4 protein-coding genes (1 of these 4 only partly in view) are annotated in these 57,671 nt (G+C 39.0%); all 4 read right to left on the bottom strand.

Annotated features, from left to right (window positions below; all coding sequences use genetic code 11):
• Positions 1–15,064, bottom strand: partial view of a DUF5776 domain-containing protein gene (locus ABWU86_RS05860; protein WP_353321973.1) — the 5' portion only. The gene continues 2,456 nt to the left of window position 1, outside the view; only the first 15,064 of its 17,520 coding nucleotides appear in the window; it begins with the start codon at positions 15,062–15,064; the stop codon falls past the left edge of the window.
• 293 nt (positions 15,065–15,357) lie between these two features.
• Entirely contained in the window at positions 15,358–40,221 is a 24,864-nt protein-coding gene (locus ABWU86_RS05855; RefSeq protein ID WP_353321971.1) for a hypothetical protein, read from the bottom strand.
• A 209-nt stretch (positions 40,222–40,430) separates the two neighbouring features.
• Complete coding sequence (locus tag ABWU86_RS05850; protein WP_353321969.1) at positions 40,431–53,615, bottom strand: DUF5776 domain-containing protein; 13,185 nt, start codon at positions 53,613–53,615, stop codon at positions 40,431–40,433.
• A gap of 212 nt (positions 53,616–53,827) precedes the next feature.
• Positions 53,828–57,671 (bottom strand): DUF5776 domain-containing protein (locus ABWU86_RS05845; protein WP_353321967.1); only part of this gene is annotated, 3,844 nt, incomplete at its 5' end.

The raw sequence follows: 57,671 nt of genomic DNA, 5'->3' as shown, positions 1-57,671 counted from the left end.
GACCAGTTGTCTTATCCACAACAATGGTTCCCTTAGCTGGAACATCTTTCTTAGTCTTGTCATCGAATAAAGGAACATTAGTCAATGTAACCGTATTATCTTGAGCAGTAACGTAGAAACCACCCTTGCCATCAGGAGTAACAGGTGTACCCTTATCAGCTTGGTAAGATTTAATACCATTAACAACGTGAATACCATCATCATTATTAACTGTTAGATTACCATTTGAATCCATCTTAGCAGTTACATCGTGGTATCCCACAACATCACCTGCGCCATTCTTAATTGGTACATTTGGTAATGTCACGATACCAGTAGATGGATCGTATGCATATGATGGAGCATGGTAATTACCGTTGTTATCCTTTTCAACATTAGTAGTTGGTAGGATGACACGAGTATGATCAGCAGTTTCCACTGGTTTAGTAACTTGAAGAGTTCCATCTTCTTGTCCACGAACCGGAACATTATCAACTATCTTACCAGTGTCATTACCACTATTATCATCAACATGAACGCCATTTAGAACGCCATCGATTGGAGTTAATACTGGTACTGATGGAACAGTTTGTCCATCTGGAATAGTTGAACCTGTAAATCCTGGAACATTTGAATTGATAGTTTGACTACCATCTGCATTTATGTGGATAGTTGATCCACCGGCTTGAGTATTACCGTTAGTACCTGCTTGAGCATCCCTAACCACGTCTTGTGCTAATGGTGTAGCAGCAACATGGTATTGAGGATTACCGTTGGCATCGACTGTAATCGTAATTTCTTCACCGGCTGGAGCCTTCAATACTGTCTTAGGATCATCAGTGTTAACCACTGAAGTCTTAGCAACAGTAATTTGACCAGTAGTTGGATCAACATGAGCAGTAATTGGTGCCACAACACTTTGACTTGGATTGTCCTTATTGTCGTAATTAGCATTGCTAATGTTAATTGTTCCGTCTGGGTTAATTGGAATTGGATTTCCATCAACGTTGAACTTACCAGTTGCTTGGTCCTTAGTAATTGGAGAACCAGCAGGAATAATGTAGTAGTTGTTATCACTACCATTACCCTTAACAATTTGGTCATGAGCAGTTACTAAGTTGTTGTTTGCATCTAACTTAGCATCTAAGTCCCCATTAGCTTTTACAGCACCACTGTTATTAACGTTGGCATCATTAATCTTGATAATACCATTGTTAATTGGTAGTGCATCAGCATGGTAGTTTTGATCGCCTTGTTTTGCAATCGTTGTGTTTTGTGGAATTAGATACTTACCATCAGGTGACACAGTATTCTTAGTTACAACCACGTTACCATTGTCATCACCCTTAACTGGTAGATCAGCAGTTGAACCGCTGTCTTTACCATTTTCATCAAGGTGAACACCTTTGGCGATATCATCAACTGGGGTCAATGTTTCATTTGAAGTATCAGCATTATTAGCTAATCCTTTTTGACCTTGGTATCCAGGAATGTCTGAAACAACATCCTTAGTACCATCGCTGTTGTAGTGAACGTGAGCAGCATCATTAACTGGTTGTGAATTTTGACCTGGTTTAGCTGGAATCTTTTGATCTTGTTGAATTACCTTAGCATCAACATGGTATTGAGGATTGCCGTTAGCATCACTTGAAACAGTGATTGGAGTATCCTTGTCCACTTGATATGCCTTGCTTGGATCATTTGGATCAACGACTACCTTAGTATCCGCTACAGTAAGTACTGGGTTGTTAGAAGTACCGTCACCGTTATTATTAACGTTTGCAGTAATTGATCCTAGGATCGAGCTATTAACATCACCAGTCTTTGGATCCTTATTATCTAAGTGCGCATTATCAATTGTAACTGTCCCATCTTGATTAGTTGAAAGCTTGTTTCCAGAAACTGTGTAACCTGCAGCATTTGGGCTAGTTGGATTTTGGTTCTTATTTACAGTAGTTCCCTTTGGAACAACATAGTAATTACCATCAGAACCTTTAGAAATAGAATCCTTGGTAGTAGTAATGTTGTGGTTATCATCAGTGTGAACTGTTAATGTTTGACCAGCAGATTGAGTGCTTCCATTAGCATCGGTAACATCCGCCTTCATTGGACCATCGGTTGGATATACAGAAACAACATATTGATCGTTGCCTTGGCTATCCTTAACCTTTTGAATAGTAGTTCCATTAACAAAGTTGTATCCATCTGGGTACTTGTTAACAGCATCCCCAGCTTCATCAGTTCCATTGTATATTGGTAGACCATCTCTTTGAGTGTAAGTGACAGTGCTATCAGAAGGCTTAGTTACTTCCTGGCCAGTGTAGATGTTGATGAATTTAACGTTGCTTGAACTAGCAATTGGTGCGTTATCAACAACATGAATTGGTGCATTTGGATTCTTGTAATCGATGGTTTGAGTACCATAGTTGTTTACCTTGTAACCATCGTTAGCGATACTACCAGTCTTAGGTAATGTTGCATTCAAGATAATGCCTGTAGTCTTATCAACGATTACTTGAGAAGCCTTATCAGGAGTTTGCCCGTTGTTATCATTAACCATTGTGACATTCTTCATCACTGCAGTATCATCATTGGCAACTAATGAGTAAGTACCATTTGGATTTCTAGTAATAGTAGTGCCATCATCAGCTTGATATGCTTTTGAATTTGGTTGATCCACAATGTGAACACCCTTACTATCATCTGAAGCTAATGACAATGTTCCAGTGTTTAAATCAATAGTAGCCTTAACATCCTTAGAAGCTAATCTGTTGCCATCTTCACTATTAATAGCAGTATTTGGAAGTGTTACCGTTCTACTATTTGCATCGTATGGATATGATGGGACAGTCCAATTACCATTAGCATCCTTAGTAACCTTAGTGCCAGGTAGGATAATACGACCATCAGTAGTGATAGTTGGCTTAGTAACTTGGATACTACCATCAGGTTGACCCTTAATTGGTAGGTTATTGATAACCTTACCAGTATCCTTACCGTTTAGGTCAGCAACATGAACATTATCCAATGTTGAGTCCACTGGTGTTAACTGTGGTGTGGACTTGCTGGTATCGTAATCATTTGGTAGATTATTTTGACCTGCGAAACCTGGAATATCAGAAACAATATCCTTAGTTCCATCACTATTGTAGTGAACGTGTGCCGCATCGTCCTTAATTGGGCCCTGGTTACCAACTTGCGCTGGAATTGATTTATCTTGATCTAGGGTTTGAGCAGCGGCATGGTATTCAGTATTACCATTATCATCCTTAGTCATGGTGATTTCAGTTCCGGCAGTTACTTGGTAAGCCTTCTTTGGATTATTTGGATCAGTCACTACTGTGGTCTTAGCAGCTGTAATCTTGCCAGTATTGGTATCAATATTAGATTGAACCGGTCCAGTAATTGAAACATTGTCATTATTATCAAAATGAACATTATCAATTAAACCATTTCCAGGAATCTTAGTACCTGCAGTTTGGAAGTTATTTTGTCCATCTGGAGTAGTGATTGCAACGACCGGAGTACCCTTAGGAATAGCGTAGTAATTACCATCGCTACCTTGAGAAATAACATCCTTAGTTGTTTCAATTGAACCATCTGAATTAGTGTGAACTGGAAGAGTTTGATTGTTGTTACGAGCAGTACCACTTTCATCGTTAACAGTTGCATTGTTGATTTGACCATCAACTGGGACAACTGGAACAATGTACATCTTCTTATCAGTATCATTTTGGTCGTTGTTTGGATAACCTTCAACAATAATTTGGCGTCCTTGTGCATACATGTAACCATTTGGAAGTGATTCGACTGCACTAGATGCATTTGAAGTTCCGGCACCAACTGGCATATGGTCACTATCGTTAACCTTAATAGTGTATTTTTCACCATTAGTTGACACTGTTTGGTTTGTGTAAATATTAACGAAGGAAACATTAGTATTATTGTGGTATGGCGCATTATCGATAACAACGATTGTGGCGTTATCGTTTACACTTCCATCACCATTACTCCAGTTAACAATTTGACCTGCTTGATTGAAGACTTTGTATCCAGCGTTTTGGTTACCACCAGTAGTTGGAACAGTTGCACTAATAATCTTTCCCGTGCTCTTGTCTACATATGCAGTACCAGTTCCAATTGAACTGTTAGTCAAAGTATCTTGTAAGTTTGCATTATTAATTACGGCTGTGTTATCAACAGCTGTAACTGAGTAACCGTTTGGTCCTTTGTCAACAACAGTTCCAGTATCAGCCAAGTAGGCATGGTTACCATTAATAGCGTCAACCGGAGTTTGAACAGTGATAACCCCAGTATTTGGATCAACCTTCCCAGTAATTGTTTGGTTACCGATTACATTTCCGTTTGGATCCTTAATTGGAACATTTGGTAATGTAATGGTTTGATTATCAGGGTCATATGGGTATGAGTTAGCATGTAGCTTACCATTTTCATCAGTAGTTACTGGTGTGTTGATAAGTACAATACTATTTCCATCATCACTGTACTTAGTTTCAGCAGTAGTTAAACCACCGTTGTTGTCACCCTTAACCTTAACGCCACTAGCAGTTGAACTAGTTGGGGTTCCACTTGGATTATCTAGATTCAAGTCAGCCTTGGTAGTTGTTGGTGTTAATACTGGGTTAGTTGGAATATCGGTAGTTCCAGCAGGAAGTGTAGTTCCAACATAACCTGGTTTATCAGAAACAATACTAATTGTTCCATCATCATTCACATGAGTATGAGCAGCATTTGCTTGTGGTTGTGAGTTTTGACCTGGTTTAGCAGGAATTGATTGATCTTGAGCGACCTTAACTGCACTAACGTTGTATTGACCGTCTGAGTTAGCATCCTTAGTTGATCTGTAGATGATTGAACCAGCTTGAGCAATAAACTTATTACCTTTACCATCATCACCTACAGTTGTGTTAGCTAATGTAATGTTGCCACTAGCATCAACCTTGGCTTTCACATTTTGGGTTACATAAGTACCATCGTTGGCCTTCAAGTTAGCGTTATCAATGTTAAATGTACCGTCTGAATTAGTTTGGTAACCCTTAGCATGGTATTGACCATCTGGTCCTTTCACCATAGTAGTTCCAGCAGTAATGACGTACTTTCCATCTGGAGATGTAACTGTCTTAGTAACTGTGATACTACCATCATCATTACCTCTAACTGGTAGGTCAGCGGTAGTGTTAGTAGCTTGTCCGCCGAAATCAACAGTAACACCCTTAGCAATATCATCAGCAGGTTGTAATACTGGATGACTAGTATCATCATCTAATGGAAGACCTGTTGCACCCTTAAACCCAGGAACATTTGAAACAACATCCTTAGTATTGGTATCTGGGTTAATTACTACCTTCGCACCATTAGGTACGTTTTGACCATTCTTACCAGTTTGAGCATCAACAGTGGTGCTTGCTGGTATTTGAACAGCATCAGCATGGTATTCAACATTTCCATTTTCAACCTTTGGTGTGACAACTGTCCCTGGGTTAACTTGGTAAAGATTACCATCGCTGCCCTTAACAACTGATGGTTTAGCAACAGTAATAGTTCCAGTTGCATCATCTATCTTCACAGTCATAGGACCTGGGTATGAATTACCAGTGTTGTCATATTTACCATTATCAATAGTAAATGTACCGTCATTGTTGGACTTAATTTCATAACCTTGTGCATGGAATGTACCAGTAGTTGGGTTTTGTACTACATTACTTCCCTTTGGTACGAAGTAGTAGTTTGGATCTCCATTTTCACCCTTAGTAACATGGTCTGCAGAAGTGGTAATTGTAGCACTTTGACCATCACTACTTACAGTAACTGGCAATGTCGCTGTCGCCTTTTCTTGACCATCTGGTCCATCCACAATAGCTGTTGGAATGGAAGTGTTTTGAGGGATTACAGAGATAACGTATTCACCCAATTGGTTATCGTGATATAGTTCTTGGTTTGGATCATAGATGTAATTGTTAGGTAATGCCGGAACACCTTGCGATCCTTGTGCATTAACAACTGACTTGTAAACATCCTTTGTACCGTAGTAAACAGGTAAACCTGTTGCATGAGTAATCTTGATGTAGTAAGTAGTATTACCAACTTCTTCTGGAGTCAACATTTGCTTAGTGTAAGCATTTTTAAATCCAACTGGAGTGAAGTAATCGAATGGTGAGTTCGCAGTAACTTTTACAACCGCATTTTCATTTGTACTACCATCTGGGTTCTTCCAGTTAATGGTTTGTGCAGTCTTATCTGGATCTTGTGCAATTTGATATCCAGCATTGTCTGGTCCTTGACCATTCAATGATGAAATGTCTGCATGAGGCAATACCTTACCAGTAGTTGTATCAACGTTAACCGTACCAGTACCCACCACCGGATTACCGGAAGCAGTATCAGTCAATTGAGCATTGTTAATAGTTACGTAAGCTACTTGACTGACAACCTTGTAACCGTTACCGTCTTTGATAACTTCAGTACCATTGTCAGCTTGGTATGCTGTTCCGTTACTTGTAATAATAGTATGAACACCTTTACCATCTGGTTGGTTCAATGTAAGTTTGCCAGTGTTTGGATCTAGAGTTGCAGTAACATCTTTATGATCAATGATGTTACCTTTATTATCGTAAATCGCAGCATCATGAATAGTTACAGTACCATTTTGGATTGGTAATGTTTGAACATGATAATTACCACTAGCATCTTTAATTACAGGTGAACCTGGTAATGCAACTTGGCTACCATCTGAAGTGTAAGTGGTTTGGGTAGTAACTAGGTTACCCTTGTCATCACCCTTCACTGTTAAGCTGCTAATTGTCTTACCGGTATCACTACTTTGGTTATCATCTGCATGAACATTGTTTAATGTAGTTTCTGCAGGATGTAATGTTGGGTTACTTGTATCTTGAGAAATTGGCAAGTTAGTGTCTCCAGTGTATCCTGGAACGTTAGATTGAACAGTTTGAGTACCATCTGAATTGATGTGAATGGTTGCACCATTTGGTACGCTTTGACCATTATCACCTGTCTTAGCAGGTACTTGTTTATCTTGTTGTACCTTGGTAGCAGGTACATTGTATGCTGGAGTTCCATCTGAGTTTTGACCAATATTCACTGGAGTGTTATCAGGAACAACATAAACATTGCCCTTGTTATCAGTTTGAGTTTGACCACCCGCAGTTGATAAAGTCCCATCTGAGTTAACATGAGCTTTAATTGGTCCGGTTACACTTGAACCATCTTGACCATTGTACTTAGTGTTATTCAATGTAACTGTTCCATCTGAATTCAATGGAAGTGAGTTAGCATGATAGCTACCGTCATCACTCTTTGTTACTGGTGTATTAGCAGGTACGAAGTAATTATTATCCCTTGATGCCTTACCAGTTACCACGGAGATGTTTCCCTTATCGTCACCCTTCACAGTTAAGCTATCTGTAGTTGATCCAGTAGTTTGACCATTGCTATCATTCTTAACCCCTGAAATAGTTTCAGTAATTGGTTTTAGAATTAATGAACTAGTATCAACATTGCTTGGTACTGTCATTGATTTTTGACCATTATCCAAACCATATCCAGGAACGTTAGATGTAATTGTCTTCTTACCAGTAGCTGGATCAACAGTAACTGTAATCGCGTCTTTAACTGATGGTCCATTTTGGCCAGTTTGGGCTGGGTAAGTTTGGGTTAGCTTTTGGGCCTTACTTGGCACATGGTATTCATTTTGACCATTAGCATTAGTAGTTACAGTTACATTATCACCTGGTTGGGTGGTATAAATTGTATCCTTATTAGTTACTGATGATGGTTGTTTTACAGTCATTGATCCATCAGAATTAATAGTTACTTTTACTGAACCTGTGTTACCAGTATCCTTTTCATGATGGTCAAAATGAGCTGAAATAGTAGCTGTTTGTGTATTACTGTCATATTTAAGCCCTTCAATGGTTGTTTTACCATTATTTTGGTTAACCTTAGTTCCGGCAGGAATAATATAACTACCATCTGGACTTAATGTATTAGATGCGACGACAGTATTACCATTGCCGTCAGTTGTAACAGGAACATTAGTAGCGCTGGCACCTGTACTTTGACCGTTATTTGTAATGGTTGCGTTTCCGATACCTACTAATTGACCGGTAGTGTTATAACCATTACCAATTGAGTTAGGAGTATTGGCGTTAACGGCACTACCATCAGTTACTTGATAAGTGTTACCGTCAGAACCTGTAACATTGATTGGTCCATTTGGTGAAACAACAGTTGTAGTTCCATCATTATGACCTTGCACTGTGGTTGTGACAGTACCAATCTTATTACCATTAGCATCATGAACATCCAATGTTGTTTGGGCAACGGTTGGAGTTACCACATAGTTATTACCTGTACTGTCTTTTTGAAGACTAGTTGATGTAAATCCAGGATTATCCGGTATGATATATGGACGAGAAGTATTACTTGAATGAATAGTTCCTTGTCCTACCGAAGCTCCTGATGAAGTAACTAAAGAGGCGGTTGATCCATCAGTAGGTTTACCAATTACCACATAGTAATAACTATCATCAGTTCCCTTTCCATCATGTGCTCCAACTGCATCTTCGAAATCCCCCAATGAACCAGTAAAATTAATAGTGGATCCATCATTTTTTGTAATTGTAATGTTTGATGTGTATGATCCAGATGTAACTGAAACTCCATTTTGCTGTGAAGACGAAAAGCCATCGACTTGGATTAATCGATTTGGATTATTACTAAAGGCACTAGATGTATATCCAGTCATATTAACTGCAATAATTTTACCGGTATCTTGGTTAGTAATTCCATCAACAACATGCACATTCACAGTGACATCATTTGTAAGTGCAGTAATATTAAATGCACCATTAGTCATATTATCTGATCCTAAACTACCATTATTGTATCCAGGTAGATTTGGAACAATCGAACCATCATTTTGCACAATTCCAGTGAAAGGAAGTAATATTCCATCAGATCTTCTCAAAGGAACTCTGTCTCCTGGATTATAATTTCCATTACTCTTCTTAATAGTAACTGCAGGTTTCCCGTTTTGAATGGTAATGTTTGTGCCTTGTGGGATGATGTAACTGTCATTGCCGTTAGTAAAGGTAGTTCCGGCAGTTACGTTAGAAGTACCATCTTCGTTACCTTGGGCGCTAACAGTAGTACTACCAACCTTCTTACCAGTATCAGCATCATAAACATCAACGGTGGCATTAACTGGGTTGTTAGAAGGTGTCATGACAGCATTACCGTTCTTGTCTAGTTGTGCTTCAGTAGAAGTGTTGAAACCTGGCAAAATAGTGTTAGCCTGTGCCCCACCAGCCCCATTAGAGGTTAAAGTAGCTCCACCACTAATCTTACTACCAGCATCTGTTACTGCTGAAACATTCTTAGTTCCAGTAAATACTGGAGAAAGATTAACGATACCTTTACTTACATCATTTGGATCAGCATTAACTTGCGTACCTGGAGAAACCACGTAAGAACTATTTGGATCACTAGGATCATTCAATGTTCCATTAGATGGGTTATCAACACTCTTAATAGTTGTAGTTCCATCAGCGTTTCCTTGAACTGTAGCAGTTACTGTTCCAATAGTTTTGCCAGCTTGATTTTGTACCGCAATGGTTACGTTAGATGTGGTTGTTGGATTTAAAATCGCATTACCATTAACATCTTTCTTTGCCGGAGATGTACCAACAAATCCAGGAACATTAGAAGTCGATTTAGTAACACCGTTACTATTAGTAATCACTGCTCCCGCAGCAATTTGGTTCCCTGAAGATGTAACAGCATTCACATTTTGGTTTTGAGGTGCTACTGGATTAACAGCGATTACTGGTTGACCATTATTATCCACTGTAATGGATGAATTTGTATCAACAGGATAAGTGTTTCCTTGATCATCAGTAATTGGTTCTGAAGTATTTACTTTGGTAATTTTACTTGTTCCATCATTTTGACCTTGTACGTCTACAGTTGCAGTCCCTACTTGTTGCCCAGTAGAAGAATTTACAACTGGAATTTGAACATTAGTTGAAGTAGTTGGTGTCAAGACCGCACTATTGCCGTTCTTTTGAGCTGGGTTACTACCCACAAATCCAGGAACATTAGATTGACTACTTGTATTACCGTTTTGATCAGTAACCAAAGTTGCCCCACCAGGAATAGAACTACCATTTGGAGTTACCGCTGTAACGGTTGAAGTCTTGGTGTTATCAACAGTCGCAGTTACAGAAGCTCCTGAGTAGACTGTGTTATTAATGATTGGATTAATTGCACTACCTGGAGTAACTTTGTACTTCTTACCGTCATCACCAGTAAATTCATCACGACCATTAACTGCTGTAATGATTGATTGACCATTATCTTGACCTTGAACCATTACATCAGCAGTAACTGGCTTACCATTCTTAGTAACGGGGTTACCTTGATCATCGTAGACAGTTACCTTAGTACGAACTGGTGTGGTTGATGGGTTAACAACATCCTTACCATTACTTACAGAAGTATTGGTAGGTGCAAAACCAGGCAAGTTGGTGTTAGTAACCACGTTGCCGTTAGCATCAATGGTTCTAGTACCACCACCTGCAACAGTTGAACCGCTTGGTGTTTGAACATTTACATTAGTTTTATCTAGTGTAGCAGTCAATTTAACGTGGTAAGTTTGAACCCCATTAGAATCCGTTACGACCCCAATCTTTGTACTTGGATCTATCACGTATTGAACACCATCATTTTTACCTGATGGTACCTTAGTGGTCTTAGTTGCGTTAACACCACCATTAGCGTTACCAATCACCTCAATTTGTTTGGCAACTGCACCAGTTGGATTACCGTTAGCATCATCAATGTAAACATCTGCTAGTCCAGCTTGTGGTACTACCGTGTACATTCCTGATGAGTCCGGACTAATTCCGTTTGGATTACTTACAATTGCATAACCAGGAAGGTTTGGTGTAATTTGAGTAATCTTACCGTTAGCATCAACAGTTGCTGTTCCGGCAAATGGCAATTGGCTCCCATTGGCTGTATCTAGTGATAGTTGAGCTCCTGTTTGCATGTATTGAACTTCTGGAACAACAACATCATATGTCTTCGCATCATATTGAGTTAATGGAGTCTTACTTAAATCTAGTACATAACCTTTATTATTAGTTGAAACGTTGTTCTTTAAGATATTGATTTGATCTCTAGCTTGAGAGAAGTTGGTAGTATCAACGGTTCCATTAGCTAAAATTGAATCACCTGGAACAGAAGTTACCCCGATTAAACGACGCTTATTAGTTCCTAAACCAGCATAAACACGGATTGTCTTTGCGTTGATTAAACTACTTTCAGCATTTGCACCAGAATAATCTGAATCATTAAATGGTGTAATATTTTGATTATTAACGGAGAAAGTACGATATTCCGGTTCAGGAAGTGGATCACTGGAAGTCTTATTAGTATAGTATTGTGCTTCTGACTGATCAGCATCATTTAAATGTGACAAAGTATTACTAATATTAGCAAGGAAATCATTAGCTTTAACAACCGATGGAACTGAATATAAATTATTATCTGTTGGTCTCAATAATGTTCCGCCATTGTCAACCACACTATTATATCCGTCAACATTGGTTTGGTAACTATTATTAGATGGACGAAGCGTACTAGTTACACTGGCAATTTGTTGACGACTAGCACCTTGTGAACTGTTTAATCCCGTAGATAGGAATGTATTCAAACGAATTCCGACAGTATCTAGTTGTTTAACTCCTAAATTGACGTTACCACTAAATAAGATAGAACCATCGCTTTGAGTTGTTGAATTACTACTATCCAAAGTAATTGTTTCAGCAAAGTTTTCCTTATTACCACTTTGCTTATACATATTTTGGTAACTATCTTCATTTCCATTGGTACCAGCATCAAAGCTACCAGTTACAAAATGAACATCCACTTCTTTAGATTGTGGATCGCTACCCTGATTATTCATTTGGGCATTAAACTTAGCATGGTAATATCCATCAGCATCAACGTAAGTAACTAAGTTATTATTAAATTGAATTGATGGAGCACCACTTAAATTAATCGAAGTATCATTTCTGGAATTTTGTCCAGAAACGATGCTTGGGTTATTACCACCTAATTTTTTATCAATTGTGTCAGCAACTTTAGAGTTACCTTGGGCAATGGATGAAACTGTTTGTCCTAAAGCATTCGCGATATTAATAATATTAGATTTTAATGAAACCGCTGAAGAAATATTAGTTAAAGCCTTTTTAAAGTCTTTCATACTCATTCCAGCTACTTGCTCAAATGTTTGACCATTTAGGTACGCTTGTTGGCTCTTAGTATTAGTGCTGTCACTAAAAATACCTATTCCAGTAGCTTTATTCACATCCGATTTCCAAACATTCTTGATAGCATTATTGATATCATCTTGTGTTGGATTATCTCCATGTTTGTTTTTATCAGGATTATAAGCCCCGGCAGAAGCACGAGAAGTATTATTAGTAACAAAATTACCATTACCTACTTGCTCTTCAAATGATTGCTGGTAACCAATAATATCTTCGTATAATTGAACGTAGTTTGCTAAATAATCCAAAGCATAATCGAAACTAGCTCCATTTGAAGTCACGCCAGTATTAGGAATTAACTTCCAAGTGTATGGATAACTAAAACTAAATTTATCTTTACTATATTGGTTAGAACTCTTATAACCATTAGTAACACCATTAATATCTTGGAAAATTTCATTTCCAATCATTGAAGAATCAGTCTTTCCACCAGCAGTTCCATTACGACGATAATGGTAAATATATGGATTAACTAGGTATCCACTAGAAGTTTTCACACTGTCGATAGTATCTTGATCCAAAACAGCTCCAAAAACGTCAATAGAAGATAAGCTCAATTTAACACCATCGGCACCAGCAGTTGATCCTGGGGTGACATTCAAATTAATGCTAAAATCTTTGGGATTGTATGCAACAATTGGTACATATGCAAAACGAATAGGATCACTCTTAGAACCTGTATTCATATTTACAACCATTGAACCATTTTGTAAAACCGTAATTTGACTCATGGATGGTTCACGAGTTCCACCCTTAATTAAATTAGAATATGGACCATACACGAAGGCATAATACTTACCAGCGTCTGATTGATCTGAGATTTTGGCATCCACATTAAAGGTCCCGCCACTTAACACTTGCATCCCATGGCCTAACCAAATAACTGCATCAGTTCGCTTAGAATTTGGATATTGAACACGCTTATCTAAAGATGTAGGAGTTACTCCACTAGGAACAATTACATTTAAAGTACCACTAATCGTAACATTTCCACTGTCACCACTACCGGTATCTTCAGGTTTGTTAACATTTCCAACTCTAATCGCGTTGGTGTTGTTGGAAATAGTAAGCGTAACGACCGCTCCTTGATGAATACTAATGTTTCCATTCGCCATAATAGCGTAACGTGGGGTTTTAGCAGGATCTAAATGTTTGTCATCTTTGATCATTTGTCCCTTTAGATTTTTATTGTAAACATGGTTATCTAATTCAACTGGATTTAAATTTAGTTGAACACCTTGGTTAACTACTATGTAGTTAGCTGATAGTGAGTTCATATTGTACTTAGCATTATCACCGATGACGATTTTTCCACCATTAGAATTGTTATCAGCAAAGTCAACATTGTAAGTTATTGACCCATCATTTTGAATAGAACCATCTGATGTCTTTACATTTGCACCAATAATATAGTTTCCATTACCGGCTGTGGGATTAAACAAATTATTAAATCCACCATTGTAGTTAACATTGTTATACCCAATAAACCCATCACCATTAACCGTATATGAAGTACTTAGTCCGCGCATATTTTGAATGATAATACTATTGCTCTTGTTGGACTTATTGAATGTGTAGCTACCGGATAAATTATATTGTCCTTGTCCATCAACCACAACATTACCTAAATTATCCATTGAGCCAGTAGAAGAAATATCAGCAGTCAACACAATTTTATTAACAGTACTAGTGGATGAAGCGTACAATGCCTTTTGGTATTGAGCCGCATTGTTTACATAAACAATTCCGTTATTAAAGTTGTTAACAGCTTTATCATAAGCTGTTTGGTATTGATTTTTACTGCTATCACTATTATTTACAGGCATTACAGTAGCGTCGGGTGAGACGTTGTAACCACCAGTATTGAAGTTGTTAGATGAATCGAATTGTTGAGCAAGCGCTTGTCTAGTTCCTACATATGAGTTGTCATAAATTGGTTGCAAGTTAGTATTAGCAGCTGGACGACTACTACCGGTTGTAGGATCATCACTCTTACTCTTAATAGCATCATTATATGCTTGATCTGCTGTCTTTTTAAAATCGATTCCATATTGGTAGGCAGTGTATAACAAAGAGTTCAAGTTGTTTGCAGCATCTTGAACATTTACATTAGTGGATGCGGCCATATTTTGCGCAGCTGTCTTAGTATTATCAGCTTGTACCCCTTGATATGCAGCCGTATATAAATCTTGGTTATTACTTCCATTTAAATTACTATTATTACTTACTTTACCAGCATAAGCGTCATGAACACCTTGATTAATGGAACTAGTATAATCAGCATATGGATCAGAAGTTCCCTTTTGTGTACCGTATAAGTTTTGCTTGTAGTTGTTAATAGTATTAGCATCTAGATTAGACTTTACATCAACAGTGCTAGCAGTATTATTAGCATCCCCATCTCGATTAGTTAGTTGATCATTGCTATCATCGCTTGATTGGGATTGCGATTGAGATGTGCTCTGCTTATCACCCTGATCTTGAGATTGGGATTGCGATGTGCTCTGCTTGTCACCCTGATCTTGAGATTGTCCATTAGGTTGAACAGTATTTTCAGAAGCGTAAGCACTAGTCTTTTGTGACATTAGTCCCATTGCGCTAGCACCTAAAAATGCAAACGAAGCTAAAGAAACAATCACCCACTGTTTCTTTACCTTACGAAGAATTTTTTTATCATTAGTTTTTTGAATTTCATTTTTATTATATTGCATGTAAAAATCCCCCCTATTTTTCTTGATTGATAAGCAACTTTTTAAACCATGTAAAAAGCAGTAAGATTCAAAATCGGTTTGATTTTTTGTCTACATATCATATCAACAAAACCCTAATCCATAGGCATTTACTCCAATTTACATATTTTTATTATAAACCCAATGTATATAAAATTTAATAACCTTAAAATAATCTTAAACAAATATTTATAATCATATAAAAATCTTAATATTTTAAAACAACATGTATAAAAAAAGAGCGCTAACTTTTCAGTTAGCGCTCTTCTTTTTAACTATTTAAGCCGTTTAACATATGTCTTGTTAGAAGTGAAATACTTATGTGGACCAACATAGAATCTGGTTAATCCATGGTATTTAACCACTTTCTTAACATGAACTAGTTGTCCATAATGAATCTTTCTAACCACATTATGTTTGGAGTACTTCATATTCGTATGAATCAAAGCCCCCGTTGGTTTAATCACCCGATAAACCTTAGATTCTTTCTTAACAGAACCACGGTAATAAGCATCTTGTACACTCGATCCAGCCGTTACGATGCCACCACCCTTAACAATATATCTAGGCACACCATTGCGGTAATATGCCACTCCGATAACCTTAAAGATTTGCGCATCACTACGACGAGTATATCTATACTTCATAACTCGGCTTTGGTTAGTAAACTTCGCCTTGTTATGAACAAAGATTGTCTTAACGTTGTAAATATATTTTGGCATCCGACGCTTAAATTCTGCCTTATATGCTTTGATATAACTACGAACATAAGCCACTGAGTGTTTCTTATCAATATTAGCTGGAATGTATTTACGTTTTCCAACTTGTTTAATTCCTGCTTTGGCACCATTATCTGTTTGAATCTTAGTCTCGGTCTTGAAACCAAGCTTGTAGGTGTAAGCAAAAACTTCACCCTTCTTAGCTAATTGTTCATTAGTTAAACGTTTATGGTTCTTAATTGCTGCTTGGGCAGCCTTTACCCCTAAACGATAACCAGAATAAGCTTTGGCAAACGCTTGTCCACCTAGTTTTAGCTGTTGGTCATGACTTAACGTTGTCTTTTCCTTAGCCTTCTTAATGGCTTCCAACGCAGTTTGTCCTGCTTTATAACCGGTCATGTAGTAATTAGATCCGTAATCACTAATTAATTTCTTACCGACTGCATCAGCAAAACCAGACTTCGTACTATCAAATGCTTGGTCATAATTTTGACGTTGAATTGGATCCGCAATGTGCGTATTTCTTTGACTGTATAAGAAATCATTAGGAATTTGCACATTGGTATCAGCTGGAATGTCTGATTGTCCCTTCTTGTATCCGGCATTATATGCAGCCTGGTAAGCGGGACCTAATTCACTTGGTTTCTTATTCTTGGAACCATAACCATCTTTATATCCGGCTAATGTTCCTGCAAACACCTCACGATATGCATCCGCGTCCACGCCATCAGGAATTGGAAGTTGATTAATATCATCTAACTTCTTGCTAGATTGGGCAAACTTAGTTGCATCTTTGATTGCTTGCTGAGCTGAATTGTAACCTAGTACATAATTAGCATCCGTTAATTTAGGCTTATTGCCAGCAGTGGCATCCACTAATCCAGCTAGAACTGATTGTCCTTTCGCAAAACCAATTTGTTGTGCTTGATTATAATTATCAGGTAATTGGGCATTAGGGGTTCTCAATACATTGCGGTATTGTGCCTGTGCATCCAAATAACCTTTATTACGATCTAGACTATCTGCATCAAATCCAGTGGCTGAATTTGGATGGTTTTCATTAAATTCATTAGCACCATCCAGTAATGACTGTAATGCTTCCTTTAGAGCAGTTTGATATGCCTTTTGGTAAACTGGATTGTCTTCACTATTAGCATGTTGGTTAATAGTACCATTCTTAACGTCATTAAAGGCTGTGGCAGCCCCACGATAAGTTTCATCCCCATTAGTTTGATCAATATGACTTTGCAACATTGGATTTTGTTGAGCTAATGCATATGCTTGCTTAGCATCACCGTATCCGGTGGTAAACGCTTTTTTATCGGCAGCAGTTGATAACTTCGCCATTTGATTATTGTAATCACTTGGATCAGTTAAGTAAGTTAAAGCTCCATTTTGAGTATTAATCTTACCTGCATTCAAAGCTCGATCATACGCGGGACCATAAGCTGGGTTATTTGAATCGTCACGATGTTTGTTTACCTCATGATTAGCAATATCATTGAAGGCATTAGCAGCAGCTCGATAAACCACATCATAATTAGACTCGGTTTGATGTTGTTCAATTTGACTAGCGTCCATTTGTGCAGCTGCAAAAGCTGCAGATGCATCATTATAACCACGACTGTAGTCCATAGTTTTCGCAACATTATCACTAAATCCGGCAATATCAGTATTTAAATCATGGTTCTTACCAAAAGCAACTGCTCCGTCATTAGCATTTTGTTTACCTTCTGCTAAGGCTTTATCATAAGCATTTTGGTAAACCATATCATGGTTATCATTACGATGTACTCCCAATGTGTTTTGATCAACATCATTAAAAGCTGCAGCCGCCCCCGCATAGGCCATATCTAAGTTAGAACTACCTAAGTGAGCATGACTACTTGGGTCTCGTTGCGCATCCACATAACCGCTCTGACCATCCGTATATCCGATAGTATATGCATCTTTATCCGCCATCGTTGCAAAGTTATTTTCTTTGTTATTAGTATTGGCGTCAATTGCACCACTGTGGGCCTGAGTAAATGCTTGTTGACTAGCACGTTGGTAAGCGTCAATAAATGCCAAATTGCTATCAGCATGTTGGTCTTGATTAGGAGTGCGATTAATAATATTACTAAATCCTAAGGCAGCACCACGATAGACGCGATCATAATTACTATCCGTCATATGTTGACTTGCTTGACTATAGTCACTGGATGCATCGCTATAAGCTTTAGTTCCATCAGTAACACCAACGTTGTAAATATCCACTTCTGATTGATTCTTACCATACGTAGATGCATCTATTTTTTGGTTAACCGCATCGATAGCTCCCTGATTGGCAATAGGTAGCAATGCATTCAATGCCTTATTGTAGGCACTGTTCTTAACATCTTGATCAGAGTTAGCTCTAATCAATCCGCCTCTTTGCAATACATCATTTACTGCATTAATAACCCCATTGTAAACAATATCTTGATAAGAACTACTATCATGGTTAGCTTGGTCATGATAATTAACCATCGCTTCATTATATCCCGATTGGGCTTGTTGATTACCAGTGTTAAAGGCATCTTGATCCACTTTAATATTTTCATGTGCTTGATGATCGTCCTGTACAAAAGCTAATGCTCCACGCTTAGCAGCTGCTGAAGCTTCCACAACCGCCTTGTTGTAGGTAATTGTTGCCAAATCATTACCATTCTTAGTAGTGGTCATTGGATTGGCTACAACATCGGTAAAGGCTTGGGCTGCATTATGGTAAACCACATCATAATTACTATTCGTATTATGTTGACTAACCTTAGTATAGTCACCTTGAGCAACTTGATATGCTTGAGCAGCATCACTGGCACCTTTATTGTAGGCCTTAACTTGCGCAATATTATTAGAATTTGGTATATCAGTAATTCCGGATTGAATGTAGTTACTTGCACCATTCAATGCATACTGCATTGCTTCTTTTTGCGCTTTAGCATAAGCAGCACCGTAGATAGCAGTATTCTCAGTAGTAGCGTGCGCACTTGGTGATCCACTAATAACATCTTGATATGCAGCCATAGCACCACGATATTCTTGATCAGCAATACTATCAGAATTGTGATTATTATCATCAACCCCTGTAGTTTGTACTAATTGGTATGCCTTATTTACATATTGATATGCGGTATTGTATACCAAAATATCCGTTGCATTTGGTTGTAATTGAGCTTGAGTGGATTGATTCAAACCATTGTTGTAGTCTTTTGCAGCTTGATTCATAATTTTTTGCGCTTCTGCTTTTGCCTGGATATAAGCATTTTGATATACCACATTAGCATGTTCATCTTGGTGACCATTAGTGTTATTCATTGCATCATTAAAACCATTCACAGCACCTTGATAAGCACTATCAACATTATTGGTACTACTATGGTTTGCCATGTCACCTATATTCTGTTGAGCCAATTGATATCCATTATTGGCATCGGTGAAGCCTCGATAATATGCATCATAGTATGCTTGCGTACTACTGAATTGATCTAAACCTTGTTGCTTATCAGCACCCTTAGCAGCATCTGCCGCACCTTGAGTCTGATAAGTTAATCCGTCCGCATATGCCTTATCATATGCAGATGTCGATACTGTGTCATTGTTAATGCTGCGACTCTTACCATTTGCAGCATCAGTAGCAACATCATTAAATGCTGCAGCAGCACCTAAATATGCTTTATCCACATTGGATCCACTATTATGCAAGAAACTCTTACTTGGATCTTGCACAGCTTGATCATATCCATTAAGTGCATCAGAGTATCCAGTACTAAAAGCATTAACTAATGCTTGTTGACTAATATTAGCAACACCTGTATTAAGGTCAGCATTAGTTTCACTTGCGTATTGTGCACCTCTACTTGCATAATCTTGGCCATCTGCAACAGCTTGATTATATGCATTTAGATAAACCGGACTTGCATCAGCCGTTTGCAAACTGCCAATGGAACGATTAGCAACATCATTAAATCCAGCTGCGGCACCATTGTATGCTTCATCAGCATCTGAACCACTAGCATGGTTAGATGGTAAATCATTCGGATTATTTTCCGCTGCTTGATATCCTGCTAAAGCATTAGCTTTTCCTTGGTTAAACATGTTAATCGCTGCTTGATTTTTTCCATAAACAGATATGGCTTGTTGAATTGCACCAGTTCCTAAGAATGCTGTTTGGGCACCATTAGTAGCTATTGCTTTTCCTTCCTTGACTGCACGTTGATATGCAGCTTGATAAACTGAATTATCGTCTGCATTAGCATGAGTAAAACTAGTATCCGTTACATCATTAAATCCAGCTGCAAAACCTTTATATGCTTCATCCAAGTTGCTATTAGAGCTATGACTGGATGCATCTGTAGGATTTGATTGAGCAGCTTGATAAGCTTGATTTGCATCTTGATAGCCCACTGAATAAACCATTTTGGCAGCTTGATTAGATCCTAAATTATTTCTTCCAATAATTAAATCAACAGCATTACCAAAGGCAGTAGCACCATTTTCTGCATAGCTAGTGGCTTCATTAAATGCCTTATTGTAAGCAGCAAGATATGCTTGATTTGTATCGTTCACATTTTTACCTGCATCACTAGTCTTATGATTTACCACTGCATTATAACCATCTACGGTTCCTCTAAAGACCTCGTCTTTATTAGACTCACTAGTATAAGTTTTATCACTTGGGTTAGCTAGAGCAGCTTGGTAACCCTTAATTGCATCACTACGACCCACTGTATATGCCTTAGTTGCAGCATCATAAGTTTGCGTACCGGTGTAATCCTTATTATTGGAGTAATCAGCAGCTGCTTTATTAGCAATCATACGTGCCTCAGCCAGCGCCTTTGTGTAAGCAGCTTGGTAAACAGAACTACTATCTGCTTTTTGTCCTGCGTATAATGTATTATTCATTACATCCTTAAACGCGGCAGATGCTCCACGGTAAGCACTATCTAAATTAGAAGTAGTTCCATGACTTGCTGAATCAGCAATATTGGTTTGTGCTGCTTTATATCCGATAGTTGCATCATAGAAACCACGGCTGAAATCATTCTTAGCTGCTTGTCCAGTTAATTCAGATAAACCTTGATCTTTGTTAGGCATTAATTGCATTGCTGCGGTAGCACCATTTTCTGCATTGGTTTGTGCGACAGCATATGCCTTAGCATAAACAGCTTGATAAACAGTACTATCAACCGCTTTCACATTTGTGTTGGTTCCAGTAGCAACATCATTGAATGCATTAGCAGCACCAAGGTATGCATTATTGTAATTACTTTGGTTTCTACCTGCAGTATCACCATTTTGTTGAGTTTGGCTTGGATCCACTTGAGCAGCATTAAATGCATTCGAAGCATCATCATATCCACGATTGTACATAGCTGCATTCGTATCAGTGGATTTGGATTTATCTTTACCATTACCAAAAGCTACCGCACCACGTTTAGCTAATGCCTTACCATGACTTAATGCTCGACTGTACATCGCCTTAAATACATCACTTTGACCATCAGAACCCTTATCGGTGTTATTAATTACATCGTTAAAGGCAGCAACTGCTCCTTGATATGCTTGATCATATGAAGAATTACTATTGTGAACATCAGCGTTATTAGTTTGCGCTTCAGTGTATGCGGATTGCGCATTAATATATCCAATGGCAATCGAAACGGAGTAACCGATTTGGTTCGAATATCCACTAACTGCGTCAGTTAGAGACTTCAAATGTCCAAATGCGATCGCACCTTGATTAGCATAACTATTACCTTCATTTAACGCCTTTTGGTAAGCAGCATTATAGATTGGATTAGTATTACCATTTGTTCCAATATCGGTGTTATTTACCGCCACTTCATTAAATGCTAAAGCAGCACCGGAATAAACAATATCAGCATTACTTCCTGCTATATAGGTTGGTGGTTCACTAATAGGACTAGTTACTGCAGCTGCATAGGCGTTGGTAGCGTCAGTATATCCTTTATTGTATAAATCTGTATTAGATTTAGTACTTTGATTTTTCTTAGTAGCAAAGTAATCGACAGCACCGTTTCTAGTGATGTTTTGAGCATCAGTGAAGGCACGATTATAAGCCGCATTGTAAACAGAAATATTACTTAATTGTTTAGATACATTGCCAGCTACAACATCTTTAATTGCATCTGCATAACCATTATAAGCTTGGGTCTTATTATCCTGACCATTGCCTTGAGTGCTGGTATAGTCGTTAAATGCATTATTATAAGCACTTTGGGCATCAATATATCCTTGATGGAACGCTTTAGAATTAACATCTTGGCCGGATTTATCGCCACTGCCATTATTGTTGCTAAAGGTCATGGCACCACCTCTGGCAGCCCAATTACCAAGCAACTTAGCCTTAGCATAGGCGTCGGTGTAGACCAAGGATTGACTTGCATCGGTTGATTGTTGATTAGTGGTAACTGATTGACTACCGTCATTATATCCATTAACTGTAGCCTGATATGCGGCATTATAAGTAGCTTGATTATAAATCGTACTGGTTTGGCTAGCTTTGCTAGTATTAGCAGTTGTGGCGTCATTAATCGCATTAATTTCATCATTTGCCATGTTAAAACCGGTCACGTAAGAATTATTATTAGAATTCTCAGTTGTAATTCCACCGATGCGATCATTATAACCAGCTCGAGCTTGTGCAAAACCATAATTTTGTGCTACTGATAATTGATCAGTTTGATTAGCAGTTTCACTAGCTGAATCACCTTTGGCAAAATTAGCTATTCCTGCTTGAGCAGCATTAGATGCAGCCTCTTGGGCTTTTTGATATGCAGCCCAGTAGACTGGACGGTTAGAAGTATTACTTGGCAAATTATTATTGCCTAGTTTGCCATCAATAAATCCAGCTGCCGCACCTTGATATGCATCCTGAGCGTCATTGATAGTTGTGTAGTTACTATCGTTATCGGTGATATTACCATTAATCACGGAACCATTACTTTGTGCAGCATTATAAGCACTTTGGGCAATTTGTTGTCCATAAGCAAATGCATTCTTTTGTGCTTGGTTCCAATCAGTTTGCGTAACTGATGATGAATTTAACCAAGCAATGGCACCACTTTGCGCAGCTGTTCTAGCAGCATTGTATCCAGCATTGTATTGTTCTTGATATGCTCTAGATTGACTAGAACTAGTATCAAAAATCACTGGAGTTTGTCTTGCAATTCCGGCTAAATAACCATCCCTTGCACCATTAAAGCCATCTGTTTGATTGGATGAGGCCCCTGGGGTCGTATCTGATACGGAATTGGAAACTTTATCACTAGTTAATTGATTAAAATTAGTTGCCCCTGTTTGCGCATCTTTAGCTGCATTGTATCCAGCAATGTATGCTGCAGATTGACTATTTGAATTAGGTATAGTCGAATTACCAGAATTAAATGCATCATGACCAGCTTGAGCATCACTATAACCTTGTTGTTGTGCTAATGCATCGGCAGATACCCCCGTATTAATAGCGTCAGCCTGAATATAAGCATTTGCTCCATTTAAGGCACTAGTAGATCCTAATGATTTAGCTTTTTGATATGCATATTGATATGCATACGTTTGACTAGCCAAAGCGGTATCCATAGTTCTGTTGGAATTGAAATGACTACCATCATAGTATCCATCACGAGTTCCATAGTATGCCGCTACTTGAGTAGATGTACCTGGATAATTATCACGAGATGGATTATTAGAAGCATCTAAAGTTCCTAATTGTAGATTCTTCGCCATTCTAATTCCAGCGTTGTATGAAGAATCCGAAGTGTTTGACAACGATAAATCTGATGAACTAGCCATCTGTTTGGCAAAACCATTTTTCGTTTGCCTATATGCATTAGCAAAAGCATCATTTTCAACATCCTTTTTGCCATTTGCTTGCGTATAGCTAGTAGCATCTTGGTTCAAGCTTGATGATTGGAAGGAAATGATTCCATTAATAGTTGATTTAGCGGCTACTTGTCGAGCTTTATTATAAGCGGCTTGATACAATGCCGTTCCTGATGGGGTAACACTGGATTGTCCATGTTTACCAGCAGCGAATCCTGCTTGTGCACCATTAAAGGTATCATAAGCATCTGTTCCATCAGTATATTGATTAGAATTATCAACATTATCATGAGCATATTGATAAGCATCATTTGCATTATATTTTCCTGTATCATAAGCAGTTTTCGCTAATTGATTATCATTAGGGATTGTAATAGAAGATGTTTGTGAGCCATTCATTGCATCGACAGCCCCTGCATTAGCATATTTCTTTCCATCATTGTAAGCATTCTTATATGCATCTTTATATGCTTGAGTCTGACCATCTAGAGTAGCAAACGCAGTGTCATTTTGACCAGCAGCATAACCCGCTTTAGTTCCGTTAAATCCACCATTGTAACCATTAACGTACTCTTGGCTTTTATCAGTAAAGTCAGTTCTTTGTGAATTTCCTTTTTTGGCATCGTTAGAACCATCAGTCAATCCGGAAACAGAGTTATAACCAATTAGGTATGCCGTATCAGTATTTCCATTAGTAGCTATATTACCTTGTTGGTCTTCAATTCCTTGTTTTGCCTTTTGAGCACCGTTATTGTGAGCCTCCGCATCTAAAGTATTATCAGAATCGGTGTACGCATTATTATTAACATAATTCTGTGCACCATCATTACGATCATTGTTAGCTCTAGTCAATGCGTAGTTATATGCAGTCGTATAAGCCAAACTAGCTTGAGCGGTGGAAGTGGTTTGGTTCTGATTAGCATCACTGTATGCTTTTTGTGTAGCATTAAAAGCATCTTGTTCAGCTGAACTTGCGTTTTGAGGCAAATTCTTCTTGGCAATTGCCAATTGAACTCCATTAACTACATCTTGACCAATCTTAAAGGCGTTTTGACTTTGCTGATCATTTAAGCTAGGTGTAGATTGACCACTTACAGCTTGGGTATAAGCAGTCAAAGCATTACCGTACCCGTCAATATCTGCCTGCGTATTGCCACTTGGGTGACCTAAGTTATTCAAGAAATCTTGAGCCCCTTGGTCATAATGTATTTGAATCGCATGAATAGCAAACTTGTATGCGTCTTTGTATACTTGATTACTATTATTCACTTCATCAGAAGTTTGTGGATTATTGTGCATATCCTGTACTGCTTGGATTGCAGCAGCGAAAGCTTCTGTATACATTGGACCAGTTTGTGATTGCTGAACTTCACCGTTGGCAACATTTTGGGCAGCTTGAAGAACAATCAATCCTTGAGCGAATCCTGCTTTATTAGCTTGATTATCACTACTATTAGCTTGTGCACTAAGACTATTGGCGTTGATTGCCTCTTGGTAACCAGTCCAAGCATCTTGATAACCTAAATTAAGAACACTGATTGCATCATTAGAAGGAACTGAACTCGTATCAACCCCATTACCAGTTGCGTATTGACTAGCAAATTGATCACGTCCATTTTGATATTGCGTGGTCAATAAATTAATTGCTGATTGATAAGCATCTTGATATGGTACTGATTGCCCGTTGACTACTGTAGCTGGATGATCTGGATTAGATAAAATAGCTTGAGCAGCCGCATGGTAGGCATTTTGCACATCTTGATATGCTCCAGAGAATTCGTTATTAGGAGTATTATTAACTCCCTTAACTGCATCTGCTAAAGCATTTTGCGCGGTTTGAGTAGTGTCACGACCTAATTTGTAAGAATCTGTTAAATTACCAGTAGCTGGCTTTTTATTAACAACATCATCATGTCCGCGTTTAGCATCTGCATAACCGACTGCTTTAGCGCGTCCAGATACCCCTTGGTCATAATCATTGTTTTTACCATCTTCATAAGCTTTAGCACCTAATAAGGCATCGCTTTGACCACTAGTCCATGATAATGCATAGACATAATTATAAGCCGTTGCCTGCGTCTTATCAGGTGGTGTACTGTTGGTATTCACATTGTGTGATCCATCACTGTACCCGTTAACAGATGCAGAATATCCGGCAACCGCTGCTTTATAAGCAGCTACTTGAGCTGCTGACCCAGTATAATCAGGGTTATTAGCGTTAGTCTGTGCATCCGCAATTCCTTGTGCGACATCTTTAGCCATCTGAATTCCAGCTTGGTATGACTGATCTTGATTACTATTATCATCTTGCTTATGAGTATTGTAGTAATCAAATCCTGCCTTCATTTGAGTAAAGGCATTATTAGTTGCCACACTCAATGCATCCTTACCTGAAACGGTGGTGTTAACTCCGGAGCTTTGGAATAATGACTGTCCTTGTTTAACCGCTGCTTGAGCTTCTGATTGTGCTTTATGATAAGCCGCAACAAAGACAGCTGATTTATCAGTTAAATCAATTGTTTTACCACCAGTAGTTCCATCGTTGAAACCAGCTTGAGCACCCGCGAAGGCATCATAAGCATCTGATGGGTTGGTATTATTGTTAGTTGCACTGACATTAGATTTGATTTGATCATAACCACTTTGGGCATTTTGCTTACCAGCAGCATAAGCTGCCTTTTGTGGTTCAGTCCAACCGTCCTGGTTAACAGCAGTCGCACCTAATTGTTCAGCAGCACCGTATGATGCATACTTTTTCGCATCTTCAACCGCCTTGTTAAATGCCGTTACATATGCTAGTGATTTGCCACTTAAATCGACCTTTTGATAGTTTGCACCAGCTTGATAACCCGCTTGTGCTCCAGCAAAGGCATCCTGTTGACTGACACTAATATTTGAATCCAATTGTTTCCCAGCCTGGTAGACATCAAAGCCTTTCATACTATCTTGATATGAATTAAATCCAGCCATAAATTCTTTATTAGCTTTTTGATCATTTGAAGGATCATTGTTTTGCGTAGCAGCTGCATATCCAGCTTCTGCATCAGCATATCCACTTTGTTGTGAGGTTATAATCGCTGTGTTTCCCTCTGGTTTATCTTTACCAGTTAGGTAATCATTCGCACCTGTAGAACGTGAATTTTGTGTTGCATATACTGCTTGTTTATATGCTTGAATGTAATCAAAAGATTGACCATTTAATTGACTGTCATTCTTAATTTGACCACCGGCATTTGTTGCATCTGCGATTCCAGCTTTAGCACCTGCATAAGCATTATCTTGATGTACACCCGCACTATTGGTGTTGGATTCATTATTCAATGCATGTGTATACCCAACATAAGCTTGTTTACCTTGATTAAATCCAGCCAGGTATCCTGAAGTTTGTCCTGATGATGGTTGTCCACTCATGGCAGCTTGGTATCCATTAGCGGCATCAGTAACCCCTGCTTTATACTCATCAGTCGCATTAGCGATAGATGCCGTATTAGAAAGATATTGTTGATATCCACTTTGGTAATTAACCCTCATTTGGTCAATAGTTAATTTAAATGCATTTACATATGGTGCACTGGAGAAGTTACTGTCCGTGGAAGTAACATTATCTGAAATATCTGGATTCGATTTGAAATCAGTCTTAGCAGTTTGAGCAGCTTCAACCGCTTTTTGATAGATAGGATCATTATTATTAGCATCGACTGCTTGTCCTGTCGCTATTTGGTTAGCTCCTTTAACTACTTGGCGTCCCTCAGCAAATCCCGCTTGTTTACCAGAATTATCAGACGAATTTGCGGTTGCATTAACATTGTTGGCAGCAATTGCTTCATTATATCCAGCAACAGCATCACTAAATCCATTAGCAAACAATGTTTGTGCTTGACTAGAAGTAACGTTAGTTACATCCGCTTGAGTAGCACCATTAGCATAATCAGCAATAAATTGTTGATAACCTGATTGGTATTGACCTCTCAAGTATGTCTTAGCTGCTGCATATGAATCATTATAAGCAACTGATTTAGAAGGTGATGGAGTTGTATTGGTATCATCTGGATTGTTCTGCAATGCTAAAAAGGCATCGTTATATGCCACTTGGGCATTTCCATAAGCTACTGCATCTGATGCCGTGGCTTGACCATTATTATTCCCATTTTGGGCATCAGTTAAACCAGCTTTAGCGGACTTAGCAGCATTGTAGCCAATAACATAAGCTGGGACTGTAGATTGAGGTTGTGTTTTTCCACTCACAAAAACATCATGACCGAGTTTAGCTTGATTGTATCCAAACTGTTGTGCTTGAGAATTTTGATCTGATCCACTTGCCGGTTGACCAGTATTGCCGGTAAAGGCAATTGCACCTGCATTAGCATTGACTTGAGCATTTGATAGAGCTTCAGCATATGCATCACGGTAAACACGTGCTTGACTTTGATCATTACCAGTCGGATTTTGTCGATTATTGGTTCCATTCTTTCCATCAATATATCCAGCTACAGTGGCATGAAATGCTGAGATAAATGATGCACTACCAGTAGGTGTTTGATTGGCATTAGTAATAGCTGCATTTAAACCATTTTGTTCATCTATAGCCATTTGAATTCCAGTTTTGTATGCAGAATTATTATTATTTGTGTCCACGGTTCCATTTAGCTGGGAAGTGTATCCGTCACTAGCTTGGTTATATCCATTATAGATTGCTTGGTTAGTGGCATCTACAGCGTTTGATTTACCAGAGTCATCATTATTTTGGGCGAAATCGTTAATCCCAATTGTAACGTTTTGCTTCGCCTCTGCTAACGCTTTATTGTATGCAGATGTATATACCAAATTACTACCAGAAGGAATTGATCCATTACCTGTAAATCCTGTAATAAATCCAGCTTGGGCTCCGTTGAAGGTATCATAAGCATCAGTTCCGGAAGCATAAGGATTACTGATGGTGACGTTACTTTTAGCTTGAGCATATGCATTATTCGCATTAGTTTGACCTGCGTGATATGCATCTAACTGACGAGCATTGTAGTTAGCAATGTTTTGAGCCGGTGTATTACCATTAGCATCTGCCGCACCTAAAGAAGCCTTGGCTTTTCCATCTTGGTAAGCCAATGCGTATGCTGCATCATATGCTGGAGTAACTCCTGAATTATTACTTACTCCATTACCATTTTCTCCATCTGCATAACCAGCCATCGCACCATTATAACCTCGTTGTTGTTCACGATATGTGGGGTTATAAGCTGCTGAAGTGCTAGTAGCAGTTTGAGCATCATGGAATCCTTGCATTGCGTTTGCATATGAATAGAACCCACGCATGAATGAAGGATTGTTTTGTTGATCTGCACTTAATTGATCAGCAGTCGTATTTGGATTACTTTGTGCATAGTTAAATCCATTTTGAGCAAAATTATATCCTTGCATAATTCTGTTATATTCAGGATTAGTCTTATCAACTTGTTTACCATTAACAAAGTTGGTAGCACCTGTATCCGCTGCTGTTTTCACATCATTATAAGCTTTTTTATAAGCTTCACGATAAGCTAGTGACATCCCTGCCAATTGATTATCAGATTGTTTGCTACTTGACAAAGCATCTTTGTAACCAGCTGTAGTCCCTAAGTTAGCATCGTTTTGGACCGAATCATTAGTGGTGGCAGTATTGCCAATCATTCCAGCATTGTATCCAGATAAAGCACTTTGTCCAGCTATCTTACCTTGATTGGCACCAGAAGTAATATAACCATACGCATTCGTATCTGGCGTTCCAGACCCGTTTAGCACGCTTTGGAATCCATTTAACGCGTCGTTATATCCAGCCGCAAATGATGAAGTCGCATCACCCGGTAAATTCTTACCAGATAAGTATTGTTGGACTCCGCGATTGTAATTAGCTCTTAATTGGTAGATAGCAGCAGTATAGGCAGCGGTATAAGCAGGATTGCCTGCATTTGGATTACTTGTGTCAACCGAATTATTAGTATCCGGATTCTTAGTGAAGGCACTAAGCGCATCTTGAGCAGCTGAGAACGCTTTTTGATAGTATCCATCCGAGTTACTATCGGCAGTAGTTTGACCACCAGTAACTTGTTGGACTGCTTTGTATGCTAATTGTCCCTCCGTAAATCCAGCTTGGGCTGCAGTGGTATTCTTAGAAGATTTATTAGACCCTCGCATTGCCTCATTGAACGCTCCTAGCGCATCTTGGAAACCTTGATTCAATAACGATTGTGCTTGTGTGCTCTTAGCATTGCTGGTATTAGCGTTAGCTTGTCCATTTACATATTGATTAATAAATTGTTGCTTACCTGCTTCATATTGAGCATTAAGATCTTGTTTAGCTTGATTATAAGCATATTGGTATGCAGGGGTATTATTGGTAGCCGTTTGACTAATATCGTCAGGGTTCTTTTGAAGTGCAACAAAAGCATCTTGATATGCCTGACGAGCTGCACTGTAAGCATTGGAATCACTAACTGTTGCTTGCTGAGCATTACTACCACTCTCAATGTCAGCTAAACCAGCTTTAGCTGACTGAGCTGATTTGTATCCGATTTGATAACTTGGATTTTGACTATTGTCATTACCAGATAACCCGTCAGCAAATCCAGCTTGGGCTTTATCAAAACCAGTTTTTTCAGCAACGCTGTTGGCATCAGTACCATTATTAATCGTCGTATTATTAATATATGCTTGAGCCCCTTGAGACGCTTGATTAATACCGTTTTGTTTAGCGGCTGCATAAGCATCTAAGTATGCTCTAGACTGGCTTGCGTTAGTACCCGTAGGAGTAGCTCTATCATCTGTCCCGTTAGCTCCATCAATGTATCCGGCAACAGTAGCGGCATATGCTACTTGTTGCGCTAAATCACCATTTTGATAATTACTGATTGATGGATTATTGGTAGCATCTATAGTTCCATTTTGAACATTATTAGCTAAATTAACACCGGCCAAATATGATGGATCTGTATTATTTTTATCAATCTGATTATTTTTAGCTGCTGTGTACCCAGCATTAGCAGTTTGAAAACCATGACTTTTCGCGTTACCCAGTGCATCGGTTGCCCCATGCGTAGTATCTTCGGCGTTAGCTTCGAAGTTAGTTACTCCTTGAGCTGCAGCATTAGCCGCTGCTTGTTTGGCTTTCACATACGCAACTTGATAATCTAGTGATGAATTGGAAACATTGGTAGTTTGACCAGTAGTCCCATCACTAAAACCTAACTTAGCACCATTAAATGCATCTTGTGCATTGTTAGTTGCAGAAGTGGCACTATTAGCATTAATGTTGCCAGCAGCCTCATTATATCCACTATTAGCATTATGAACCCCTTGGTCATAGGCCATTTGTTGTTGTGGATTCCAGTTAGCATAATCAGATACTTTAGTATTAACATAAGCATTCTGTGCACCTAAGTTAGCCTTTGATTGGGCATCGTTATAGGCATCTTGATAAGCACTGGTGTAAGCATTAGAAACTTTATCCACATTTTGGTTATCTGATGGCAATGAGGTGATTGTAGCGCCGGCATTAGCCCCAGCCAAGTATCCATCCCTAGTTCCGTAGTAGGCATTTTTGGCATCCCCACTCAAGTTATTCGCATCACTTGATCCTGATTGAACCGCTTGTTTGGAACCGGTAGCAGTAGCCACCCCTTGGTCAAAACCAGTGATATAAGTTTTATCATTATTAGTTGGCGTTGGTGTTGCGGTAGTTTGACCAATTTGTTTACCATCTGCAAAACCATCCGCAGCATTGGATACACCCGTCGCATAATTGTTATCGGATTTCTTTACACCATCATCAACGGTTCCCTTGGTGTAATCATTGGCACCTGCTTGTTGCCGTCCAGCATAATTACCTTGTGTATATGCATTTTGGTAAATTTGATTACCTGATTGGTTCGTATCTTTGTTAGTAGAAGTTCCGTGAGTACTTGCTGAACCATCTTTGTACCCATCAACAGCACCTTGATAACCAGATTGGTATGCGTTGGCATTAACTGTGGATTGACGACTGTCAGGCACATTCGTAGTATTCGACGTACTTGGGTTGTTCTTAACCGCAGTTAACCCATCATTAGAACCGACTGCCTGTGAGTAGACCACTGCATATAGAGATGAGGTGTTCGTTGCATTCTTAGTATTAGATTGGGCATCTAACAAGGCATGCATTGTATCACTGTATCCAGGTTCATCGGAATGTGCATTCGGATCATTTTGTCCTGCCAAGAAGTCATTCATGGCAGCTTGGTATCCCTTAGCGACCGATCTAGCCTGATCAAAGCCAACCTTTTCATTGATCGCTGTAGGTTCGTTCGTATTGTTAGGGTTAAGACCTTGTTTAAATCCATTGGTTGCGTCGTTATATGCTTGGTCGTAAACCGCTTGATTTGCAGTAGTCGTTTGACTATTTGAATTAGCAATTTGACCACTATTAAAAGCAGCTAGCCCTGCTTGACTAGCAGTAGTTGCATCTGCTCCAGCTTTGTTATAAGCCATAACATAAGCAGCACCATGAGAGGAATCCACTACGATGGGTGTAACCTTACCAGCTTGCTTAGCAGCTGCAATGGCATCAGCAACCCCTTTATACGTATCAGAGTTGGAATCATTGACACTAGGAACAGCTTTACTTTCTGCTGCCTGATAATCACTACGAGCAGCTTGTCCGGCGTCATATCCACGATTATATTCTTTAGATGTTAATGACTTGGTATTATTAGCAATACCATCATCGTATCCTGTATTGGCATCATTATATCCAGTAGTGTAGTAAGCATCCGTTGGAACTCCGTTACTTTTACCAGCTAAGAAATCAGTAGCTCCAATTTCCTTTCTACCAATGACATTACCTAAAGCGTATCCATATTGATATGCTGGATTATTGTTATTAGAAGATGCATTATAACGTTCCGAACTACCGGAAGTGCTGGAAACTCCATCAAGATATCCCTCAATCACCGCATTGTAACCAGTCTTATATGAGACGTCACTAAGTGATTGTGCGTTATTAACTTGATCGTTATCTCCAAGCGTAGTAGCGTTGCTAGTCAAATTATTCAATTTAGCTAACGCATCATTCATCCCTAGTTTTTGCGCAGTCACAATCGCATAAATTGGTGAATTATTAGTTGTACTTACTTGACCGCTTTGTACGTCTTGTAAAGCCTGCATCGTATCTTTATATCCTACTAACTCTAGATGAGCATTAGGATTAGTGTTACCACTATTGGCATCTGATAAAGCTTGGTTGTACCCCGCTGAATATACTTTAGCGGTATTAATTCCAGCAGCTTCACTTGCATCACTACTTGTATCCGAACTATTAGCTAACCCTGCTTGGAAACCTTTTTGGGCTGCAGCATATGCACGATCATAAATAACTTGTGGATTACTAAAAGCTAATTTAGCATGTCCTTGCCCGTTAATAAAATCATTGGCACCTTGCGTAGTTGAATCGCGAGATTGTCTTAAGGCAGTATTATAAGCATTTACATATTCACCATTATCATTACCACCTAAAACTTTATCAGTTAAAGCATTTCTTTGCGCATCCGTAGTTGCATTCATGTATGCTGAAAACGCATCGCTAGCTCCCGCATACGTTTGTGTACTATCGGTGGGTTGACTATTAGCAGCCTTTACATAGCTATCATGATAATTCATTCCAGCATTAAATCCACTGATATAATAAACCGATTTTCCATTAGTTAACTGATCTTTATTATTGGCACCATTAATAAGACCGTCTTCATAGCCATCTTTGGCTAAATTATATCCGGTCGTAAATTGAGCATTGTTTTGTGGATCAGCTTGATTATGAAGAAAGGCTTGTGAACCATTAAAAGCTTGATCAGATGTCTTAGCGATTTGACGAGCACGTTGACTCAAGTCATTATTCATGTCACTAGGTAGCGCATCACCATCATTTTTAGTGTATGCGTAATAAGCACCAATATAGAAAGCTTTGAAAGCTTCTTGTTGACCGTTATCCAGCCCAGATGGGATGGATATGTTATTAATATCAACTTTATTTTGGTGTTCATAATCATTTTTAGCTTGAGCTAGTGCTGCTTGAACTGCAACATAACCTTTATATGCTATCGAATTAACATCAGCAGGTTGAATGGTTGCCATTGCACCAGCATAGATACTTTGTCCATAAGTGTATCCTTTAGCTTGAGCAGCACCATTAGGTGCAGTATTAGATTTAATAAAAGCATGTAATAACCCGTCCTTAGCATCTTGCCAACCTGTTGAAAAAGCGTCCCCATAAACATTATTAGCGTTATTAGCATCTACTTTATTTCCACCATTAACAAATTGATTGGAGCCACTAACGTATGCTTTCATCATGTTTTGTGCCGCAACATAGTAAACCTGTTTGTATAATGGGGTTTGCGAAGTAGCTGGATCTACAGCTGTTCCAGAACTCTTAATACTACTTAACACATCATTAACTGCTTTAATCACGTCATCTGAAGTAGATGACTGTTTATTAATAGCATTGTTATATTCAGCTGCATATTTTTGTCCCAATTGGTAACCTGCTTGATATGCAGGTCCTTGAACATTGTAATAGGTACTAAAATCAGCAGCTTTAGTTTGACTATCATCGCCAGTTAAGGCAATTTCAAATCCTTTAGCAGCATTTAAATATCCCAAACTATATTCTGGAGATTGATTGTATGAGAAGTTTCCAGTATAAGTAGCTTGTTTCTTAAAGGCTTTAATTCCTTGATCATATGATGATTGCATAGAAGTATACAATTGCGTATATAGAATTTGATAAATGGTACCTTGTGTATCTGATCTATTCTTAGATTGACCGTCACCAGTAAAGACATCATTATGCGAGTCAACTAATGCATTTTGAATATCATTATTGACATAGGTAGTTAAATCATTGCTAGTACTATTGTTAATATGTTGATCCTTAGTGGGGTCCACTTGGGAAGATTTATTATTAATTTGTAATGCTAAAGATTCACCAAATGCATATTGATTATCGGCTTTTGTATTCGTTGACTGTAATCCATCGGTTAAACCTGCATATATGGATTTAATTGCTGATTGATAGCTTAACTTGTCAGCACCTTTATCCGATTCAGACACATCTTGAATATTTCCATATACAAAATCTTTTTGGACTTGAACTGCTTGTAATTGTCCTTTGGTTAATGCTGATTGATAAGCTAATTTGTACACCTTAGTTTTTGTAGTCAAATCTGTTTTACTACCTAAAGTACCATCATTGTAACCTGCAATTGTAGCTTGGTAGGCATCAATATAGTCAGTTGATTTACCAGTAGTGTTGGCAGCTACTGTTTGTTGAGTGGCTGCTGTAGCATCACTCATCGCAGCTGTAATACCATTCTGCATGTCTTGATATTGTTTCAATCCAGCTTTGTATCCATCAGAAGTTGTTGGAACTCCACTAGCTTGACTAAATCCAGCTTTAGCATCATCATAACCAGCAGACACAAATCCACCAACAGGCTTAGCAATTCCAGATAAGAAAGCATTTTTACCAACAGTATAACTATTTTTTGCATTATAGGTGACAATCGGAGCTAATTTTTGGAACATTGCACCATTTGGATCAGTTTGATTGGCATAAGTTGTACCCTGTAGTGTTGATTTAACTGTATTAAAAACATCTACAGCCACTTTATAAGACATTGCAGGGTTACCTGAAATAGAAAGACTAACGCCTTGAAAATCCATAGTAGCTAAAACAAATGAAGCACTAAAATTAAAACCTCTATATGCATTAATTCCTATCCAAGTTGCACCGTTAATATCAGTCGTATATTTTCCAGGAATTTGTTGAGTTCCAAAACCATTAGTCTGTTTACGATAACTTAAATCGAATCCATTAGCTGCAGCATTAAATCCGGCGGCATAGTTAGATTGATATTTAGCAGTACCATTGGTTGTAACCCCGTTAACCGCATTGTTAACATAGGCATTAGCCCCATCCAAGAATCCTTGGGCATCTTTAGCATTTTGCACCCCATAGTTGTATCCGATTACGTAAGCAGAATCAGTACTATTGGTGCTAGGATTAGGATTAGTAATACTATTGTATGCAGTATAACCATCATTTTTACCTTTATTAGCGGCATTATACCCGCTGGTGTAGCTATCATCAGAAGCTTTAGCTTGACCTACTTTCACATAGTCATTAGCTCCAGCTATTCTACGAGCCGGACTCATTCCGTATTGATATGCACTTTGGTATGCAGAAGTGGTCCCGGCAGCAGGTTGGTTGTTACCAACTAATCCAGCTTGATATCCATCTACTGCTCCTTGATATCCAATCATGTATGATGACGCTTCACCACTTGCATTAGCTATTGCTGAATTACCTTGGTTACTAGTTTGGTTGTTAGCTTGAACCGCTGATAATCCATCTTGTTGACCTTTATTAAAAGCTACTTGGGCATTCTTATGTGATTGTCCATAGTACTGATCCCATAATGAACCTAAGCTTGCAGTACTTGTCCCATGTTGAAAATCATAAATTCCTTGTTGAGTAGCTAAAGGAATAATGGTACTCATATATCCAGCTAGTTGGACTTGGTTTAATCCTGCTTGAGAGTTTTTCTTTAGTGCTTGATATGCACCATATTTAGCTTGCTTATAGATAGTAACATCGCCTTGAAAATTGTCACTATTAAGTTGGCTAGGATCATTGTAATTGGCTTCGGCAATATTGTTAATATTTTGTTGTTGCTTTAAAGCTTGTGCAGCAGCTTGTTGAACTGCTCGATATCCAGCCTGTTCTGCTTGCCATCCTAATTGTCCAGCAGCTAGGTTAGGGATTGCTGAACTAGTTTGGGTTGGAAGAGTTTGTGAAAGCGCTCCATTTACTAATGATTTTCCGTATAGGAAAGCTTCTTGTTCCGTTCGATTAGCATTGCTATCTGGATTGCTACCTAATGGATCTGATAAATTAATCGCATTGTTAAATCCGACCGCAGCAGCATTATATGCAGCAACTTGATTAGGATCGTTTTGAATATTATTCCAATTCGTTCCATTAAAGTTTCCGGACGAAATATTACTACCTTGTTTTTCGTCAGCAAAGAAAGCTGCCACTCCTTGAGCGTCAGTAATTCCAGCATAAGTTGCTGAAGCAGTCATTCCATCATAGTTACTTGTAACTAGACTATTATTAGCAATAATAGTTTGCGCACTCTGGCCTAAAGCATTAAAGGATGCACTATATGCACTAGTGTATTCGGTTTGTGCCTCTTGATAGCTAGCATTTTGCGCATTATTATTACGATTATACTTAGCATCATATAATCCAGCTTGATAAGAAGCTTCTTGATATCCTCTAATAAATGCTCCCGGATTATCAGAATTGTTATAAGCTGCTAATTGCGTATAATCTTGATCTGGTTTTGTTTTATCATAAGCCGCATAACCAGCTTGAGCACCTTGATACCCACTTAAATAATCAGTACTGGTTTGTACATTGAATGTTTGTAGTGCTTTCGCATCATTATTACCATTTAAGGCATCCGTAATACCGTCAACGATTCCTTGATTAGCTGTACCTACACTACCATTATCAGTGACGAAAGTTCCGGTTTTATCAGCTTGAATTGTACCTTTGCTACCGGAATATCCTTCAACACTACCTACATAGCTATTTCCATCACTAACCATATTGACAGTACTTAATCCATAGGTTAAACGTAATCCATATCCATTAGAAGCATTTGCGGGTAGGTTAAATGAAATGGGAATAATTTGTCCATCTTGATAATTAGAATTGATTGATTGAGTAGTAGTATAACTGTTAGGGTCAACCGTTTGATTTAGATTGGCAGTCGTTGCATTGGTACTTTGATTATTTAGTAATTGCATATTAGAAATGCTAGTTCCATTACCACTGTAAACACCCACATAGACTGGACCAACTGATGGTGAATACTTTGTTACCCTTGCATAAGCATTGATAGTGGAAGTTCCATCCGAATTCTGTGTACGAGAAATAGGCCCTGCAAATGTTATTGAGGGAATTGGATCAATTTCTAAAGTGTTTCCCGTTATCGTTCCACTAACTTTGTTACCACTAGAATCGGTCGCAGTGTAGTTCTTGGATCCATTAGGAAGTGTGAAGTAATAGTATGGTGTTCCATTAACTGCAACCGTATATGCCGTAATGTCATTATTACTAAATCGGCCTGTTTTATCATTTTTAGTTAAAACAATGCGACTATTACCTACATTATTAACGATTAAATCTTGTCCATAGATTGGTAGGTTCCCCGTACTCCCTGAGTTGTCAGTAGTTTGGATAACTAAGTTACCACGATTTCCTACGTTAAGGTTTCCACCACCAACTTGAGTTAATGTTCCATAGTAAGCAGATGATGATTTTAAGTTAGATAACTTCACCTGAACTAATCCACCGTTCAAAATATTTAGACTAGTGTTCCCCTTAAAATCTAATGCTTCTGCATACTGTCCTGGAACCCCATTAACTTCAACATTAATCGTTCCACCATTAACATTAATAGCCGTTTTTCCAGCGGTATAAATACCACTTCCATAATACGACTTAGTGGATGATAGATTACTTGGAATAATATTTAACGTAGCATCCTTGTTGACGTTTAATTTAGCATTACTACCTTTAAAATAAATTCCAAAGTTAGCTCCGTCAACAGAATTAGTTCCACCGTCAGCAGATACTAAAGTCATATTAGATCCTTGTCCAATTGTGACATTACCAGTGGAAACGATATTAGTACTTCCTGAATTACCGGAGGAGCCAAAATAATTACTGTATGGCTCTAAGATAAAGTTATTTACTTCTAGATTTTCTTGATTTCCTCCACCTTCAATAAATATCCCCGTTCCATTATTAAACGGAGAGAAATAGTAATCACTAGATTGTGGAATAATAACATTTACATTACCTGAGAAGTATGCGTCATTATCGTATGCTGATAATAGTTGAGAACCAACATAATTAATGTTGCGATAACGAATAGATGCATTGGATTGTGCATTAATAAATGGTCCATAATAATCACTGCCATAAATTGTTTGGAAGTTTTGTACTTTTAACTGGTTAACATTGTTGATACTGTAACTTAGTCCATGCATATCCACCATATGGTTTTGCCCATCAATGGTTAAACTACCATTTCCATTATAAGTACCAGGTGCTTCCACACCATTGATTCCATCCAAATTAACATCATTAACAAATTTGATGGTTGTAATGCCTGCAGGGAGTGTTCCTTTATTGGTGAAATTAGTGCTACCCATCCCTACTGCATAGAACTGATTACTATTTGCAATAAACGCAGTTCCATTTTGAGTTTGGTTAGCAACATCATTATATGCATTAAGATAGATTGAACCTAAGATAGAACTCGATAATTGTGCAACTGATCCTTGATAATTATTTAAATAGTCGAACTGCTTACTAATCGCATCTGTTGCCCCAACATATGCTAAATCATATGGATTCTTGGATTGATGTAAGTCTCCTTGGGCACTAGCATAGAAATCAGAAGTTGTACCGGATCCATCAGTACCAACACCTCGCCATTTTCCTGATTCAGCATCCGCCATTCCTTGTTGTGATAGTGCATAACTCACCCCTTGATTAAAGGCAGATTGAAGCCCTGCATATGGATCGTATTTTTTTCGGTCATTTAAGATTGCAGGCGTATTTGCAGTCGGAACGTTAATTTGAGTCCCATTAGTAAATTGAACACTATGGTTATTAACACTGTTAAGTTTATTAACCTTAGTATTTTGATAATTTTGGGAGGAGGTACTTGCTGATTGAGGATCATCCGCTCCACCTTGACCAGAACTACTTAAAGTTCCATAACCCTGTGGGGTTCCTAATAAATCAGATCCAGTTGAACCAGTTGTGGGAACTGAGCCACCACCATTAGAAACTACACTTGATCCTCCAACGCCCCCGGTGCTACCACTAGCACCGTTAGACTTATCCCCAGTGTATCCGGTTACTTTAGCTGGTGTATTGCCGTAGAAAGTATAATCCTGGGTCCCAGTACCTTGTCCTTGTGTTGAATTATTATAAGCGTTGATGGCACTAGTAGCCCCGTCATAACTAGCTTGATAGTAATTTTGGGCTTGACCGCTTAAATTAGCTGCATTGTTTCCCTTCTTATTGAATGCATCTGATGCCCCTTGATTAATTGCAGATGAATACGTCTGAGATTGATCAATATTATTAAAAGCGGTCGCACTTGAAGAAGCATTTCCCATACGATCAGATAGACCATCGTCTCCGTTAGAAATACTCTGTTGATTATTATTTTGTTGATCCGAAGTTATTGAGTCTCCGGATGTCCCTGAGTCGGTACTAGTTGTGCTACCTTGTGAAGCTGTTGTCTGAGGAGTACTATCAGCTCTTGCTCTAACTGATTCAGTTCCATAAGCAACTGCTCCAATCATAGACAAAGAAGCAACAGATACTACTACCCATTGTTTCTTTACTTTTTTCATTAATTTTTTATCATTGGATTTAGTAAATTTTCTTTTGTTGTATTGCATTGTTCATCGCTCCTTCCGGCAAAAAACGACGTATTTTGTGGGCACTTGCCCAGTCTTATAAGTATTAATTTAACACTATTTTAACTGATTGTGCATAAAAAAGAACTAATATTTATATTCTTTAAGATTTTTTAAACATTTAGGCCTATAAATCTACATTAATTACAAAAAAGAGTCACTAGATTTAATCTAGTGACTCTTTTCTTAAACTATTTATCTACTTTTTGTACATAAGTCTTGTTAGAAGTAATATATTCACCTTTACCAACGTATAGACGAGTTAAACCATGGTATTTAACGACCTTTTGGATCTTAATTGTTTCGCCACGTTTTAATCTTCTAACTACATTATCGTTAGTATACTTCTTAGCAGTGTGAACTAATACTCCGGTTGGTTTAATCACCTTGTATTCTTTGTAGTTGTGTTGGTAATATGCATTTTCAACATGATCACCAGCAGTAACAACATCACCATTGCTTAGACGGTATCTTGGAACACCGTTCTTGTAGTAAGCAATTCCAGTAACCTTAAAGACAGTTGAGTTGTAACGCTTAGTGTAGGCGTACTTCTTAACTCTTGTTTCATTACTGAACTTCACATGACTGTGTGTAAAGATAGTCTTCACATTGTAAATGTACTTAGGCATTGTACGTTTCATTTCTTGCTTGTATGCCTTGATGTAACTCTTAGCATATGCATCAGAACGATTGTCGTAAATGTTTGATGGAATTGAACCACGTTTAGTAGCATTCTTAATTCCGGCCTTAGCTCCACTTTCTTTTTGAATCTTAGTTTCTGCTTTTAGACCTTCCTTGAATGTGTATACGTAAGCACGATCCTTACCAACTAAGTCCTTCTTAGATAACTTCTTGTTTTCCTTTAGACTTCTCTTGGCAGCATTTAGACCTTGTAGGTAACCGTTGTAACCATTTACGAATGCTTGACCATTTTCTTTAAGCATGTCTTCTTGAGACTTGTAAACATTAGCCTGAGCTAACTTCATACCAGCCAATGCAGATTGAGCTGCATTGTAGTCACTAGTGTAGTACTTGTTGAATCCAGCTTGACCTTTGCCCTTAATACCATCATCGAAACCGTCACTAGCTTGTTTGTATTCTTCGTTGTATTGTTGTACTTCGAAGTCACTACCAAATGCTGAATCAGGTTTCTTAGCATTGTTTAGTAAGTCGGTTGGAGCTGTACTTTTATCTGGGGCAGGTAAGTCCCAAGTACCTTTACCAAATCCATAACGGAAGGCAATTCCAGCTAGTGAACGAACACCGTTTGAAGCATCACCTTGTTGTCCATAACCGTTATTATATCCAAGATACATCGCTTTGTAGATTGATCTGTAGATATCAGGATCACTACCATCTGGAACTGGAATGTTATTGAAGTTTGGTGTAACTCCCCAGTTAGCTTTGGCATCCTTAATTGAGTTTACCATTGCAGATTGAGCTGAGGCAACAGATGCAGTGTAAACAGAATCAGTGTTGTTCTTATCAACTTTACCACTGACAGCATCTTGAACAGCATCTAGGTAAACGTCCGCTTTAGCACGACCAGCTTGTGCAGTTGGTGAGTTAGCGGGTTGATTATCTGCAGTACCATTCAATCTTGCTAGGAATGCATTGTGCGCATTATCGTATCCGGTGTGTTGAGCTAATTGAGCGGCACCGTTTTGACCGTTAGTTGAGTCGGAACCATTGTTAACAAAGGCATCTGACCCCTTCTTAGCGGCATCTAATCCTTCTTGATATGCTGACTTAAAGTTATCTGCAAATGCTACAGAAGCATTTGGATAAGTTGACTTAATGTAAGCATCAATATTGTTAGGATCAACAGTTCCATCTTCAGAAGCTAGCTTGTATGCAGCAACTGTAGCATCGAAACCATCTTTAACGGCTTGTGATCCGTTTGGCTTATTAGTTGTGTCAGCAACGGCAGCATCGTGACCAGTCTTTTCATCAGCAACTAATTGTCTACCAGCTAGGTAAGCTTCATCATTAGCAAGGTTTGATGTTGTAGCAGTTCCTGCTTTAGCATCATCATGTCCTTGCTTAGCTCTGGTAGCTGCTTCTTTAGCAACTTGACCTAGAGCTGCATTTGCACCTTCTAGTGCAGCAATGTTATCGATTGGTGTACCGTTTTCGTATGCTCTAATACCATCTTGAACGGCTTTTTCGATGTCAGCTTGAGCCTTGTTGTAGAACTTGCTGTATGAATCCTTGTTAGCATCAGAGATACCAGCAGTTGATCCATCACTGTGAGCCTTGTTGTTGTTTGCTAGGTAGTCGTTAATTGCATTTTGAACAGCCTTGTAAGTTACTGAACCCTTATCATTACCATTGTGGCTAGTTAAGTTTGGATCAGTATTTGCAAGTGCATCGTTGTATGCTTGTTTAGCCTTAGCTTGTGCTTTTTGGTAAACATCAACGGCTAGTGGGTTTGACTTGTAATTTTGTGAATTATCATCGTCATCGTTAGAACCTGCGGTTGCAACAACTTGAGCTTGACTTAAAGCACTCTTGTAAGCAGCTTTGTAAGCATCTGATTTATTTGCTTGACTTAATTCTGCATCAGTTTGTGGCGCTTGACCATTAAGAACTGCATTGTAAGCATCCTTAGTAGCATTGTAGACATCATTAGCTGGTGAATTGGCATCAGTTGAAGTAAATGGTTGCTTAGTTTGAGCAGCAACTAATGCTGCCTTAGCGTTATCAACACCAGTGTTAAATGCATTATTATCAGCACTTGAAACTGACTCCTTAACACTAGCTGCCTTGTTAGGATCGTTGGCATCATTATTAGTGAATAATGCAACAGCACCTTGTGATGCATCAGCTTTGTACTTATCAAAGGCTTTTTGGTAAGTGTTCTTGTAAGCATTTGAACCATCAGTTGAAGAAGCAGTGTTTGCTGGTTGGTTGTTGGCAACAGCGTTGTATGCGGCCTTAGCTGCATCATATCCTGCCTTAGCAATTCCAGCTGGTTCGCTTGCATTTTGAGCAAATTTATCAGCACCAGTTGAGTAAGCATCACCCGCATGAGTTAAGAAGTTAGCAAAAGCTGTTCTTCTCAATGGATCATTTGGATATGCCGCTTGAGCTGCAGCTTGGGCTGCATTAGCTAAGTCTGAGCCTGTCTTACCCACATAGTTATCTGGATGTGATAGGTATTCATTCTTAGCAGCATTGATTGCATCTGCGATGTTATTGTAATCCTTAGCTTGAGCATCAGTTAGATTACTCTTACCATCTTGGTTACCGTTAATTACATCGTTAGTTGCAGCTTTAACTGCAGCAGCATAGTCAGCACCTTGCTTGTAAGCAGGGTTAGCGTTTTGCTTACCTGAATCTGGAGAACCGTTTAATCCGTCATTCAAACCACTTGTAATATCGGCTTGAGTTTGGTCATAAACAGCAGCGTCAGCAGCTGTATTTGGTCGTTGACTCTTGTTACCATTTGTAAAGTCTTGAGTAGCTAGACCTTGATCAGCTTGAGCAGCTTTGTAAGCTTGTTCGTATGCCATCTTAGCAGCTGGACTAGTTAAGTTTGCTGAGATATCTGGTTGGTTAGTATTAGCATCATGATAAGCTTGGCTAGCAGCATTGTAAGCATCCTTCATATCAGGTTGGTTATCAGTGTTGCTGTAACCAGAAACACTAGCTAAGTCTTGATCAGCCTTTGGACTGTTTTGTGCAACATTTGAACTGTTCTTGGCAGCGTTTAACGCATTTTGAACGTTTTGTGCTTGTTGTTTAGCAATTGCATAAACAGGTGATTGGTCATCGTGACTATCTGATGCTGGTGTAGCATTTCCGTCAGTTAAACCTTTAAGTGCTGATTGATATACTGGATTGTTCTTGTATGAAGCATTTGCTCCATTATCAGATGGATCCTTAATACCTTTATTAAAGTCAGCAACGGCTGCTGCATAAGCAGACTTGTCTTGACTTCCCTTAGCAAGACCATCAGCTTCGTTCTTGTTATTTGGATCAGTAGCATTTCTACCACTTAATCCTTCAGCATAACCTAACTTAGTATCATGTTGTGCTTTATCGTATAGAGCGCCTGTAGCATTATCAGTTGGACGTGCTGCTGCAGTTGATGGTGAAAGAATTGAATCTTCCCCTGCCTTGTTAGCGTTAACTGCTTCAGCAATTGCCTTTTGATATGCAGCTTTGTAATCAGGTGTTTGACTATCAAAACCATCTGGACGGTATGATACATCTTTGTTTCCTTTACCATCACGAATTGCGTTAACAGCATCTGCATAACCCTTGTAAGCATCAGATGCTTTAGGATCATTTGCGATGTCACCTGGCACATTTTGTGATGATGGATTACTTGAAGCCTTAGCTTCGTTGTAACCCTTGGCGTCTGATTGAGCTTGCTTGAATGCTTGTTGGTATGCAGGAGATTTAGTTGTGTCAACTGGAGCAGTTGGATTGGTTAATCCATCATTAAATCCGTTGTTGGCATCAGTAACCCCTTGAGCATATGCCTTAGTTTCTGGGTCTGTGCTATTTAAATCAGCAGCAACATCTGCATTTGACTTCTTACCATTCAATGCATCACTTGCACCACGAGCAGCTTGTCCTAATAGACGACCGTTAGCATAAGCTTGACGATCAGCTGGATCAGAGTTAGTTGCTTGTCCTGATTGATTTTGTTTAGCATCATTGTAACCCTTAACAGCATCATTGTAGGCATTCATGTATGATGTCTTATCTTTCACACCGGCTGGTACGTTAGCTTCAGTCATTTGTGCTGGAGTAGTTCCATTAGCAATTGCTTGGTTAATAGCTGTTTGAGCATCTTTTTGACCTAGACCTTGTGAGTTAGCAACTGCATAAACAGGTGAGTTATCAGTTGAATCTGCCTTACCTGTAGCAGCATCGTTTAACGCCTTCATAGTTTCTTGGTAAACAGGGTCATTAGCATTGGCTGGGTTTGAAGCCTTAGTTGGATCAGTGATTCCGTTGTTGTAATCATTAACCGCAGCTTCGTATTTAGCTTTATCACCAGCACCTGTACCAGGTGTATTAGAGTCACCGTATCCGGCAACTTCGTTAGCGTTACCACTTGGTTGTGCTTTACCAGTTAAACCTTCAGCGTATCCCTTACTTGCGTCACCTCTAGCTGCATCATAAACAGCTTGGTTAGCAGCATCAGAAGGACGTGTTGATTGTGAAGGGTTAACAACTGAGTTTAAACCAGCAGCATTAGCGTCAACTGCGTCAGACATAGCCTTTTGGTAAGCAGCCTTGTAATCAGCTGATTGGCTAGCAAAATCACTTGGACGGTCGTCCTTTTTAGCTGAACCATTAGCGTTCTTAACAGCGTTAACAGCGGCAGCGTAACCCTTGTATGCATCAGCAGCTTGTCCACTTAGTGAACTTGGCACGTTGTTAGCATCAGGATTTGATTGTGATTTAGCGGCATCAACACCAGTCTTGTCAGCATGTCCTTGAGCATAAGCTTTTTGGAATGCTGGAGTCTTGGCAGCTAAATCAGTAGCTGACATTGGAGTGGTATCTGATAAACCTTGAGCGTAACCATTGTTAGCATCAGTAACCCCTTGAGCATAGCTCTTCTTATCAGGATCAGTACTGTTTAAGTCTGCAGAAACATCGGCATTTGACTTAGTACCATTTAGTGCATCATTGGCACCACGAGCAGCTTGTCCTAGTGCTTTACCATCAGCAAACGCCTTTTGGTCAGCTGGATCGGAGTTAGTTGCTGATCCATTTGAGTTTGTGTTACCAGCGTTGTATCCATTAACTGCTTCGTTGTAAGCATTCATGTATGATGTCTTATCTTTAACACCGGCTGGAACGTTTGCTTCAGTCATTTGTGCTGGAGTTGTTCCGTTCACAATTGCTTGTTTGATAGCAGCAACGGCATCTTTATTAGCTAATGCTTGTGAATTAGCAACTGCATATACAGGTGAGTTATCACTTGGATCTGTGTTGCCTTTATCAGCATCGTTTAACGCCTTCATAGTTTCTTGGTAAACAGGGTCATTAGCATTTGCTGAGTTTAAAGCCTTAGATGGATCAGTGATTCCGTTGTTGTAATCATTAACCGCAGCTTCGTACTTAGCTTTGTCAGCAGCACCCTTGGTATTACCAGCTTGTTCACTAGCGTTAGAGCTATCTGAAACTGATTTACCAGTTAAACCTTCTGCATAACCCTTTTGAGTGTCATTAGCAGCTGCCTTGTAAACATCTGCTAAAGCAGCAGGAACTGGGGCTTGAGTGTTTGTGCTATCTGGAGTTGTTTGTGAAGCGATACCTTGTTGAGCAGCAGCCTTAGCATCATCTAAAGCAGCATTGTATGCATTGTTGTATGCAGCAGACTTGCTTGAATCGTTGCTGTAAGGCATGTTAGAAACATTACCCTTAGCAGCCTTAACGGCAGCAATAGCAGCAGCAGCACCTTGAGCAGCTTGAGAGCTGTCTGGGTTGCCATTTTCAGCACTGTTAAATCCAGCTTTATCATTTGTACCAGCAGCAGCACCTGAATTGTATGCGTCTGTTGGGTTTTCTGGAGCGGCATTACCCTTCAACGCGTCAACATAACCTTGTTTTGCATCGTTGTAACCGGCTGTATAGTTAGGATCATTTTGGGTGTTAGCTTTACCATCAGTAAAGGCCTTAGCACCTTGAACCTTAAGTCCATCAGCTTTGGCAGATGCGAATGCTGATGAACCAACAGCATCACTTGTAATACCAGCTGAAGCAGCAGTTGCGTTTGGATCTGTGTTTTGGTATGCCTTAACAGCAGCTTTGTAAGCATTGTCGTAGACATTCTTGTTGCTTGCATTACTATCATTAGGAGTTAATTGGCTACCTGTCTTTCCAGCTTTAACATCAGCTTTAGCTTGAGCAATGGCAGCTTGAGTGTCATCGTAAGCCTTTTGTTCTGTTGCTAAGTCATCGTTACCAGTAGCTTGGGTTGGTCTTGAACTTGCTGCAGCACCATCAGTTAATGCTTTTGCGTAGTTGTAACCTTCAACAGCAGCTTGTGGAGTTGTTGGAGCAGGTTGACCTGCCATTGCAGCTTCATAACCTGATTTGGCAGCATTAAATCCGTCTAATTGTTTGCCAGTTAATCCTTGAGAAACGCTTGAATCTTCTGGGTTCTTAGCGCTCTTAAGAGCAGCAATTCCTTGACCGTATGCAAAACCGTCCTTAGTTGCTTGATCAGCGTTACCTGGTAGAGTTGCGTTTGCTTGTTCACCTAGTGCTTTACCATTATTAAAGTTTGCAAATGCATTGGTGTAGTCAGGATCAGTGTTAGTTGATGATTGTTGCTTACCATTTTGTGCATCACTTTCACCCTTAGCAATGTTGTATCCTTCTTTGTAAGCAGGTGTTTGACTTGCATCTGGAGTATCAGAACTGTTTTCTTGGTTAGCATCGCTAGCACCTTGAGCGGCATCATCCTTAACTGCTTGATAGGCCTTACCAGCTGCACTATTTGGATCAGTTGGTTGGTGAGTAGTTGACCCGTTCTTGTAGTCATCCTTAGCATTGTCTACAACTGTATTAGCAGCAGCAAGTGCTTTCTTGTAAGCATCTTGGTATGCTAGTGACTTCTTAGCTAAGTCAGCATCTGAAATAGCTGCCTTTTTACCATCGGCAGTATCATAAGCATTCTTAGCAGCATTGTAACCATCAGTTTCTGCTTGTGATGGGTTAGTTGGTAAGCTTTGACCGTTAGTTGCTAAATCAGCACCAGCTTGTGAGTCAGTCTTAGCTTGTTGTCCAGCTTTGTATGCTGCAGTTTGGTTTTCAGGAGCATTGTTGTTTGATCCGTTAAAACCATCCTTAGAAGCCTTATAAGCATCTGCATAATCTGAAGATGTGTTTGCTGGGTTTTGATCAGCACCATTTAAGGCATCACTTGAACCCTTAGCAATGTTGTATCCTTCTTGATATGCAGGTGTTTTACTTGAATCAGGTGTTGCTGAACTACCTTGTTGGTTAGCATCGCTAGCACCTTGAGCAGCAGCGTCCTTAACTGCTTTGTATGCCTTACCAGCTGCACTATTTAGATCAGCTGGCTTGTTATCAGTTGAACCATTCTTGTAGTCAGAAAGTGCGTTTGAAACTACTGGCTTAGCAGCATTAAATGCATTAGTGTATGCGTCTTTGTATGCTAATGATTTACCTGTGAAATCTGGAAGACTAGTACTACCATTTTGTACATCATTGTATGCATCGTTAGTTGCGTTAAATCCATCAGTTTCCGCTTGTGATGGTTTTGGAGTAGCTGGTAAGCTTTGACCCTTAGTTGCCAAATCAGCACCAGTTTGTGAATCAGTCTTAGCTTGTTGTCCAGCTTTGTATGCTGTAGTTTGGTTTTCAGGAGCCGTATTGTTTGAACCGTTAAATCCATCAGCAGCAGCGTTATAAGCATCTTTATAATCTTGTGATTTGTTTGGTGAGTTATCGATGCTTGATCCACTTAAAGCGTCAGCTGTACCCTTAGCAATGTTGTATCCTTCTTGATATGCAGGTGTTTTACTTTGATCAGGTGTTGCTGAAGTACTACTTTGAGCATCAGTGGCACCTTGAGTGGCGTCACTTTGTGCTTTGTTGTATGCTACAGCATCGACACCATTACCTTGTGGTTTGTTTGCTGACGAACCGTTCTTGTAGTCATTTTGTGCTTGTGCAACAGTGTTTTTAGCGCTGCTTAGTGCTGCATTGTAAGCACTTTGATATGCTAATGACTTTTGAGCTAATTGGTCATCAGTTAATGGTGTTTGTTGACCACTTACAACAGCGTATGCGTCCTTAGCTGCTTGTAAACCATCTTTCTTGGCATCTGAATCATTTGGATTAGATTGTGCACTTGCATTTTGTAGAGCTTGGTTAATACCGTCTTGTGAATCTGATTTAGCTTTTTGTCCAGCAATATATGCGGGAGATTGATTTTCAGGAGCAGTGTTATTTGCACCATTAAAACCATCTTTAGATGCATTATAACCAGCTAATTCAGCTTGATCAGTTGGAGTTGTTTTTGAACCACTTAAAGCTGATTGTTGACCAGCTGTATATTTAGCCTTAATTGCATCATATTGTTGTTGATATAAAGCTTGTTGAAGTGGTGACATAGTATTCAATGGTGAATCATTTGTTGATTCTTTCTTACCAGACTTAACATCATTAACAATTTGGTTATATGCATTTTGAGCGGCTGTATAAGCTGTTGGATCCAAGTTATTTGGATTGTTAGTTGTACCATTAGCTGCTTCAGTCATTGCTTGTTGCGCATCACGATATTGTTGTTGTGCCTTGGCGTAGACTTGTTGACCGGTTGAATCACTATCTGCAGGTTTATTGTCTTGGTTACCTGCAATAGCATCAGTTAGCGCTTGTTGTGCTGTGTTATAACTAGCAGCATAGTTCTTCTTGTAAGCAGCATCTTGGCTACCATTTGCAACTGCTGCAGCTGCAGCTGGACTTGCGTTTGCAATATCGTTAGCAGCTTGTGCATTTGCTAAGTAGTCAGCATATGCTTGTTGTAGCCCTTGCATAAAAGCAGTCGGGTTTGAAGCTTGTTTGTATTCAGCACTTTCTTGAATTTTAGCTAACAGGTCTGGAGTTAGTGTTGATGGTGCCTTAGTTGGGTCTGTAATACCTAATGATTGTAAATATTGAGGAGTTGCAGCTTTGTATCCACTAAGAACACTATCATATTCACCCGTATAATCATTATTCTTTTGGTATCTAAGCGGATCCTTTGAATTAGTTCCGTTAATAGCATCAGCAATCGCATTGTTGAAACCGTCGGTAATGTCTTGTCCTTTACCACTATTAACTTGAACAGTGGCTGCGGGATCTTGGTTAAGTTGTCCATTTGAACCAGCTGAGTAACCCACAATGGATGAACTGTAGTCACTACCACCAGTTGAATTTGGTGTTGCAACCATATAAATACCGTTAACACCATATCTCATGTAAACCCCAACCGTATTAATACCACTTGCTTGATCTGCTGGAATAGTGAAACTAATTGGAATTTGGTCTACATTTGATGATGAAGTTGCAGAATAAGTCTTGTTATCAACAATCTTACCAGTTGAATCTGTTGCAGGATTAGAATATTGAACTTTATTTCCATTTGAATCAGTGGTTAAGAAAGTATTCATTCCTGAATCATTGTAATCAGTAGTTTTGTTCTTATCGATTCCATATTGTAGATAAACATTTTGCTTAGCATAATCAGAGCCATCGTAACCCGTTACTTTAGCGATACCTGAAACAGTAATGGATCCATCACTGTTAGTCTTAGCACTAATTGGGTTAGCAAAATATACAGATGGAATACTACTAATATCTAAGATTTGTCCACCAGAGTATGGTGTGTTGCTTGTTGTATGCAAGTATTGATCAGTCGAAGTGTATTGACTAGATGCATTCATTTGATAGTTGTAGTAGATTGTACCATTAACCTTACCAGTGTATGAATTAATGGTTCCGTTATTAACAAATGGGTTAGCATTACCACCATTGCTATTTCTAGCTGTCCCAGCATCCAAGATAACATGACTATCACCTGAGTTATTGACAATCAAGTTACCGTATACAAGTGGAACACCTGAACCAGTTCCATCAGAGATAGCTGAGATTAAGTTACCACGGTTTGCGACTTGAACAGTACCACCGGCTAGGTAGACTAATCCACCACCTGAAGTTGGTCCAGATGGGGCACGGCTATCCCCAATATGGGCAACCTTAACTTGAATGGTACCACCGTTAGTAGCTAAAACATTAGAACCACTTTGTACGTATAGAAGTGCATTAACTTGCCCGGCCATCTTGGGTGATTGATTTGATTCGATATTAATACGACCACCGTCAACACGAACTCCACCATTACTACCTACGTAGATACCACCACCGGCACCATATTGTGGGTAAGTGTTGGAGTAATCTGGCATGATGTTCAAGTTGGCGTTCTTGTTAACAGTCAAACTACCATTTTGAATATCGACACCCATTGGACCTTGGTCAGCACCGTCATCTCCCCCAGTTGCGTTACCTCTAGGAATCAATGTCATACTTGAATCTTCACCTAAGGTAAGATTACCACCACCAGAAATATAAACAACGTTAGAACCTGTGTTAGTACCAACTGAACCGAAATAATGAGCTCCCTTATTCAACACCATGTTAGCGATTGATAGGTTATTTTGGTTACCTGATCCTTCAGCATTTTGTGACTTCATGAAAGGTGAGTCGTAAACATCATCACGTTGGAAGACGTTCACATTACCATCTACGTAGACGTAATTACCTTTGGCTGACAAAATTTGTGAGCCAACGTAGTTAACGTTCTTGTAGTAAATTGATCCACCATTAGATAGTGAGAATGGTCCATAATAGTTAGTTCCATATAAAGTTTGGAAGTTTTGCACGTACAATTTAGTGTTACTGGTTGTACCAGTACTGAACTTGTATTGTTGACCTGACATATCAGCAATATGATTTTGACCATCAACAACATAAATCTTACCTTCAACAGCGTTGACGCCAACATTATTTTCTTGAGACTTAGTAACAGAATGCAAGTCAATATCGTTAACCAACTTAATTGTGAATCCTTGGTTTAACAATGTTGAGTTGTTCATAATACCGTCAAATTGCTTACCAGTAGATACGAATATAACGTTTTGAGCTGCTTGGTTTACAACATCGTTATAAGCAGCAATGTAATTCTTATCTTGTTTACTTGAGGCATCAATAGCAGAAATTGATTGAACAGAATTACCACCATTGAACTGAGCAGCCATAGCGGCCTTTGCCCCTAAATATCCTTGATCGTATGGGTTAGTAGAACTAGTAGTAACGTTTGGATTATTTGCTAAATAGAAATCCTGGGTTTGACCCTTAGCTGTTCCATCACCAATAACCCCAGTCCACTTACCTTTTTCAGCATCTACCATCCCTTGTTTAGCAAGAGCTGCTGGAATTGAATAATTGTAAACGTCTGTGAGTGCTCCATAGAATGAAGAATTGTCAGGATGAACATCTGATTGTGAAGCTACCTTAATATTAGCTGTACCAGAAGTTGCGTTTTGTCCACCAATCTTAACAGATGTATTTTGAGCGTTATTGAACTTTAGACCTAAGTCATTTTCATAACTGATTACTGAGTTATACGCATCATTAGGGTTATCAGCGCCACCCTTATTTGCTTGGTAATTGTCATTGTATGAACCAGTGTATGAAGCAGCGGCTGAAGAATTGTATGAAGCACTTGAACCTTGGCCCCAATTTGATTTGTTAATATTTGGGTTAACTGCTGGTGTTGAACCATTTCCTGAAGTATAGGAAGTGTTAGCAGTATTGTTATAGTAGTTGTAATCTTGAGTACCAGTACCATTACCTTGAGTAGCATTTGAGTATGCATTAATGGCAGTTTGGGCTCCAGCATAAGCCGCACTATAGTATTTAGCTTGATCACTAGCATATGATGACATGTTGTTACCATTACTCATAACAACATCATTAATGGCTGCTGAAATTACAGATGAATATTGCACTGCATATGATGAACCAGCTTGGTAACTTGCATCACTTGTGTTAGCTCCGCTGGCTGCACTGCTATTTAATGTAGCATAAAAACCACTGCTTGCCATTGAATAAGCAGTGTCATATGTTGATTGACGAGCTGAGTTGAATTTACTATTATGTGATGATCCCTTAATGAAATCAGAGATACCGGCACTTACTGCATTTGCAGAAGCTGCTGAACTTGCAGTACTTGATGCATTGTTCCATGCGGAAGTATATACATCTTGATCTCTTCCGTATGAAGAATTCAATGAGTGACCTGCGGCAAAATCACTAGCACCAGCACTTGATGCCGCAGCAACAGTAGCATTTGACGATGCGTTCCAAGCTGCAGTATAAGCATCTTGGTGGTTATGATATGAGCTGTTCAATGAGTGACCTGCGGCAAAATCACTAGCACCGGCACTTGATGCTGTACTACTTGCTGCAGTAGAAGCTGTTGAATAAGCTGCATCATAATCAGCTTGGTAACTACCATATGATGTTGATTGGCTTGCGCCATTTGAACCATCAGCAGTACCAGATGCTTGAGCTGCTGCCTTGGATTGTGCTGCAGCTAAAGATTCAGCATCCCTTTGGGATTGTGATTCTTGTTGTGAATCCCCTCCACCTTGTGTGGTAGCACCTTGTTGAGTACCATCAGCATGTGCAACTACTGGTGAAGTAGTCATCACACTGTAAGCTGATGAACCTAAAAGAGCTAAAGTTGCAACAGATACGACGATCCATTGTTTTTTAACTTTTTTCATGACTTTTTTGTCATTTACTTTATTAAATTTATTCTTATTATATTGCAATTCATAATCCCCCTGTTTGAGAAACTATTAACCTATAATTTTTTATACCTATACTCTTATTAATGTTACCATGCTTAATAAAAATTTAAAACTATTTAATAATTAGTTTAAATCATCTTAATATTTTCTTAAGAAACTGGAAAATAATTATAAAAAAAGTTCCCATCTGGTTAAAACCAAATGGGAACTTTTATTTTTGTTTAATTGAATTTTTACTTCTTATCGACCTTTTGAACATAAGTCTTATTTGAAGTAATGTAGTCGCCATTTCCAATATATAGTCTAGTTAGACCATGGTATTTAACAACTTTTTGAACCTTAAATACTTGATCACGTTTCAATCTTCTTACTACGTTATCTTGACTGTATTTCTTATCAGTGTGAACTAAGACACCTTTAGGTTTAATAACCTTAAAGAAATTGAAGTTGTGTTGATAGTAAGCATTTTCAACATGGTCACTCGCAGTGACGATAGCACCGTTACTCAAACGATATCTAGGAATACCATTCTTGTAGTAGGCAATGCCAGTAACCTTAAACACAGTTGAGTTGTAGCGCTTAGTGTAAGCGTACTTCTTAATTCGTGTTTGTTTACTGAACTTCACGCGACTGTGAGTAAAGATGGTCTTAACGTTGTAAATGTATTTTGGCATACGACGTTTCATTTCATTCTTGTACGCTGTGATGTAGCTATGAGCGTAGTATTCAGAATGATTCTTGTAGATATTTTCAGGAATCGAGTGGCGTTTAGCGGCGTTCTTAACCCCGGCCTTAGCACCATCTTCTTTTTGAATCTTAGCTTGTTGCTTCAATCCTTCCTTGAAGGTGTAAACGTAAACTCTGTCTTTTCCTTCTAAGTCTTTCTTAGAAAGCTTCTTGTTTTCCGCAAGATTACGTTTAGCAGCTTTAATTCCTTCTAGATAACCACTGTATCCATTAGCAAATGATGATCCCATAGCCATAGCTAATTCACTAACCGACTTGTGCGCATCTTCTTGTGCTAACTTCATACCAGCAATCGCATCAAAACCAGCTTGATAACCCTTACTGTATGATCCAACGAATGAAGCTCTTGTTTTATCAGTCAAACCATCGCTAAATCCATCGTCAGCCAAGACATAGTTCTTACTGTAAGAACTAGCTTCGAAGTCATTAGCAAACTGACTGTCAGATTTCTTAGTGTAGTGTAAGAAATCAATTGGTGCGACACTATTGTCATCTGGAACTGGAATATCGCTATTTCCACGTTTGTAACCATAGTTAAAGGCACCAACGTAGTCAGGATAATTTTGGTTAGCATTCTTATCCCTTGAGTTGTATCCATTAGTGTAACCGTTAAAGATGGCCTTGTAGACATCACGGTATACTGTTGGATCATAACCATCAGGCACGACAATGTCGTTATCGTTGTCTGGTAGTTTCTTACTCATCTTAGCATCATTGATTGCATCCTTAATTGCCTTTTGTGCTGTATCATAACCGTTTTGGTAATCAGTTTGACCACCTTGGTTTTCCTTGCCAGCAACGGCATCTTGGATTGCCTTCAAGAATGCTTGGGCCTTACTTAAACCAGCAGCTGATGTTGGTGCATCAGGGTATTGGTTAGTGTTAGTCCCGTGAAGAGCATCGATAAAGGCGCTATTAGCATTCACATAACCATTATGTTGTGCTAAATCAGCTGCACCCTTAGCATTTGCCATCGCATCAGCTTGATTACCTAAAGCTGCTTGGGCACCAGCTTGAGCACGACTTAATCCGTCCAAGTAGGCACTCTTGAATGCATCCCTGTAAGCAACTGAAGCATTTGCCAAGTGTTGGTTAATGTAATCATCAAGCGTATCTTTGGTCAAACTACCACCAGTTGATGCCAACTTATATCCATCAACTGTGGCTTTGAAACCATCTTGTTCAGCTTGTTGGTTGTTATCCAACACTTTACCGGCTGGATATGGTGTAGCTGTTACATCGTTAAGCGCTTCATTGACTCCCTTTTGTTCACTTTGAGCAAGGGCTTGTCCTGCTTGGTAAGCATAGTCATTTGAAGCATTCTTATTTTGTTTAGCGTCAGCATATCCATTTTGCGCTCTTTGGGCAGCTGCTTGAGCGACCGCTCCTAAGCTATTAGCAATTGCTTTACCAGCTTGTTGGATTTGATCACTTGTATTATTAGCAGCATAACCTTTAATTCCAGATTCGATTGCCTTTTGCAAATCACTGTTTACAAACGCAACGTATGCTTGGTGGTATGCAGTTGCTGCGTCACCACTGTAGTCAGTGGTATTAGTAGCATGAGCTTGGTTGCCGGCTAAGTAATCACTGATGGCTGCTTTAATGGCAGCATATGTGGCTGCTGATTCACCTTTACCTTGGTATTTATCAGCGTTAACACCGTTTTCCGCATCATTAAATGCACTGTTAGCAGCGTTGTAGTTATCTAGATATACTGCTTGAGCGTATGGATTAGTAAATTGTTCTGGATGCTTATTGAAGTTAGCACCATCATTTTCACCAGTTAAAGCGGCCTTATTAGCATAAGTTAAAGCATCATCGTATGCATCTTGCACGACTGGATCTGATTCATGTCCAGCAATCTTGTCTGCATATTGACTTGCTTTAGCCTTATCATTATCAGCCTTACTGTATGCTGCCTTAGTTGCAAAGTAGACATCTCCGGCAATTGTGCCGATTGTGTATTTACTATCCAATGAAGGGTCGTTAGCTTGAGCATCAGTTAATGCTTGTTTAGCATCTGATAAACCTTGGTTGTATGAAACATCGTGAATGTTATTAGCATTACTAATCAATGGTGTATTATTCGCATCGTTATTTAGATTATTAGTGAACAATGCTTTCGCTCCATCAGCAGCTGCGAAACCAGCTGAAGTGCTGGAGGCTTGGTAAGCCAATTGATAAGTTTGCAACTTGCTATTGATATCACTAGCAGGCGCTCTGTGATTAATTAAATCATTAATGGCGTCGTTGGCAGCGTTGAATCCACTTTGTTCTGCAGTGGAAGCATTGCCAGGAAGTGATGTTTGACCGTTTTGACGTAAGCCCATTGCTGTTTTAGCGTCTTGACCCATTTCAAATGCAGTATTCAAATCACGATTATTTCTACTACTAAATGGATTACTTTGACCCCCAAATCCAGCTTGAATTGCATTATTCGCATCGTTTTGACCTAAAGTAGCTAACTTACCACTAACCGCTTTAATAGTGCCATCACCATTACCAACAGTTGCGGAAGTTACCCCAGATTGATATGCGGTCTTAAATTGCGCAATACTGTTTTGGTAAATTAATTGATACTTCAAATTATTAGTAATATTTGGTGTCACATTTGAGTAATCAGTTGCAGATGCAGCCGGATTATTCAAGATTGCGGCCTTCGCAGCGTTAATAACGCTATTGATATCACTATTACCAGTGTCAACATTCCCATCAGTGACTGCATTATTGATAGCAGTCTTAACCTTATTAGCTAATGTTGAATCATCATTAGTATCTGCGTTGCTGTTAGCGTTAGTTTGACCATTTAAGCCATCATTAAATACCGCTTGAGCAGCTTGGAAACCTTTACGGATAACATCTTTATCCAAGTTACCTGCAACGTTATCAGTTTGCGCACTGGTATTTCCATTATTAAATTGACTAATTCCTTGCTTGTATTGAGTTAGCAAGTGACTCATTGCGTCAGTGTATGCTTTTTGATAAGCCGGGTTATTAGCATTCATGTCAGATGCATCTGGTGTTGATGAAAGCTTAGATGGATCTGTTGATGCCATAAAGGCTTGATATGCTTTTTGATAACCACTGGCAGCCATATTGTAACTGGCTTGATCACTAGCGTTACTACCATTATTACCATTTTGAATGTTATTTTCGGCGGCTTGGACTGCTTGAGCAGCTGCTTGTCCCTTCAAATAACTTGGTGATTGGTTAGTAGAATCAACATGACCAGATAATTGATCATCAAAACCTTGTTTAGCACTATCATAAGCTTGTTGTTGCGCTTTATCTGACAAAGTCGTGTTGTTAGTGTCGCGAGGGTTTCCG

The sequence above is a fragment of the Apilactobacillus pseudapinorum genome (assembly GCF_040369555.1).
In the GTDB taxonomy this organism is placed as follows: domain Bacteria; phylum Bacillota; class Bacilli; order Lactobacillales; family Lactobacillaceae; genus Apilactobacillus.
Note: the sequence above shows the minus strand (reverse complement) of the source record. Positions and strands in the feature narration are given on the sequence as shown.

Excerpts from the sequence above, each read along its gene's own strand:
- ABWU86_RS05855 (WP_353321971.1), bottom strand. The coding sequence starts at position 40,221 with ATGCAATACAACAAAAGAAAATTTACTAAATCCAATGATAAAAAATTA.